This is a genomic window from Specibacter sp. RAF43, assembly GCF_052114065.1.
Classification (GTDB): domain Bacteria; phylum Actinomycetota; class Actinomycetes; order Actinomycetales; family Micrococcaceae; genus Specibacter.
In genome coordinates, this window is record NZ_JBFREA010000020.1 from 1 (window position 1) to 56,377 (window position 56,377).

General features: G+C 66.4%; 54 protein-coding genes and 1 pseudogene (1 of these 55 cut by a window edge). 24 read left to right on the top strand and 31 right to left on the bottom strand.

The features are described 5' to 3' along the window. Window positions 1–472: 472 nt before the first annotated feature. The gene (locus AB4Y80_RS11700) at window positions 473–991 is read left to right on the top strand and encodes a sensor domain-containing protein (RefSeq protein WP_442214327.1); all 519 of its coding nucleotides are present in this window, start codon (window positions 473–475) and stop codon (window positions 989–991) included. 326 nt (window positions 992–1,317) lie between these two features. Here AB4Y80_RS11700 and AB4Y80_RS11705 read toward each other — a convergent pair whose 3' ends face one another. The 3 genes from AB4Y80_RS11705 to AB4Y80_RS11715 all read right to left on the bottom strand — a co-directional run bounded on the left by AB4Y80_RS11705 (window position 1,318) and on the right by AB4Y80_RS11715 (window position 4,711). Next, window positions 1,318–2,013, bottom strand: a complete 696-nt coding sequence (locus AB4Y80_RS11705; RefSeq protein WP_442214328.1) for a response regulator — start codon at window positions 2,011–2,013, stop codon at window positions 1,318–1,320. Between the two features lie 28 nt (window positions 2,014–2,041). Continuing rightward, window positions 2,042–3,316, bottom strand: coding sequence for a sensor histidine kinase (locus AB4Y80_RS11710; protein WP_442214329.1), 1,275 nt, complete (start codon window positions 3,314–3,316; stop codon window positions 2,042–2,044). Between the two features lie 792 nt (window positions 3,317–4,108). After that, complete coding sequence (locus AB4Y80_RS11715; protein ID WP_442214331.1) at window positions 4,109–4,711, bottom strand: NADPH-dependent FMN reductase; 603 nt, start codon at window positions 4,709–4,711, stop codon at window positions 4,109–4,111. A 539-nt stretch (window positions 4,712–5,250) separates the two neighbouring features. On the opposite strand from AB4Y80_RS11715, the gene AB4Y80_RS11720 reads away from it, so the two are divergent. Next, window positions 5,251–6,030, top strand: a complete 780-nt coding sequence (locus AB4Y80_RS11720) for a type 1 glutamine amidotransferase domain-containing protein (protein WP_442214332.1) — start codon at window positions 5,251–5,253, stop codon at window positions 6,028–6,030. A gap of 46 nt (window positions 6,031–6,076) precedes the next feature. On the opposite strand, the gene AB4Y80_RS11725 is transcribed toward AB4Y80_RS11720, so the two are convergent. Next, on the bottom strand, window positions 6,077–6,817 hold the full coding sequence (locus AB4Y80_RS11725; protein WP_442214333.1) for an aquaporin: 741 nt from the start codon (window positions 6,815–6,817) through the stop codon (window positions 6,077–6,079). A gap of 45 nt (window positions 6,818–6,862) precedes the next feature. On the opposite strand from AB4Y80_RS11725, the gene AB4Y80_RS11730 reads away from it, so the two are divergent. Both AB4Y80_RS11730 and AB4Y80_RS11735 read left to right on the top strand, forming a co-directional pair. Beyond that, the gene (locus AB4Y80_RS11730) at window positions 6,863–7,537 is read left to right on the top strand and encodes an arsenate reductase/protein-tyrosine-phosphatase family protein (protein WP_442214335.1); all 675 of its coding nucleotides are present in this window, start codon (window positions 6,863–6,865) and stop codon (window positions 7,535–7,537) included. A gap of 94 nt (window positions 7,538–7,631) precedes the next feature. After that, window positions 7,632–8,054: an arsenate reductase ArsC gene (locus AB4Y80_RS11735; protein ID WP_442214336.1), complete on the top strand. Its 423-nt coding sequence runs from the start codon at window positions 7,632–7,634 to the stop codon at window positions 8,052–8,054. Window positions 8,055–8,475: 421 nt separating this feature from the next. On the opposite strand, the pseudogene AB4Y80_RS11740 reads toward AB4Y80_RS11735, so the two are convergent. Next, window positions 8,476–8,643 (bottom strand): annotated as a pseudogene (locus AB4Y80_RS11740) (hypothetical protein); the annotation flags it as partial. Continuing rightward, window positions 8,637–10,451, bottom strand: coding sequence for an FAD-dependent oxidoreductase (locus AB4Y80_RS11745; protein ID WP_442214337.1), 1,815 nt, complete (start codon window positions 10,449–10,451; stop codon window positions 8,637–8,639). The pseudogene AB4Y80_RS11740 and the gene AB4Y80_RS11745, both read right to left, overlap by 7 nt. Window positions 10,452–10,809: 358 nt before the next feature. On the opposite strand from AB4Y80_RS11745, the gene AB4Y80_RS11750 reads away from it, so the two are divergent. After that, window positions 10,810–11,736, top strand: coding sequence for a S1C family serine protease (locus AB4Y80_RS11750; RefSeq protein ID WP_442214338.1), 927 nt, complete (start codon window positions 10,810–10,812; stop codon window positions 11,734–11,736). Window positions 11,737–11,927: 191 nt separating this feature from the next. Continuing rightward, window positions 11,928–12,647 (top strand): SDR family NAD(P)-dependent oxidoreductase, encoded by a 720-nt coding sequence (locus AB4Y80_RS11755; protein ID WP_442214339.1) that lies wholly within the window; start codon window positions 11,928–11,930, stop codon window positions 12,645–12,647. A 28-nt stretch (window positions 12,648–12,675) separates the two neighbouring features. Here the strand turns inward: AB4Y80_RS11755 and AB4Y80_RS11760 are convergent, their stop codons facing one another. Genes AB4Y80_RS11760 through AB4Y80_RS11770 form a run of 3 tightly spaced genes read right to left on the bottom strand, consistent with a single transcriptional unit; the run spans window position 12,676 to window position 15,297 of the window. After that, window positions 12,676–12,912, bottom strand: coding sequence for a hypothetical protein (locus AB4Y80_RS11760; RefSeq protein ID WP_442214340.1), 237 nt, complete (start codon window positions 12,910–12,912; stop codon window positions 12,676–12,678). A gap of 55 nt (window positions 12,913–12,967) precedes the next feature. After that, entirely contained in the window at window positions 12,968–14,521 is a 1,554-nt protein-coding gene (locus AB4Y80_RS11765; protein WP_442214341.1) for a 5-oxoprolinase/urea amidolyase family protein, read from the bottom strand. Window positions 14,522–14,538: 17 nt separating this feature from the next. Then, the gene (locus tag AB4Y80_RS11770) at window positions 14,539–15,297 is read right to left on the bottom strand and encodes a LamB/YcsF family protein (protein WP_442214342.1); all 759 of its coding nucleotides are present in this window, start codon (window positions 15,295–15,297) and stop codon (window positions 14,539–14,541) included. Window positions 15,298–15,482: 185 nt separating this feature from the next. On the opposite strand from AB4Y80_RS11770, the gene AB4Y80_RS11775 reads away from it, so the two are divergent. The 4 genes from AB4Y80_RS11775 (at window position 15,483) to AB4Y80_RS11790 (ending at window position 17,528) form a co-directional block, all read left to right on the top strand. Beyond that, the gene (locus AB4Y80_RS11775) at window positions 15,483–15,971 is read left to right on the top strand and encodes a hypothetical protein (protein ID WP_442214343.1); all 489 of its coding nucleotides are present in this window, start codon (window positions 15,483–15,485) and stop codon (window positions 15,969–15,971) included. A 5-nt stretch (window positions 15,972–15,976) separates the two neighbouring features. After that, entirely contained in the window at window positions 15,977–16,330 is a 354-nt protein-coding gene (locus AB4Y80_RS11780; RefSeq protein ID WP_442214415.1) for a winged helix-turn-helix domain-containing protein, read from the top strand. A gap of 158 nt (window positions 16,331–16,488) precedes the next feature. Next, the gene (locus AB4Y80_RS11785; protein ID WP_442214344.1) at window positions 16,489–17,127 is read left to right on the top strand and encodes a dihydrofolate reductase family protein; all 639 of its coding nucleotides are present in this window, start codon (window positions 16,489–16,491) and stop codon (window positions 17,125–17,127) included. A 47-nt stretch (window positions 17,128–17,174) separates the two neighbouring features. Beyond that, on the top strand, window positions 17,175–17,528 hold the full coding sequence (locus AB4Y80_RS11790) for an iron chaperone (protein ID WP_442214345.1): 354 nt from the start codon (window positions 17,175–17,177) through the stop codon (window positions 17,526–17,528). A gap of 292 nt (window positions 17,529–17,820) precedes the next feature. On the opposite strand, the gene AB4Y80_RS11795 is transcribed toward AB4Y80_RS11790, so the two are convergent. Both AB4Y80_RS11795 and AB4Y80_RS11800 read right to left on the bottom strand, forming a co-directional pair. Further along, a complete protein-coding gene (locus tag AB4Y80_RS11795) occupies window positions 17,821–18,192 on the bottom strand; it encodes a hypothetical protein (protein WP_442214346.1) in 372 nt (123 codons plus the stop codon). Between the two features lie 83 nt (window positions 18,193–18,275). Further along, on the bottom strand, window positions 18,276–19,061 hold the full coding sequence (locus AB4Y80_RS11800) for an isocitrate lyase/PEP mutase family protein (protein ID WP_442214347.1): 786 nt from the start codon (window positions 19,059–19,061) through the stop codon (window positions 18,276–18,278). A 488-nt stretch (window positions 19,062–19,549) separates the two neighbouring features. Between AB4Y80_RS11800 and AB4Y80_RS11805 the strand changes: the two genes are divergently transcribed. The 6 genes from AB4Y80_RS11805 to treZ all read left to right on the top strand — a co-directional run bounded on the left by AB4Y80_RS11805 (window position 19,550) and on the right by treZ (window position 29,756). Continuing rightward, window positions 19,550–19,876 carry a LapA family protein gene (locus AB4Y80_RS11805; protein WP_442214348.1) on the top strand — a complete coding sequence of 109 codons (327 nt, stop codon included), beginning with the start codon at window positions 19,550–19,552 and terminating at the stop codon, window positions 19,874–19,876. Window positions 19,877–20,054: 178 nt separating this feature from the next. Further along, a complete protein-coding gene (locus AB4Y80_RS11810; RefSeq protein ID WP_442214349.1) occupies window positions 20,055–22,400 on the top strand; it encodes a molybdopterin oxidoreductase family protein in 2,346 nt (781 codons plus the stop codon). Next, a complete protein-coding gene (locus AB4Y80_RS11815; RefSeq protein ID WP_442214350.1) occupies window positions 22,397–22,861 on the top strand; it encodes a hypothetical protein in 465 nt (154 codons plus the stop codon). The genes AB4Y80_RS11810 and AB4Y80_RS11815 overlap by 4 nt, the downstream gene beginning before the upstream one ends. Before the next feature lie 515 nt (window positions 22,862–23,376). Further along, a complete protein-coding gene (gene glgX, locus AB4Y80_RS11820; protein WP_442214351.1) occupies window positions 23,377–25,614 on the top strand; it encodes a glycogen debranching protein GlgX in 2,238 nt (745 codons plus the stop codon). Next, the gene (gene treY, locus AB4Y80_RS11825) at window positions 25,611–27,959 is read left to right on the top strand and encodes a malto-oligosyltrehalose synthase (protein WP_442214352.1); all 2,349 of its coding nucleotides are present in this window, start codon (window positions 25,611–25,613) and stop codon (window positions 27,957–27,959) included. Before glgX ends, treY begins: the two co-directional genes overlap by 4 nt. 12 nt (window positions 27,960–27,971) lie before the next feature. Then, window positions 27,972–29,756, top strand: a complete 1,785-nt coding sequence (gene treZ / locus AB4Y80_RS11830; protein WP_442214353.1) for a malto-oligosyltrehalose trehalohydrolase — start codon at window positions 27,972–27,974, stop codon at window positions 29,754–29,756. Between the two features lies 1 nt (window position 29,757). Here the strand turns inward: treZ and AB4Y80_RS11835 are convergent, their stop codons facing one another. Next, complete coding sequence (locus AB4Y80_RS11835; protein WP_442214354.1) at window positions 29,758–30,447, bottom strand: TetR/AcrR family transcriptional regulator; 690 nt, start codon at window positions 30,445–30,447, stop codon at window positions 29,758–29,760. Between the two features lie 143 nt (window positions 30,448–30,590). Here AB4Y80_RS11835 and AB4Y80_RS11840 point away from each other — a divergent pair, with 143 nt between their 5' ends. Continuing rightward, on the top strand, window positions 30,591–32,081 hold the full coding sequence (locus tag AB4Y80_RS11840; RefSeq protein WP_442214355.1) for an MFS transporter: 1,491 nt from the start codon (window positions 30,591–30,593) through the stop codon (window positions 32,079–32,081). Between the two features lie 58 nt (window positions 32,082–32,139). Here the strand turns inward: AB4Y80_RS11840 and arfB are convergent, their stop codons facing one another. The 6 genes from arfB to AB4Y80_RS11870 form a co-directional block, all read right to left on the bottom strand. Next, a complete protein-coding gene (arfB, locus tag AB4Y80_RS11845; protein WP_442214356.1) occupies window positions 32,140–32,562 on the bottom strand; it encodes an alternative ribosome rescue aminoacyl-tRNA hydrolase ArfB in 423 nt (140 codons plus the stop codon). A gap of 58 nt (window positions 32,563–32,620) precedes the next feature. Further along, window positions 32,621–32,992: a VOC family protein gene (locus AB4Y80_RS11850; RefSeq protein WP_442214357.1), complete on the bottom strand. Its 372-nt coding sequence runs from the start codon at window positions 32,990–32,992 to the stop codon at window positions 32,621–32,623. 151 nt (window positions 32,993–33,143) lie between these two features. Then, window positions 33,144–33,344 (bottom strand): hypothetical protein, encoded by a 201-nt coding sequence (locus AB4Y80_RS11855; protein WP_442214358.1) that lies wholly within the window; start codon window positions 33,342–33,344, stop codon window positions 33,144–33,146. A 118-nt stretch (window positions 33,345–33,462) separates the two neighbouring features. After that, complete coding sequence (locus tag AB4Y80_RS11860; protein ID WP_442214360.1) at window positions 33,463–33,834, bottom strand: hypothetical protein; 372 nt, start codon at window positions 33,832–33,834, stop codon at window positions 33,463–33,465. Beyond that, window positions 33,835–34,197: a J domain-containing protein gene (locus AB4Y80_RS11865; RefSeq protein WP_442214361.1), complete on the bottom strand. Its 363-nt coding sequence runs from the start codon at window positions 34,195–34,197 to the stop codon at window positions 33,835–33,837. It lies immediately after the preceding gene. A gap of 123 nt (window positions 34,198–34,320) precedes the next feature. Continuing rightward, the gene (locus tag AB4Y80_RS11870; RefSeq protein WP_442214362.1) at window positions 34,321–34,743 is read right to left on the bottom strand and encodes an Hsp20/alpha crystallin family protein; all 423 of its coding nucleotides are present in this window, start codon (window positions 34,741–34,743) and stop codon (window positions 34,321–34,323) included. Window positions 34,744–34,893: 150 nt separating this feature from the next. Between AB4Y80_RS11870 and AB4Y80_RS11875 the strand changes: the two genes are divergently transcribed. After that, on the top strand, window positions 34,894–35,193 hold the full coding sequence (locus AB4Y80_RS11875; protein WP_442214363.1) for a MerR family transcriptional regulator: 300 nt from the start codon (window positions 34,894–34,896) through the stop codon (window positions 35,191–35,193). Between the two features lie 3 nt (window positions 35,194–35,196). On the opposite strand, the gene AB4Y80_RS11880 is transcribed toward AB4Y80_RS11875, so the two are convergent. Further along, a complete protein-coding gene (locus AB4Y80_RS11880; protein ID WP_442214364.1) occupies window positions 35,197–35,775 on the bottom strand; it encodes a flavin reductase family protein in 579 nt (192 codons plus the stop codon). A gap of 291 nt (window positions 35,776–36,066) precedes the next feature. On the opposite strand from AB4Y80_RS11880, the gene acs reads away from it, so the two are divergent. From acs to AB4Y80_RS11900, 4 genes are read left to right on the top strand one after another with little or no spacing between them, the layout of a single operon-like run. Further along, a complete protein-coding gene (gene acs, locus AB4Y80_RS11885) occupies window positions 36,067–38,025 on the top strand; it encodes an acetate--CoA ligase (protein WP_442214365.1) in 1,959 nt (652 codons plus the stop codon). Continuing rightward, entirely contained in the window at window positions 38,022–39,164 is a 1,143-nt protein-coding gene (sfnG, locus tag AB4Y80_RS11890) for a dimethylsulfone monooxygenase SfnG (RefSeq protein ID WP_442214366.1), read from the top strand. Before acs ends, sfnG begins: the two co-directional genes overlap by 4 nt. After that, window positions 39,164–40,498 carry an O-acetylhomoserine aminocarboxypropyltransferase/cysteine synthase family protein gene (locus tag AB4Y80_RS11895; protein WP_442214368.1) on the top strand — a complete coding sequence of 445 codons (1,335 nt, stop codon included), beginning with the start codon at window positions 39,164–39,166 and terminating at the stop codon, window positions 40,496–40,498. The genes sfnG and AB4Y80_RS11895 overlap by 1 nt, the downstream gene beginning before the upstream one ends. Continuing rightward, entirely contained in the window at window positions 40,486–41,007 is a 522-nt protein-coding gene (locus tag AB4Y80_RS11900) for a CoA-binding protein (RefSeq protein ID WP_442214370.1), read from the top strand. The genes AB4Y80_RS11895 and AB4Y80_RS11900 overlap by 13 nt, the downstream gene beginning before the upstream one ends. 51 nt (window positions 41,008–41,058) lie before the next feature. Here AB4Y80_RS11900 and AB4Y80_RS11905 read toward each other — a convergent pair whose 3' ends face one another. The 5 genes from AB4Y80_RS11905 to AB4Y80_RS11925 form a co-directional block, all read right to left on the bottom strand. Beyond that, window positions 41,059–42,522, bottom strand: coding sequence for an amidase (locus tag AB4Y80_RS11905; protein WP_442214372.1), 1,464 nt, complete (start codon window positions 42,520–42,522; stop codon window positions 41,059–41,061). Continuing rightward, window positions 42,519–43,844: a M20 family metallo-hydrolase gene (locus tag AB4Y80_RS11910; protein ID WP_442214374.1), complete on the bottom strand. Its 1,326-nt coding sequence runs from the start codon at window positions 43,842–43,844 to the stop codon at window positions 42,519–42,521. The genes AB4Y80_RS11905 and AB4Y80_RS11910 overlap by 4 nt, the downstream gene beginning before the upstream one ends. 39 nt (window positions 43,845–43,883) lie before the next feature. Continuing rightward, entirely contained in the window at window positions 43,884–45,143 is a 1,260-nt protein-coding gene (locus tag AB4Y80_RS11915) for an MFS transporter (RefSeq protein ID WP_442214376.1), read from the bottom strand. 470 nt (window positions 45,144–45,613) lie between these two features. Then, window positions 45,614–46,357: a LysR family transcriptional regulator gene (locus tag AB4Y80_RS11920; protein ID WP_442214377.1), complete on the bottom strand. Its 744-nt coding sequence runs from the start codon at window positions 46,355–46,357 to the stop codon at window positions 45,614–45,616. A 16-nt stretch (window positions 46,358–46,373) separates the two neighbouring features. Further along, entirely contained in the window at window positions 46,374–48,014 is a 1,641-nt protein-coding gene (locus AB4Y80_RS11925; RefSeq protein ID WP_442214379.1) for a PucR family transcriptional regulator, read from the bottom strand. 112 nt (window positions 48,015–48,126) lie between these two features. On the opposite strand from AB4Y80_RS11925, the gene AB4Y80_RS11930 reads away from it, so the two are divergent. Next, entirely contained in the window at window positions 48,127–49,614 is a 1,488-nt protein-coding gene (locus AB4Y80_RS11930) for a CoA-acylating methylmalonate-semialdehyde dehydrogenase (protein ID WP_442214416.1), read from the top strand. 149 nt (window positions 49,615–49,763) lie between these two features. Here AB4Y80_RS11930 and AB4Y80_RS11935 read toward each other — a convergent pair whose 3' ends face one another. The 7 genes from AB4Y80_RS11935 to AB4Y80_RS11965 all read right to left on the bottom strand — a co-directional run bounded on the left by AB4Y80_RS11935 (window position 49,764) and on the right by AB4Y80_RS11965 (window position 55,679). After that, a complete protein-coding gene (locus AB4Y80_RS11935) occupies window positions 49,764–50,375 on the bottom strand; it encodes a methyltransferase (protein WP_442214380.1) in 612 nt (203 codons plus the stop codon). Further along, window positions 50,375–51,091, bottom strand: coding sequence for a PIG-L deacetylase family protein (locus AB4Y80_RS11940; protein WP_442214382.1), 717 nt, complete (start codon window positions 51,089–51,091; stop codon window positions 50,375–50,377). The genes AB4Y80_RS11935 and AB4Y80_RS11940 overlap by 1 nt, the downstream gene beginning before the upstream one ends. A gap of 47 nt (window positions 51,092–51,138) precedes the next feature. After that, window positions 51,139–52,179, bottom strand: coding sequence for an ABC transporter substrate-binding protein (locus tag AB4Y80_RS11945; RefSeq protein ID WP_442214384.1), 1,041 nt, complete (start codon window positions 52,177–52,179; stop codon window positions 51,139–51,141). Window positions 52,180–52,213: 34 nt separating this feature from the next. Continuing rightward, entirely contained in the window at window positions 52,214–53,158 is a 945-nt protein-coding gene (locus AB4Y80_RS11950; RefSeq protein ID WP_442214386.1) for an ABC transporter permease, read from the bottom strand. After that, window positions 53,155–53,922 (bottom strand): ABC transporter ATP-binding protein, encoded by a 768-nt coding sequence (locus AB4Y80_RS11955; RefSeq protein WP_442214388.1) that lies wholly within the window; start codon window positions 53,920–53,922, stop codon window positions 53,155–53,157. Before AB4Y80_RS11955 ends, AB4Y80_RS11950 begins: the two co-directional genes overlap by 4 nt. Then, window positions 53,919–54,890, bottom strand: coding sequence for a DUF6282 family protein (locus AB4Y80_RS11960; protein WP_442214390.1), 972 nt, complete (start codon window positions 54,888–54,890; stop codon window positions 53,919–53,921). Before AB4Y80_RS11960 ends, AB4Y80_RS11955 begins: the two co-directional genes overlap by 4 nt. A gap of 129 nt (window positions 54,891–55,019) precedes the next feature. Next, window positions 55,020–55,679 carry a GntR family transcriptional regulator gene (locus tag AB4Y80_RS11965; protein WP_442214392.1) on the bottom strand — a complete coding sequence of 220 codons (660 nt, stop codon included), beginning with the start codon at window positions 55,677–55,679 and terminating at the stop codon, window positions 55,020–55,022. Between the two features lie 96 nt (window positions 55,680–55,775). On the opposite strand from AB4Y80_RS11965, the gene AB4Y80_RS11970 reads away from it, so the two are divergent. Continuing rightward, window positions 55,776–56,377, top strand: partial view of a DUF1932 domain-containing protein gene (locus AB4Y80_RS11970; RefSeq protein WP_442214393.1) — the 5' portion only. The gene runs 184 nt beyond the window's last position; 602 of the gene's 786 nt are visible here — the first part of the coding sequence; the start codon lies at window positions 55,776–55,778; the stop codon falls past the right edge of the window.

Below are 56,377 nucleotides of genomic sequence, written 5' to 3' on the forward strand. Positions count from 1 at the left end.
GAACCCAACCCTGTTCCCTCGGGCGTCCAGCTCGCGCAAGAACCCAACCCTGTTCCCTCGGGCGTCCAGCTCGCGCAAGTGGTCACTGCCACGGGATCGGGCATTAACGCTGATCAGCTGGTGCTCCAATACCTGGGCTCGCCGATTCGCTCTCACGCCGCTATCGCGCCCAGGGGTGTGAGGCCGAAGCCACACTCTATGCTCCCTGTCCCGGAGCGGCGAGTAGAAGTGCTTCATCCCGCAGGACGCGGCAACGGGCCAGCAGAACGGTGGTGTCCTTTCCCGTCCTTGGAGCCGTGCATTGGCTCATCGCCTTCCTGAGGGAGCCGGGAGCATCCGGCCGCAGATACGACTTTTGATGTACGCAGCCGTCGCCGATTTCACCATATCGAACGATCTGGATCCGTGGACCCTGCCTCTAGGCTGGCGGTATCCCCTTCGAACAAGACCGATTCCAACGAGGAAAAGCGCCATGACTACTGCTCCCGTTTCGATCCAGCGGCCCCCGGCCCCGCCCACGCAAGCCCGAGGGCCGGGCCTGCGCGGCCTTGCCAACAATCTCGGGTTCCTGCTGCCGGCGCTGCCCCTGACGTCCGCCGGGCTGGCCGTGACCCTCACGCTGTTTGCGACGGGAGTTGGCACCCTCATCATCTACGCCGGGTTCTTCCTGCTATTCGGCGCCCTATACGCGGGGCGCGGCCTCGGCACTCTTGAACTCACCCGGCTGCGGTCGGCCGGATGCGACCTGGGCCGGCCGCGGTGGGCAGTGCCCGGGCGGCCCGGAATCATCGGCGCCATCCGCACTGTTCTGGGCAGCGGGCAGTACTGGAGGTTCCTGCTGCACGGCATGCTCATCAACCCCCTGGTCGGTATCTTTACCTGGTCTTTGACGGTGACCTGGCTCGCCGCCGGTCTGGGCGGCAGCACCTACTGGCTTTGGTTCCGTTTTCTCCCCGGCCCTCACGACAATGACTGGCACATCTCCGAATGACTGACCGTAAACTTCGCGCCCGATCTCTTTGCCTCCCTGGACCGGGCCCTGGGTGACAATCTCATCAATCTCCTCCTCGGTACCGTCTTTCTGGCTACGCTGCCCGCGGTTTGCCGCGGTCTCGTGAACCTCCATGCCACTTTGGCGCGTGTCCTGCTTCGCACCCCCTGATCCGCAGTCTGCCAGGGCCCGGCTTGCCCGGTGAGCCCCAGTACAGACATCCCCGCCGATTGTCCGGTTCCTCCCTCTTCCGGGGGCCGGATACCAAGCGCATCACTTTTCCGAGGCCCACGTTGCCGTCGCCTGCGCCTCCCGATACCTCTTCCTCAGAGCCGGAGCCGGACGAGGCCCGACTCGAAGGCCACGACCACTGCCTGCACCCGGTCTCGGACGCCGAGCTTCATCAGGATCCGCCCGACATGGGTCTTGACCGTCGCCTCGGCGACGTAGAGGCGTTGGGCGATTTCCTGGTTGGCCAATCCTTCGGCCAGCGCCACCAAAACCTCCTTCTCGCGCACCGTCAGCAGGGCCACGACCTCCGCGTGCCTGCGCGGTGCCTGATCTTGGAGCGCCGGCAGCGCCGGGGCCAGCAGGTCCATCATCCGGCGGGTGACCCGCGGCGACATGGCCGCATCCCCGGAGGAGACCGAGCGGATTGCTGCCAGCAATTCTTCGGGCTGGACGCTTTTGAGCAGGAAACCGCTGGCCCCGGCCTGGATGGCGGAGAATGCGTACTCGTCCAGATCAAACGTGGTCAGGATGATGACACGGCACTGGGGCCAGGCGTTGACGATTTCCTGGGTGGCGGCGACCCCGTCCAGCCCGGGCATGCGCACATCCATCAGGACGACGTCGGGCTTCTTCTCGGTGACTACTTCGATGCCGGACCGGCCATCCCCGGCCTCTCCGACCACTTCCATGTCGGGCTGGGCGCCAACGACCATGCTGAAGCCCATCCGCAGCAGCGCCTGGTCGTCCACCAGGGCGACCCGGATCGGGGCCGGGGCAGGTTCCGTTGGCACGCTCACGCTGTCCCCCCGGAGACGGCATTCATGATTCCCCCTTGCTGGCAATCGGTAAGGTGGCCCTGACCCTCCAGCCGCCCGGGCTCTCCGGCCCGGCCTCCAGCGTCCCGCCGTAGATCGCGGCCCGTTCCTGTAGGCCGAGGATGCCCAGGCGGGATCCCTGGGAGGGCTGGGGCTCCGGCTGCTGGCCGTTGTCCTGGACGGTGACCTCAATCTGAGCCGGGCCATAGTTGACGACGGCGGTGACCCGGGTGGCGCTGCGTGCGTAGCGCAGGGTATTGGTCAGGGCTTCCTGGACAGTGCGGTGCACCACCATGTGCAGTGCCGGATCCTGTGGCGGAGTCCCGGTCGTGGTGAACGTCAGGGGAAGGCCCGCAACCCGAAAGGTTTTCACCAGCCCCGCCAGCGACTCCGGGCCCGACGGCGGCAGGATTTCCTCCGCGCCATCCGGCTCCCGGCCGCCGGGTCCCTTCAGGACGCCCAGGACGCCGCGCATGTCCACCAGCGCCTTCCGCCCCGTTTTCGCCACTTCCCGGATGGCGGTACCAGCCCGCTCGGGCGAGGTGTGCAGCACCGCGTCGGAGCCGTCCGCCAGCGCGACCATCACCGAGAGGCTGTGCGCGATGATGTCATGCATCTCGCGGGCAATCCTGGTGCGCTCAAGCGCGGCAGCCAGCCTGGCCCGCTGGTCACGTTCGATCACCAGCTGCCGGGCATGTTCGGCCAGCGCCGCAATATGGCGGCGCTGGCTGCCCACGCTCGTCCCAATCAGGACCGCGATCAGCGCGGAAATCCCGGCCGGAATGGTCGCTTCAGATTCCGTGATCGGATCAGGCTCGGGCGAGAACGGGGTGGGGGACGGGTCGTTGACCAAGGCATCGGCCACGAGGATAGGAAGCACGCAGGCGAAGCCGACCCAGGCCGCACGGACGGAACGGTACACCGCCACCGCATACAGCGCGAAGGACAGCGGCAGCAGCAGGAACAGTCCGTGGACGGCATAGCCGAGAACGGTCAGCGCAGCCGTAGCCATGAGCACTCCCACAGGATGACGGCGGCGGAAGAGCAGCAGCACCCCGGAACTTGCTGCGAGACCGGCCGCCGTCGTGGGGTGCTTGAAAATATTGGGGAACAGCAGCAGAACGGGAATAACGTTCAGGCCGACGCACAGCACGGTGATGGCCACATCAACGCCGACCGGATGCAGGACCAGGAAATGCCGGAACGGCCCCGGCTGGTGTGGCAGGTCCGGGCCGGGCCGCGGCCCCACGGGCAGTTCCACACCAAGTTCCTGTTTCATGTTCCCCCAAGATCAAATTTGCGTTCCGCCGCCCCGGGCACGCAGCCGGACATGACAAAGCGGACGCCGTACGGGAGGGCGCCCTGTCACCGATCATAGGACACCATCGTCCGGTCTGACGTGAAGATGCGTGGTGAAATGAAGGCTGGCAATGGTGGGAGCACATGGCTGTGGAAACCGTCGTCGGCGTGGTCGGCCTCGTCCTTCAATGATTCGCCAATCCTGATGCCTGCGGCCCTCGCCCATGGTTCCGAGTCCTACGAATCCGATTTTCTTGCTCATGGTTAAATCCTTTCGTTGTGTTGGCTGGATCCCGACTGGCGCTACAACTTGCAAGTTTGCGGCAATCGACGGAATCGCGTCGAAGGCGTAGGAGAACCTCGGTTCGTGCCTTAGCCGGCGTCGGCTTCCGGTGTGGGTCCCCGCTCGGGCATGACCTCCTTGACCAGGGTCAGGGCATTGAGCACTCGCGGGAAGCCGATATAGGGGATGCAGGTCAGGCCCGTGCGTGAGTAGATGTCTCCGAAGCCGAAGGAGGCGATGTAGTCGGCTCAGGAGCCGTGAGGGGCCAGACCAGTGATGTGGTGCAAACGGTCGGGTTTTCGTAGGCCCGGACGTAGGTGAGGGTATGGCCCGTGTCTTACTCGGCCCAGGTGATCAGATACGGGTTGGGGCGGAGTTCCCAAGAGCGACTCACACTGTCGAAACGGAAACGGCCCGGCCTGGCGTCGGCGCCGCGGCCATCCCGGCAGGACTCCGCGCTGCGGCAAGGGGCGGTGACCCGCCCGGTGGTTACTTCCTCGAATCGGGGTGCTCGTCGCCGATATGCCCCGGTGCGGTGGCGGCCAGGACGCGCTGGACGAAGGCGCAGTACTCGTCCATGTAGTGCCGCAGGAACGCTTCCGTGGCCTCGTTCTTGACCTCGCCGCCGTCCCCGAAGACCTCGGGGCTGAAGGTGATGTAGGCTTCCGGAGCGTTGAGCTGCGGGGCGTCGAGGAAGCTCAGGACGCCGCGCATGGACGACTGCATGACCGCCGTGCCGATGCCGCCGGGGGAGGCGCCGATGATGCCGGTGGGTTTGCGGGCGAACGAATTCGTTCCCCAGGGCCGGGATCCCCAGTCGATGGCGTTCTTCAAGGCGCCGGGGATGGAGCGGTTGTATTCGGGGGAAATGAAGAGGATGCCGTCCGATGCCTCGATGGCCGACTTCAGGGCCCGCGCCGGGGCCGGGAAGTCGGCATCGACGTCGGGGTTGTACAGCGGCAGGTCCCGGATCGGGATCTCGGTGAACACAAATTCTTCCGGCGCAAGTCTGATGAGTGCTTTGGACAGGGTCCGGTTGATGGAATTGCCAGCGAGGCTGCCGACGAAGTAACCGATCCTATTTCCGGTCATGGCTGGTGTCCTTCCCGAGGCCAAGCAAGGAGGCCGTCAATCGGCCCGACCCTGCTCGGCGTGGATAATGGGTCCCACCTTCAGCAGTTTAGCGCGCGCCGCCCTGGCCAGGACAGGACTCAGGCAGACTTTTCATGAAGGGCCAGGTGGCGTGTCTGGCGGGGGCCAGCCAAGACTTGCTGCTGCGGCTGGGTGCCTCGCAGCAGACGGAAACGGTTGCGGCCTGGGTGAACGAGGTCGCGGCGGTTGGGCATCAACACTGAGTGGCTGCGGCGCTGTCGCAGGCCCTTGACGGTGCGGGTTTGGTCGGCTTGTCGTTCGCGACTCTGATGGGCGCTGCTTTCGCAATTCGTCTTAGCGGCTTCCACCGGCAAGGGTGGAACGGGTTGGGGCAAGCGTGAGGTAGCCCAATCCGGAGAGCCCGGAGAGCAGGAGTCGACATCAGGCAAGAACCCCGGATCGGGGCGGGAGGCCCTGAATTGGGCTAGGCAGGTTGTCGGGCACGCGCCTAGGGTGGGGGTGTACGAAAGGAGCATCTCATGAAGAAAATCCTCATGGTACTGACCAGCGTTTCCGAGATCGGCAATACGGGAGAGAAGACCGGCTACAACGTGGCCGAGGCTGCACATCCCTGGAAGGTCTTCAAGGATTCCGGGCATTTCGTCGACTTCGCGTCCATCCAAGGCGGCCAGCCCCCTCGCGACAAGGTGGACTCGGAAGATCCCATCCAGGTTGCCTTCACGGAAGACGAGACCACCCGCGCCGGTCTCTACAACACGGCCCGAGTCGACGTCGTTGATCCCGGCCAGTACGACGCCGTCTTCCTCGTGGGAGGCCACGGCACCATGTGGGACTTCCCGAACAGCGAGGGCTTGCAGAACCTGGTGGCCACCGTCTACAAGGCCGGCGGATTGGTGGGTGCGGTCTGCCACGGACCGGCCGGGCTGCTGAACGTGGAATTGGAGAACGGTCTCCGCCTTGTCCAGGGTCGGCATGTCGCCGCCTTCACCAACGACGAGGAAGTCGCTGCAGGAAAGGACAAAGTCATACCGTTCTTCCTGGCAGACCGGCTTATGGAACAAGGCGCCATCCACGACTCCGCCGACGTCTTTGAGGAAAAGGTCGTGGTCGACGGCCGGCTGGTGACCGGCCAGAATCCGGCCTCAGCCGCCGGCGTGGCCAAGGAGATGGAGAAGCTCTTCGCGGAGGTTATCCACCAKGAAAAGGCCGAGGAGCAGCACGAGGCGGAGGCTCTGCGTGCGGAGAAGGACGCCGAGAAAAACGCCAAGAAGAAGGCGGCGGCAGACTCGGAGCACTAGCACCAACAGGGCACTGAAGCCGACGGCGTCGGCTGTGACTGTCAGTTCAGGAGCCGGTCCTTTCCATGGCCTGCCGGCGATCGACGTCGTCCACGCGGGGTGCCGCGGCGGGGAACAGGAGGAGGAGCAGGCCCAGGCCCACCGCCGCCCCGATCACCTGGGCCACCATGAAGCCGGGGACGGAGGCCGGGGCGATGCCGGCGAAGGTGTCGCTAAAGACGCGGCCGACCGTGACGGCGGGGTTGGCGAAGGACGTCGAGGACGTGAACCAGTAGGCGGCGCCGATGTAGGCTCCCACCGCCGGGGCCACCAGCGTGTTCCGGCGGGTGGCGGTCAGGGCGAAGATCAACAGGACGAGGCCGGCGGTCGCGACGATCTCGCCGAGCAGATGTCCCGGGGTGGTGCGGTCTTTGACCGAGACGGAGGTGCCGACGTCAAACATGGCGTTCGCGAGCACGCTGCCTCCGATCCCGCCCACAGTCTGCGCCACCACATACATGCCAAGCTCCGGCACTGTCAGTCCGGTTCCCCGGCGCCGGCCCAGGACGTAGTCCACGAGGGAAACAACGGGGTTCAGGTGCGCTCCGCTGACAGGTCCGAAAACGATGATCAGCACCGTCAATCCCAATACCGTCGCGGTGCTGTTCTCGAGCAGCTGCAAACCTACGTCATTGGGGGACAGCCGCTGCGCGGCGATTCCGGAGCCGACGACGATGGACACAAGCAGGCCGGTGCCGAGCAGTTCGGCGACGGCGCGGCGCCACAAGGGCGGCTGGAGTGAAGTCATGGAAACAGCTTGACTCATGAAACTAACTCAGTCAAAATTGAACCAATGAATATTGAGCAAATTGACGGACTCCGGGCACGCGTCGCAAAGCATGCCGCCCTCGCCGATCCCGCCCGGCTGCGCATTGTGGACCTCCTGACGCTCGGCGACCACTCCCCGACGGAGCTGCAGGCGGAACTCGGGATGCCCTCCAACCTCCTATCCCACCACCTGCGGACACTGGAAGAGGCGGGGCTGACGACGCGCCACCGCTCCGAGGCCGACAGGCGTCGGAGCTACCTTCGACTCGCCCCCGGAGCGCTGGACGGACTCACCCCCGGGGGTGATCGCGGGGCGCGCCGCATCCTGTTCGTCTGCACGCGCAACAGTGCCCGGTCGCAACTGGCCGCGGCACTCTGGCGACAGTCCAGCGAAATCCCCGCATCATCGGCAGGGACCCACCCGGCCGACCGCATCGCCCAGGGAGCCCTCGACGTCGCCCGCCGCCACGGCGTCGTCCTTGCGGACATCGCCCCCCGCCAACTGGACGAGGTGGAACAGGGGGAGGACTTCGTCGTCACCGTGTGCGACAACGCCCATGAGGAACTCACGCTAGCGGGTGGAATCCACTGGTCCGTGCCGGACCCGCTGCGGCTGAACACCGAGGAAGCCTTCGAGGCCACTTTCACCGACCTATCCCACCGCGTCGGCGACCTCGCGCCGCGCCTGCACGTGGCCTAAACAACCGGCCATTGCTTGCTTCCGCCCGGCAGTCGGCCCTTCGCTGCCACAACGACGCAGAGACCCTGCACCCCGCCGATTCCAGGAGTAACCCGTGAGCACCACCGATACCGCCAAGAACCCCTCCGTCCTGTTCGTCTGCGTGCACAACGCCGGGCGGTCGCAGATGGCCGCCGCCTACCTCGCCACGCTTTCCAACGGGGCCATCGAGGTCCGTTCGGCCGGCTCCGAACCGGCGGAGTCGGTCAACCCGGCCGCGGTCGCCGCGATGGCCGAGGAGGGCATTGACATGTCCACCGAAATCCCCAAAGTATTGACCACGGACGCCGTGCGGGAGTCCGACGTCGTGATCACCATGGGGTGTGGGGACACCTGCCCGATCTTTCCCGGCAAGCGCTACGAGGACTGGGAGCTGGACGACCCGGCCGGGCAGGGCGTGGACGCCGTCCGCCCTATCCGCGACGACATCAAATCCCGCATCCAGGCGCTCATCGCCGAGCTCCTGCCCACCAGCTAGGGAAAAGAAGCAAGGACCTGGCCTTCACATCCCACCCCAGATTCAGCTGGTGCGGATGCTGCCGGAGAGCACGGCCCTGACGGCGTCCCGGAGGGATTGCAGGGTTGGCTGCCCGGCCAGGCCCTCCGGTGTGGAATACACGCGACACGTCACCGCGGCCTCGGTGTCCACAGGGAATAGGTCCGCCCCGTCGATGATGAACGAAGGCGAGCCATGAAACCCCAAGGCAGCGGCGTCGGCGGCCGAGCTGATTTCTCGGACGACAAGCGCCGCTGAGTTGGCGCCTTCCTGATCAAGAGCTCGGGCGAACAGCCCGGCGACGCGCGGTCAGCGGCCCGTGGCCGTAGAGCGCGGCATTGGTGCTGTCCGTGACGAGTGACCTCAACCGTCGATTCGACGGTCGAGGTCACCGACGCAATGTTCAGGCGTCATCCTTTCGCCGCGCCGCTTCGCGTCCCGCCAGGTAACCGAATACCAGCCCGAGCGAGATCGTTCCTCCGGCGCCTCCGTAGAACCCCTTCGTGGGGGCGCCGCCCGCGTTGCCGGCGGCGTAGAGGCCCGGGATGACCTTGCCCTCGGTATTCAGCGCGCGCCCGACTGCGTCCGTCTTCGGACCACCGACGGTGCCGAGCGCGCTGGCCTCGACCTTGAGGCGTAGTACGGCGCAGTGTCGACCGGTCCCAGCACGCTCGACTTGGGGCTCTTGAGCACGGGTCGGATGATCTTCGCCAGGGGCCCGACCACTACCGACCGCAGTCGTTCGGGGTTGTTCCTCTTCGCCGCCCGTCCCGCGAGCTTGCTCACGATCGGACCGATCGCCGCGGCGATGCGTACCCTGGCCTTTGCGGTGGCGGCGGGGAACCGCGCGTCGGGCGAGTTCTTGCCCAGCCGAGGGTAGAACGCGCCGAAGTAGCGGTCGAACATTGTGTCACCGCGGTTGAATTGCGGGTCGCGACTTCGTGCGGCTTCGGGGTTGAACCGGTCGACGGTGCGGAGCAGCCCCGCCTCGTCGACTCCGATCTTGGCCGCCAATTCCGCCAGGGTATCAGCGCGGTGGAGGTACTTGGGCACCTCTCCGCCCGGCGTGACGCCGAATATCCCGAACTTCTTCCAGTATTTCTGGTCGAAGATCAGCCACGCCGTGGCATTGGGCATGGTGCCCGTCGTCGGGTCGACCTCGCGCATGATCTGTCCGAACTGGTCATAGGCCAGGGCCTCGTTCGCGAAGCGCAGACCCTGACTGTTCACCATGATGCTGTGCGGCAGCGCACGTTCCCCCAGAAATACACGACTGAGCGGCTGGCCCTCCAACTCCTCACCGGGCAACTGCACCCCGGGCATCCACCATGCGTCCTCCATCCCGGTAAGGTCAGCGCCCACCTCCTTGGCCAACTGCACCGCGATGCCGTCATGACCCTGGGGCGAGACCTGCACGCCGAACGGCGCGTCGAGGTAGGTCGTGCTGACCTCGGCCGAGCTCTCGAATCCGCCACTGGCCAGCAGGACCCCCTTGGTGGCACGCACGGTGTGCTCGACACCGTCAGCCCGCACGACGATCCCCCGCACGCCTGACTCATCCGTGACGAGCCGGACCGCAGGCGCCTCGACGCGGACGTCGACGCCGTTACGCAGGCCACCTTCGAGCAGGGCCCCTACCAATGCCGGTCCGGCGAGCCAGACGTCGTCGATGCCGATGCCGCCCAACAACCAGAACGGAAGCGGGTTCTTGGCCATGCCGGTCGTCAGGGCCGGTCGCACGTACTTCGCGTCCTCTCCCAGACCCTCGGGGGAGTAAGGTCCGGGGAAGAGGGCCCGGCCGACCGACGCGCCCTCGATGTCGGAGCGGTAATCCGGCCAGATCGTCGGGATCCACCCGAAGGAGGTGTTCTTTTCGATGAACCGGGCGACGTGGGGTCCGGTTTCCAGGAACTTCTCCACCAGGTCGTGGTCAAGGATTTGGTCGCGGCCCTGGCCGTAGATGTAGCGCCGGGCCTGGTCCAGGTCGTCCTTCACCTTCAGGTCCTTGGTCGAGAAGCCATGGTTGGGGATCCAGGCGGCTCCCGCAGAGATGCCGGTGGCACCCCCGACGAGTTCCCGGGATTCGACAACGAGAACCCGTGCGCCCTCCTTTGCGGCGGTGAGCGCCGCCGTCAGGCCTGCCCCACCGGAACCGACGATCACTACGTCCACCTCCTCGGGGATGCCCTTTTGGGGCACGGTCCCGATGGAGCCACGGTGCTGAATCGAACTGTCAACCACGATTTCCTCCTTGCATAGTTTCGCAATGTCCTTCTCGCGGGGCCTACCGGTGCGCTGAGGCGCTGCTGTGGAAGTCCAAGAGCGGACAGTCGGCGCAACAGTCAGAACGAGCACCGCCCGGGCCCCACTAAAGTACATGCATATGCATATATCTTAGTCCATTTAGTTGACGTGTCAACTTTTTGCACCGGGCAACGGGGGCAGTTTCGCCGCGCCGCTGATGACTTCGAGGTTCGGCTGGGAGCTGCTCGGTACGCCGGTCGCCCGCTGAGCTTAGGCAACGACCGATTCACACGACGCAGAATTCGTTGGCGCGTTCACCGACGGCGTACCGGCGGCAGGACTATGGCGGACGCCACATTCGTTGTACAGGCATGAGGCGCAGCCCGTGCGTGGACGGGCCGCGTCGCCAACAACCGGCCACGACCGCCCCAGGAGGTGCGCGGTGGAGGAGTTTCCTGACGTTCCCCAAGCTCGGCTTGGGGCCGAGGAGGCCATGGATGCCTATTCCCGGACCGTCATCACGGTTGCCGAGGCGGTTGCGCCGCATGTGGCCGCCGTCGAGCTGATGGGCACCGGCCGCAACGGGCGCGTGCGCATTGGCGCAGGCTCCGCCGTCGTCTTCACCGAAGACGGCTACATGCTCACCAACGCCCACGTGGTCGCCGGCGCCAGCGGCGGGTGGGCGGCCTTCGCCGATGGCACGGGAACGGACTTTGAGATCAGGGGAGCGGACGTTCTCTCCGACCTGGCCGTTATCCGCGGCCTCTCGCACATGCATGCCCCGGCCCAACTCGGGGACGCCGAGGGGTTGCGGGTGGGCCAGCTGGTCATCGCGGTGGGCAATCCGCTGGGCCTGGCCGGATCCGTGACGGCCGGGGTCGTCAGCGGGCTGGGGCGGTCCATGCCCGCCGCCCTCGGCCGTACCCGGCGGGTGATCGAGGACGTCATCCAAACCGACGCCGCGCTGAACCCGGGCAATTCCGGCGGCGCGCTGGCCGATGCCCACGGCCGGGTGGTCGGCATAAATACGGCCGTGGCCGGCGCGGGCCTGGGCTTGGCCGTTCCAATCAACGCCACCACCCGGCGGATCATCGCCGCGTTGATGGCCGACGGGCGTGTCCGGCGCGCCTACCTGGGCCTGGCCAGCTCGCCGGTAACGCTGAACGAGACGATGGCCTTGCGCACCGGGCAGCGGGAGGGGCTGCGCGTCGCGGACGTCATCACCGGCTCGCCGGCGGAGCACGCCGGGCTGAAACCGGGCGACCTGGTGCTCACCGTCGGTCGGCGTCCGGTCTCGAGCGCCGAGAGCCTGCAAAAGCAGTTGTTCGCCGAGGCCATCGGTGTGCCGCTGCCCGTGACGGTGCTTCGAAACGGCGCGATGGTGGATGTCATCGCCGTGCCGGTCGAAATGACGGAATAGGTATAGTCGTCAATCGGGACTTGCGCAACCGCTGGGGCCCCGGGCCGAGCGGATCGGGGATACGGGTGCGCTCCGCGACGGGATGGATGAAGGGCCCGCGCGGACCTTGTCTTTTGATGCACCCGGGTGTTGCATTGTCTGGATAGAGGCCACCACCGTGATCGCAAAACGTTGACAGATTGGACTTAGTCATGCAGCTCGAGAACAAGGTCGCATTCATCACCGGCGGCGGATCGGGGCTCGGCCTCGCCACCGCAAAGACCTTCATCGCCGAAGGCGCGAAGGTCATGATCTTCGACTTCAATCCCCAGTCGCAGGAAGTCGCCGAGGAGATAGGCGCGAAGTTCTTTCAGGGCGATGTCTCAAAGGCCGAGAGCGTTGAGGCCRCCGTCGCGAAGACGGTCGAGGAATTCGGCAGCCTTGACATTGCCGTCGCCTCGGCGGGTGTCGGCGGCGAGGGCGACGTCGTCACCTCCACCGTCGAAAACTGGGAACGCACCAACGGCATCGACTACACCGGCGTGTTCTACACCAACAAGTACGTTATCGAGCAGCTCCTCAAACAGGGCAGGGGCGGCGTCGTTGTCAACCTCGCGTCCATGTTCGGCCTCGTGGCCGTCTCGAACAACATCGCGTACTCGGCCTCGAAGGGCGGCGTCGTGAACATGACCCGCGCCGCCGGGACGATGTACGCGAAGGAGGGCATCCGTGTCAACGCGGTGGCCCCGGGCGTCATCCGCACCCCGCTCATCGACGAGCCGACCCTCGAGCAGTATGCCACCCTGCACCCGGCCGGCCGGGTCGGCGAGGCGCAGGAAGTCGCCGACCTCATCACATTCCTCGCCAGCGACAAGGCGAAGTTCATCACCGGCGCGACCATTCCTATCGACGGTGGTTATACGGCCGTCTAAATTCTCGGGGACGTGGAAGGAGCGAAGGTTACCCGCCTGCTGAATCCTCATCGTTCGCCGTATCCTCTATCCAGTCGATTGCCTCATCCGAAAGCAGGAATCCCTCTGGCACGCTGTCCCCGGCCCAGGAAGCATCCACCTCAGGATGACCCGCCACCGCCGTGATCTGATCCAGAACGCCTGGCGGCACGACGTCTCCGTTGTTGTCCATGAGCCATTGCCGGGTCGCGGGGTCCAGCAATGGCCACCAGTTCTCAATGTCCATGGCCTCATTATCGGYCTCGGCGAGTATTTCGGCGACTAGCAGATTGCGGTTGGTGTCAGGGCGTTACGGGCACCGGCCCGGCGTCGGGAACAGCCAGAAAACGGAGTTTTGCGCCGGGGGCCAGCTGTGCGGCCTGGTCCAGGTCGTCTCCGATGACGACCCCAATGACCGGGTAGCCGCCGGTGACCGGATGATCGGCCAGGAACAGCACGGGCAGCCCGGACGGCGGCACCTGGATGGTCCCGTTCACCGTGCCTTCGCTGGTGAGCTCGCCCGTCCGTGCCCGTTCCAGGGCCTCACCGAGCAGCCGCAGGCCAATGCGGTTGGACGACGGCGACACCGTCCAGACCTGTTCGGCGAAGGAGGCGGCGGATTCCGGGGAGAACCAGTCGGTGCGAGGCCCGGGGACATAGCGAAACGTCGTGATGTCGGGCGGCGGTGGAGGCGGTGTTTCGGGGTTCCCGACCACATTGTGGGGGGAGGGGCGGCCCACCGGCAGCGCGGTTCCCGCCACGACGGGCGAGGATCCCGTTCCGGAGAGCAGGTCCGTCGACCGCGAGGACACGACCAGGGGGAGGTCGAGGCCGCCGCGGAAAGCCACGTAGCTGCGAAACCCCGACGCCGGCCGGCCGAGGGTGAGTCTTTCGCCCGCCATCAGGGCAAAGGGTGATTCCGAGGACTGTTTGCGGTCTTCGCCCGTGGCGGCGCTGATGGTCAGCGGTGCCGGGGCGCCGGTGACGGCGAGGACCTGGTCCTGGCGGGCTTCCAGTTCCAGGCCGCCGAGCACCGTTTCCAACGCCGCGTCTCCCGGGGCATTGCCCACCAGGCGGTTGGCGCGCCGCAGGGCGGCCCGGTCCAGGGCGCCGGAACCAGTCACGCCAATGTCCGCGAAGCCCTCCCGGCCGAGGTCTTGAACGGTTGTCTGCAACCCGGCGGCGCGCACCACGACGCCGGCGGGGGTGGCCGCCGTCGTACGCCTGCGGCGCCGCATGGCCGCCGTCTCCCGAACCGGGCTAAATTGCACCCTGTTGCCGGGGTTGACGAGAGCGGGGGACTGCCGGGTTGGGTCCCATATGGGCGCGGTCGTGCGGCCGATCAATTGCCAACCGCCGGGGGATATCCCGGGATAGACGGCCGAATACCGGCCGGCCATGGCCACGGTTCCGGCCGGAACGCTTGTGCGTGGTGATGGCCGGCGTGGAATGGGTGGATACGCCACTGCGGAGACAAGGTAGGCAAACCCCGGGGCGAAGCCCGCGAAGGCGGCCGTCCAGAGCTGCTGCGAGTGCATGCCCACCAGCCCCTCGGGAGTCAGGCCGGCCATGGCGGCCGCCACGGCAAGGTCCTCGCCGTCGTACACCGTCTCGATGACCACCACTGCGTCGTCGCGCTCCGGGGGCGTGGACAGGTCCGCCTCCCAGACCGTCCGGGCAATGCGGGCGGCCGCCGCGGTCGAAACGGCAGTGATGAGCACCGTCTCCGCGGCCGCCACCACATCCAGCTGCCCTTGGTCGGGCCGTTCGGTCAGGAACGCCTGGAGGCTGAGGACTTCCTCCAGGCCGGGGAGCTCCACCAAAATGGCACGGTCACCAACCGGCCGGATTCCCACTATGTGCCCCCTGGAGGTCACACGAAACCCTGGATCGAAACACCGGCACCAACGAGTGCCGCCTTGACGGCCGCGGCCATCGCCACGGCGCCGGGAGTGTCGCCGTGCAGACAGATGCTTTCCACAGAAACCTTCAGGATGCTGCCGTCGACGGCCTGGATTTCCTGGCGGGTGGCCAAACGAAGGCTTTGGGCGACGACGGCGTCCACGTCCGTCAGTACGGCGCCGGGCCGGGTGCGTGACACCAGGCTGCCGTCCGGGTTGTAGGCGCGGTCGGCGAAGGCTTCGGGGACGGTGCGAAGCCCGGCCTCCCGCGCCAAGCGGTCGATGTCGGAGTTGGGCAGCACCATGAGCGGCAGCGTTGCATCGACGGCCAGGATGGCCTCGACGACGGCGCGTGCCTGCACCGGGTGCCCGGCAATGGTGTTGTAGAGGGCGCCGTGGGGCTTGACGTATTGCACCCTTGCGCCTTCGGCCCCGGCCAGCGCCTGGAGGGCGCCGATCTGGTAGATCACGTCATTGGTCAGTTCCGCCGGTTCCATGTCGATGAAGCGTCGACCGAACCCGGCCAGGTCCCGGTATCCGGGATGCGCCCCGATGACGACCCCGGCACGTTTGGCGGCCGCGACGGTGGCCCGGATGGTGGTGGGGTCGCCGGCGTGGAAGCCACAGGCGACATTGACGCTGGAGGTGGATTCGATGATCCGGGCGTCGTCTCCAAACGTCCAGTTGCCAAACGATTCCCCGACATCGCTGTTGAGATCGATGGTTGCCATGGAGTTCTCCTTCGCGACGTTGCCCGCCGGGTGGTATTCATGGACCATGCGGCACTGATCCATGAATACCACCCGGTGGGCTACTTCGCGAACGGGGCGAGATAACTACTTGTTTAAAGGAAAGTAGTTATAGTACGGTGAGGGAAGTCCATCCGGACGCATCCGCGCCAGCCGAGGAGACCTTCATGGCCACCGACCACTTCCACGAATCCCGCCCAGAACTCGATGAGCAGTTGCAGGCGGCCCGCACCGGCGGAATCGGCGGGGCACGCCTGGCGCGCTCGGCGGACTTGGCCGGGGGGCGCTATGCCGCCGCGATGGCCACCTTCGTCGCGCTGTACCTCTTGGTGGTTGTCTACGTCTACCCGCAGGACATCCTCTGGCTGGACCTCGCCGCCACGGCTGCCTTTGGTGTCGGCGTGGTGGGAACCTGTGTCACGTACGGGCGTTGGCGCAGCGCCTCCGGCCTGGGCTGGAGCAGGCGGTATGCGGTCGGCTTTGCCTTCAGCGCCCTGCTTTTCGGGCTGGGCATGGTGCTGCTGGATCTGACGGAAACCCGCGACGCATGGCTGTGGATTCCGTACGCCATGGCCACGGGGTTGCCGCTGATGGCGGGGGCCTCCGCGGGCCGGTTCGGGGGATCCCGGGGCTGGGGCGGGTGGAGGACACGTTGACCAGGATTGCATGCCAGGGGCAGTCGGCCTCCGACGCGGGGCGCCCCTCGGACGCCGGCGCATCACACCATCCGCGGCTGCGGCTCGATGACTATCTGAGCCTCCCGGTCCGGCTAAGCATCGTCGCGGCCCTCGCCCGGGTGGACGATGCCGAGTTTGCGGCGGTGCGCGAGGCCATCGAGGTCAGCGACCCGGTCTTGAGCAAGCAGGCCGCGATCCTGGAACAGGCCGGGTATCTCAGCGCCAGGAAGGGCTACGTCGGGAAGCGACCCCGCACGTGGCTCAGCCTGACCGATGCGGGGCGCGAGGCCCTTCGCCGGCACCTGGAAGCCCTGCACGCACTCATCGCCGACCTCTAAGCTCCCATCCCAAAATGTGCAGCCGAGGAAGCGATCTTGCGCTTGTCCCGAGTCCGGCGGGGGAGACGCTGAGGCCCGTTGATTAGGTGAGGGCCTTGTGAGAGCCTAGAAGGAACCCCGTCGCCGGGCGACGACGGGCGAGCCGAACGGAGCACGGCATGGGACTCATTCATATCGACCTGTTCACCACACTTGATGGTGTCGCGCAGGCGCCCGGCGGACCGGACGAGGACCCCGACAGCGGGTTCACGTATGGCGGCTGGCAGGCACCCCTCTGGGACGAAGTGGTCGGCGAGCAGGTCAACTCCGGGATGGCGGGGATGGACGCGCTGCTGCTCGGGCGCCGAACCTACGATATCTTCGCCTCGTACTGGCCCTATCAGGAGGAGGGTGTGGACGGAAGCATTGCGCGATTGTTCAACCAGCTCCCGAAATACGTGGCCTCGCGGCAGTCGCCGACTCTTGAGTGGGCCAACTCCACACTGCTTGGTCCGGATTGCGCCGTCGCCGTCCGCGAACTGCGCGACCGACACGCCAACGTCCACGTCATCGGTAGCCTCGATTTCGTGCAGACCCTTTTCGCCGAACGACTCTTCGATCGGCTCACGCTCTGGGTGTACCCGATCCTCCTCGGCACTGGGAAGAAGGTCTTCGAAGATGGGGTGGTTCCGACAAACCTCAGGCTCATCGAGCCGGTCGTCACCTCGCCAAGGGGCGCGGTGATGCAGCGTTACGCCCTCGCCGAAGGCAAGCCCGGCGTGGGCGACATGTCGACTGAAAACCGGGAGAGTTCCTAGGGCGTACCGCCGTGATCCAAGGGGGGTGCCTCGGGTACGATCACCTTATGGGTACTGTCGGCACGTATCTCAGCACGATTGAAGGCCCCGATCGCGCCGCCCTCGAACGGCTTTATGCCATCGCGCTGGAACTCGTGCCCGCGGCGGAAGAAGGCACCAGTTACGCGATGGCCGCCCTCATGTACCGGGGCAAGGGCCTCATCGCCGCCGTCCAGGCAAAGAAGTTCCTGTCGCTCTACCCCTTCAGCGGCGCCGTCGTCGCAGCCAATCTCGACGTGCTGACCAATTTCGAAACAACAACCGGCAGCATCCACTTTTCCGTGGAGCATCAACTACCGGATGCCGCTGTGCGGCGCATCGTCCAGTCCCGGCKAGCCGAGATTGACGCAAGAACCCCTTAGGCAATCGCTGCGGACCAACAAGGATGATCCTGCTCGCCGCGGGCAGGCTGCCTCGGTGGTGAGCAGCCATGAGTGATCCGCGGGCCACAGGATACTCGGCGACTGTGCCCACATGAGGTCACCGACCCAGGGTGCGCGGCCAGGCCAGGGCGTATCCGCGAAGTCGTTCGCCACGAGGCGCGCTCCGATTGAAACCTCGCAGGTGAGCAGCCCGGAACCTGGTTCCTGCTCGTCGGGCGACTCGGAGACGAGGTAAGCAACTCCTGCCGAACGTACAAGGGCGCCCCATCCCTCAACCGTATCGCCAACCGTCCGCGGCGATCGGCCCGATGGAACTGCCATGGTCGCGCCGCACGAGCCGCGCGTACTGCGCCGCGGCGTGCATGGTGGTTTGGAACGATGCCGCAGCATTCCCCCAGGTGGCCTGCTCGGTCTCGAGTACCGCGGCTATGTCCGCGACACCGTCGAAATAGGTCGTCTCATCGATGCACCGCCACGTCTTCAGGTCGCGCGGACGGTCCCGCTCGACGGGGTGGAACACGCGCGCGTATGCCTCGAATCCTTCAGGCACAATGGAGAGGACGCTGCCCAACGGCTCGGCTTCCATGCGGCGAAGCCACTCGCCCCGCGCAGCCTCAGCCACCCAGGCGAATCGTGCTGACATGCGCTCATGCTCCTTTCGTGCAGGACCGCAGCGCGGTGGATGCGTCGGCCGTCGCCTATTGGGCGGGTTCGAGTCGACGACGGTCAGCCAGCGGTGCCGCCGCTAAATGCCACAAGGCGTTCTTGCATCTCCCAATAGGAGGTGGCGGCCGGGACCTGCCTGCCGTCGCGCAAGGCGGTGGCGATGTTCACGGCCGCATCCACGGCCGAGCGGTACGGCAGGGAGCCGGAACTCACCCGCCGGACCCCCAACTTACCCAGCTCGGCAACCGTCAGCGAGGGATGTGCCAACACGTTGACTGGCAGCTCAATCCCGGCGGTAATGCTCCGGATGTCCTCCGGGTCCGCAAGTCCGGGGACAAAGATCCCGTCCGCCCCGGCGTCGGCGTAGGCGCGGGCACGGAGCAGGACGGCGTCCAYGGTGGCCTCTTCGGCAAACCATATGTTGTCCACCCTGGCATTGACGAACACGCCCGGGCTGCGTTCCTTGACGGCGGCAATCTTGGCGGCCGAGACTCCTGGATCCACCAAATGCCCGTCCGTGCTGTCCTCCAGGTTGACCCCGGCCACGCCCGAGGCTGCCATCTGGGCCACAAATTCCGCAACCTCGACCGGGTCCTCGGAGTAGCCGTCCTCGATGTCCGCCGTGACGTGGACGGGCAGGCGGCACAGCTGCGTCGCCAAGGCGGCGGTTGCCGCCTTGCTGGACCGGCCGCCGTCGGGCCGGCCGGCACTTGCGGCAATGCCAAAGCTCGTGGTCCCGACGGCAGGAAAGCCCGCCGCCGCAAATGCCAGGGCGGAACCGACGTCCCAGGCGTTGGGCAGCAGGAGAGGCGTCGCCGTGTAGTGGAGTTCCCGAAAAGTGGCCATTTCATTCCCGTCGCGTGCCAACCGAATGGCTGGATTTGCCCTCAGTCTATAAACACGGCCTGGGGAGCAAGTCATCCCACGACGTGCCCTCTTCCGATGGCTGGGTCCGGCGAACAGGGGTCAGGCCGCCTTAGGCGAGGGCACAAACTAGCCATCGGCGGCCGTCAAGGTGCCCTCCGCACCCATCTGTTCCCACCCCTGTGCCCCGGGCGTAAGCTGGCCCGAAGACGAACAATCGGGAGGTTCCCATGCCCGGCATGAATATCAGGACGATGATTCATCAGGTGGAGAACCTCGCAGGGGTCGGGGGTGAGTCAGATCCTGAACAACTCCCCAACCGTGCTTGATGCGGTCGTGAAGTGGGGGCGCAAGACGACATGGCTGGTCGCCGGACAGCCGCCCGGACCGCCGGCCCAGGTCGGTGGGCTCAAATTTGTGAAAGTTCCGGCCATGTCACCCGCGATTTCATCGGAGAGGACAGTGACCCCATGAATGAAAAGCCGCACTCACCGGAAAACACGCCGCCGCACCCCACCAGCGAGCCGGTCCAATCCAAGCCCAACATCGTGACCCGTGCCAGCATGATGTGGGTTGCGACGTCCGCCGGTCTGCTGGTCCTGGTGCTCCTGATCATCCTTATCCTGCAGAACCAGGAATCCGTCACGCTTCACTACTTGGGACTCAACGGCACCGTATCAATCGGCGTAGGACTATTCATTGGAGCCGTCGGCGGGGGCATCCTCGTCGCCATTGCCGGCACGGTTCGAATCATCCAACTACGCACACGAGCCCGCCGCAACAAACCCAGCCCTTGAGGCCGGTAGCTTGCGTGAAGACCAACCAGCTTGCCAGTCATGGGTGGGGCCCGCCCGCGCGGCGGAACTTCCCACGCGGCCTCGGGTTGAGCCAATGATGCCCGTTGACGGTGGGCGACAACCGGGGTGCTTGCGCAGACCGGATGCTGACATGAAGCTGAGCAGTTGAGGAGGAGTCATGGTGGACCGCATCACCGACATATGGGGGCCTCGCACGCCGTACGCGCGAGGCGGGGATTGGCCCCCCCGGGTGGACCAGGCCTTGGCCGACGGCGTTCGGGAAGAGGACGTGGAGAGGTGGGTTCACTCGGCATGCGTGCTGTGCAGCAACGGCTGCGGGCTGGACATTGCGGTGAAGGACGGGGCCATGGTGGGTGTCCGGGGCCGGGCCGGGGACGCCGTCAACCACGGCCGGCTGGGCCCCAAGGGGCTCTTGGCCAGTTGGCAGGGGATCAGCAACAGTGATCGGCTCACCGTCCCCTTGGTCCGGGAAAATGGCCGCCTCGTGGAATCGGATTGGGCCACTGCAATGGGCCGCATAGTCGATCGAAGCCGGGCATTGCTGAGCGAAAAAGGCCCCCTGAGTCACGCCTTCTATACCAGCGGCCAACTCTTCCTGGAGGAATACTATGCACTGGCGCTGCTGGGCAAAGCCGGCATCGGAACGCCGCACATGGACGGCAACACGCGGTTGTGCACGGCGACGGCCGCGTCCTCCCTCAAGGAAACCTTCGGTTCCGACGGCCAGCCTGGCTGCTATCGCGACATCGATGAGTGCGACGCCTTATTCCTCTATGGGCACAACATGGCCGAGACCCAGACGGTCCTTTGGAGCCGGGTCCTTGACCGGTGCTCCGGTCCCGACCGCCCCCGGATCGTGTGCGTCGATCCCCGCGAGACGCCTGTCGCCCGCGAGGCGGATGTCCATTTGGCCGTCCGTCCCGGTACCAACCTTGCCCTCATGCACGGCCTCATCAGGGAGGTGATCGCCAATGACTGGCTTGACGAGGAATTCATCACCGCCCACACTCTCAAGTTCGGCGACGTTCGCGCGGCCGTCGACGAATGGACACCCGAGGCCGTGGCCACGACCTGCGGCGTTTCTGCCTCCGACGTCCGGCGGGCCGCGGAAATCTTCGGCACCTCCGACCGTCCGCTCTCCACCGTCCTGCAGGGCTTCTATCAATCTTCGCAGGCCACGGCCTCGGCCTGCCAGGTCAACAACCTGCACCTGATGAGGGGCAAGATTGGCCAGCCAGGGGCCGGGATCCTGCAAATGAACGGACAGCCGACGGCCCAAAACAACCGCGAATGCGGTGCTGACGGAGACCTGCCGGGGTTCCGGAACTGGGAGAACGCCCGGCACATCCAACAGCTCGCCAAGCTGTGGGATGTCGACCCTGACGTCATTCCGCACTGGGTCCCGCCCACGCACGCCCTCCAAATTTTTCGGTATGCGGAACAGGGCTCCATCGACTTTCTGTGGATATCAGCCACCAACCCCGCGGTCTCCATGCCGCAGCTGGGCCGCATTCGCGAGATCCTGGCCAAGGAGGAACTGTTCCTCGTGGTGCAGGACTTGTACCTGACCGAGACGGCGCAATACGCGGATGTTGTCCTCCCGGCCGCCGCCTGGGGTGAAAAGTCCGGAACATTCACGAATGTGGACCGGACCGTCCACCTATCCGACCAGGCGGTCCAGCCGCCGGGGCAAGCCCGCAGCGACCTGGACATCTTTTTGGACTACGCCCAGCGGATGAATTTCACCACGCGAAGCGGTGGCCCCCTGCTGCCGTGGCAGGACGCCGAGGAGGTCTTCGCTGCGTGGCGCGAGTGCACCCGCGGACGGCCCGTGGACTACACGGGGATCAGCTATGACAGCCTTCGAGGCGCCAGCGGGATCCAATGGCCGTGCAACGAAGAGCGGCCCCGCGGTACCATGCGGTTGTATGCGGACGGGCAGTTCCCCACAAACCCGGACTACTGCGAAACCTTCGGACATGACCTGCTGACCGGCGCCGCGGTCGGCGAGCAGGCCTACCGGGCCATGGGACCGGCGAGCCGCGCCATCTTCAAGACGGCGCCCTATACTCCGCCGCACGAGGAACCGGACGCGGAATTCCCGCTGCGGTTCACCACGGGGCGCAACGTCTACCAGTTCCACACGCGGACCAAAACCGGCCGGTCGCCCCAACTCAACGACGCCGCCCCGCACGTCTGGGTGGAACTGTCATCCGCCGACGCACAAAGTCTTGGCATCAGCGAGGGCGAGGAGGTGTTGATCCGGTCCCGGCGCGGGCGCCTCGTGGCGCCGGCCAAGATTACCGAGATCCGTCCGGGCACCGTTTTTGCCCCGTTCCACTACGGATATTGGGACTCCGGCGGAGAGCCCGGCGGGAGCCCCACCGCCGCCAACGAATTGACGTTGACCGAGTGGGACCCGGTGTCCAAGCAACCGGTCTTCAAGAATGCCGCAGTAGCCGTGGAACGCGTCGGAATAGCAACGAGGAGGGCTGAACGGTGAAGCTTCCCATCTATCTGGGCCTGCTCCACAAGTCCGAGGGAACACTGGCCACAGCCTACCGTCAGGTGTCCGAAGGCCACGGCGACGAGCCGGACGTGCACTACCTCTGCCAGACTCTCGCCGGCCAGTGCGACAGCCACCAGCGGAAGCTGGCCGCCGTCATCGAACGTTATGGTGAGGTGACGGGGGACGACGAACCCGAGCGCCTCCACGCCGAGGGGCTTGGTGAAACGCGTTCCGGACCCGTGGGCCTGCTCCGGGACTTGCAGGACCTGTACTTGCTTGCGAGCCTGGTCGACATCACCTGGACGGTGGTCAAACAAGCCGGCCAAGGGCTACGTGACGCCGAGCTGTTGGCTGTCGTGGCGCGCTGCGACCAGGAAACCGCCGTACAGCTGGCGTGGCTCAAGACGCGCATGAAGCAAGCCGCCCCGCAGGCCCTGATCGCCGCCGGCGCATAGATCGTGATTGACTGTCGCTCATTGCGCATTAGCCAAAGGGGAACGCACCATGGGGCGTCGCAATAAAGTCGTTTGTGCCTCTGTGAGCCTGATCATTCTTCTGTTAAGTCTCATCGCTTGTACCAATGGCGAGATGCCGGAACCGAAGGTGACCAACAATGAGCGTCCGAGAACGGCGGTCACGAGTGCGGGTGCAGAAGCAGCTGCAACATTCACCCTGCCTGCCTCCCTGAAGGCCCCTGCTGAGGCGGGCCCGGACGAGCAGCTTCTCTTTCAGACGAGTTCCCAGACAGAATCCGCGAGCTATGGTCCCGTGGCCACAGAAGCGAAAGTATGGTCGCTTGGCATCTACTCCGAGCCCGTCCCATAGCCCGTCGCTGGCGCATCGTGTGAGGAAATCAAAAAAAGCCGGGCACGTCGTGCGTATGCTTGGCAGCACGCAATGCGAGGGGTAGGGTCGTCACCGGCGGAGGCCATGCCACGCCGACAAGTGAAAAACACCTGCAGGAGGACGCATGGAAGTTTGGCCCGGAAGCGCCTACCCCTTGGGAGCATCCTTTGACGGTACCGGCACCAACTTTTCCCTGTTCAGCGAGCGCGCGGAGAGGGTGGAACTGTGCCTCCTTGCGGACGACCTGACCGAAACCCGCATCGAGGTCACCGAAGTGGACGGGTATGTTTGGCACTGCTATCTGCCCCAGGTCCAGCCGGGGCAGAAATACGGCTACCGCGTGCATGGATCCTATGAGCCCGAACACGGCCAACGATTCAACGCCAACAAGCTCCTCCTCGACCCGTATGCGAAGTGCATCCAGGGCCAGATTGACTGGGACCCTGCGCTCTTTTCGTACCAATTCGGCGATCCGGACTCCCGCAATGACACCGACTCGGCCGCGCACACGATGCACGGCGTAGTCATCAACCCGTTCTTCGATTGGGACGGTGACCGCCAGCTGCGCATCCCGTACCACGAGACGGTCATCTACGAGGCCCATGTCAAGGGCTTGACCGCGCTGCACCCGGAGGTCCCGGAGGATCAGCGCGGTACGTACGCCGGCGTCGCCCACCCCGCCGTGATCGAGCATTTCAACAAGCTCGGCATCACTGCGGTGGAGCTCATGCCCGTCCACCAGTTCATCAACGACGGCACGCTCGTGGAGAAGGGTCTGAACAATTATTGGGGATACAACACCATTGGCTTTTTCGCCCCCCAAAACACGTACAGCTCCGCCGGGGACTTCGGGCATCAGGTCCAGGAATTCAAGGCCATGGTCCGGGACCTGCACCGGGCAGGCATCGAGGTGATCCTCGATGTGGTGTACAACCACACGGCCGAGGGCAACCACCTGGGCCCCACCTTGTCCTTCAAGGGCATTGACAACGCAGCCTACTACCGCCTGGTCGACGACGACCTGAAGCACTACATGGACTACACCGGAACCGGGAACTCGCTCAACGTTCGGCACCCCCACTCCCTGCAGCTGCTCATGGACTCGCTGCGCTACTGGGTCACGGAAATGCACGTCGACGGGTTCCGGTTCGATCTCGCCTCCACCCTGGCCCGCGAGTTCTACGACGTCGACAAACTCTCCACCTTCTTTGAACTCATCCAGCAGGACCCGATCGTCTCCCAGGTCAAGCTCATTGCCGAGCCGTGGGACGTGGGACCGGGCGGCTACCAGGTGGGCAACTTCCCGCCACAGTGGACGGAATGGAACGGCAAATATCGTGATACCGTCCGTGACTTTTGGCGCGGGGAACCGTCCACCCTCGGTGAGTTCGCCTCTCGACTGACCGGTTCGGCGGACCTCTACGAGAGCTCCAGCCGGCGTCCGGTGGCGTCGATCAACTTCGTCACGGCGCACGACGGCTTCACCCTGCGCGATCTTGTGTCCTATAACGAAAAACACAATGAGGCCAACGGCGAAGACAACAACGACGGCGAGTCGCACAACCGCTCCTGGAACTGCGGCGTGGAAGGCGATTCCGACGACGACGCCGTCCTAACCGTGCGCGCCCGCCAACAGCGCAACTTCATCGCCACACTCCTGCTCTCGCAGGGAGTCCCGATGCTCCTGCACGGCGACGAGCTCGGCCGCACCCAGCAGGGCAATAACAACACCTACTGCCAGGATTCCGAGCTCAGCTGGGTGCAATGGGAGGCAATGGACGAGCCGCTGGTGGAGTTCACCGCGGTTGTCAACAAGATCCGCCGCGATCATCCGACATTTCGCCGCAGCCGCTTCTTCGACGGCCGGCCGGTGCGCCGCGGCGAGGGCGAGAAGCTGCCGGACATCGTCTGGCTCAAACCGGACGGCACCGAAATGCTCCCCGATGATTGGGGCAGCGGGTTCGGCCGGTCCATCGGCGTGTTCTACAACGGGGACGGCATTCGGGAACAAGACGCCCGGGGCCGGCGGATCACCGACGACAGCTTTCTCCTGGGCTTCAATGCCCACGGGGACAGCATGGACTTCCAACTCCCGCCCGAGGAGTATTCACCGTTCTGGGAAATCATGGTGGACACCGCCGACCGCGGGGACTTCGCGCCGCTCAAGGCCGGCTCCGTCGTGAAACTCGCGGCCCAGTCCCTCGTCGTGCTCCGTGCGTATTCGGGCCCCGAAGAGGCCGTGGACTACTCGGCCGCCGCTTCTCTGGCCGCCATGGCCGCCGACGAGGAGGCCTACGACGAAATGGTCAAGGCCCAGACGGGAGCCGCAGCCGCCAGCGCCGCAAAGGCCGCCTCCTCGTGAGGACTCCCGTCTCCACCTACCGACTGCAGATCCGGGCGGATTTCACACTTGCGGACGCCGCCGAAACCGTGCCCTACCTCAAGTCGCTCGGCGTCGACTGGCTCTACCTTTCGCCCATCCTCACGGCCGAACGGGGCTCCGCCCACGGCTACGACGTCACCGACCCCTCCGCCGTCGACCCGGAACGCGGAGGACCCGACGGACTGTTGGCCGTTTCCACGGCCGCGCGCGAGGCAGGGCTTGGAATCCTCGTCGACATCGTCCCCAACCATGTGGGGGTGGCCACCCCGGCCTCGAACCCCTGGTGGTGGTCGCTTTTGCGGATGGGTCGGGCGTCCCCCTATGCCCGGGCGTTTGATGTCGACTGGGACGCCGGCCATGGCCGCGTGCGAATCCCCGTCCTGGGGGCGGACTCGGATGTGGACGCCCTTGAGATCAGGGACGGGGCGCTGTGCTACTACGACCACCGCTTCCCGCTCGCCGAGGGCAGCTATGCCGACGGCGACGATCCGCGCCGGGTCCACGACCGCCAGCACTACGAGCTGATCGGCTGGCGCCGTGCCGACAACGACCTGAACTACCGGCGCTTCTTCGCCGTGAACTCCCTGGCCGGCATCCGGGTGGAAATCCCCGACGTGTTCGACGAGGCCCACGCGGAGATCCTCCGCTGGTTCCGGGCGGGCTTGGTTGACGGCCTGCGGATCGACCATCCCGACGGCCTGGCCCACCCGGCCGACTACCTGCACCGGTTGCGCGCGGCCACTGGTGGCAGCTACCTGCTGATCGAAAAGATTCTCGAGCCGGGGGAGTCCCTCCCGGCGGCCTTCGCTTGCGAGGGAACCACCGGTTACGAGGCCCTCGCGGACGTGGACCGGGTCTTCGTCGACGCCGGCGGCCAGGCGGGGCTGGATGCCCTCGATGCCACGCTGCATGGCGGCGAAGCGCCCGACTATGCGGAGCTGATCCACGAGACCAAGCGGCGGATCACGGACGGCATCTTGCACTCGGAGGTGCTGCGGCTGGCCCGCCTGGTGCCGGCCGGTGCCGCGCTCAGCGTGGACCAGTCCGCCGAGGCGATGGCGGAAATCATGGCCGCCTTCCCGGTGTACCGCACCTACCTGCCGGCGGGCCGGGACGTCCTGCGCGGGGCCTGCGAGCGGGTGGTCCGCCGCCGCCCGGAGCTGGAGACCGCCGTGAACCTGTTGCTCCCGCTCCTGCTGGAGGCCGGGACGGAAGCCGGGGCCGAGCTCGGCCGCCGCTTTCAGCAGACCTCCGGCATGGTCATGGCCAAGGGCGTGGAGGACACCGCGTTCTTCCGCTACACACGCCTGGGCAGCCTCACCGAGGTGGGGGCCGACCCCACCGAATTCGCCATCACGCCGGAGGAATTCCACGCCCGCATGAGTCGCCGGCAGGCCCAAAATCCGCTGTCCATGACGACGCTGAGCACCCACGACACCAAGCGCAGCGAGGACACCCGGGCCCGGATCTCCGTCCTTGCCGAGCTGGCCCCGGAATGGTCACGCGCCCTGAACCGACTGCAGGAACTCGTGCCGCTGCCGGACGGGCCGCTGGCCAACCTCCTGTGGCAGGCCGTCGCCGGGGTGTGGCCGGCGGAGCGGGGGCGGCTGCAGTCCTTCGCCCGGAAGGCCGCCCGGGAGGCCGGCAACTCGACGAACTGGACCGACCCGGACCCGGTCTTCGAGGAGCAACTCGCTGCCGCCGTCGACGCCGCCTTCGACAACGCGGCGGTCCGCGCGGAGCTGGGGTCGCTGCTTGCACTTTTGGAACCCTATGGTGCCGCCAACGCGTTGGCGGCGAAGCTGGTGCAATTGACCATGCCCGGGGTGCCGGATGTCTATCAAGGCACCGAGTTCCATGATCGGTCGCTGACGGACCCGGACAACCGCAGACCGGTCGACTTTGCGGCCCGCCGGCGCACGCTTGCGTCACTGGACGCCGGCGAGCGCCCGGCGTCGTACCGGACGGACGCGGCGAAATTGCTGGTGACCTCCCGGGCGCTGCGGCTGCGCCGTGACCGGCCGGAGTTGTTCGCCGGCTACGCCCCGGTGATGGCCGCCGGCGCGTCGGCCATACACCTGCTCGCGTTTGACCGGGGCGGGGATCGGGGCACGGGCGCCCTGACGCTGGCTACGCGGCTGCCCCGCGGCTTGGAGCAAAAAGGCGGCTGGCTGGACACGAGGATCCTGTTGGGGGCGGAGGTGGCGGATGAGCTGACGGGCCGGAGCTTCGGCCCGGGCGAGGTGCCCGTGGGAGCAATCCTGGGCAGCTATCCCGTTGCCCTGTTGGTGCCCTCCGGATCGGGGGTAAACCACGTTGGCTGAACGGAGGCTGTGATGACTCGGCACGCACAAGCAAGCGAACGCTTCGACGTCTGGGCGCCCAATGCGGGGGCGGTCACGCTTCTGGCCGGAGGGCACCGCTACGCCATGAGCCGCCGCACCGGGGATCCGCCGGGCCATGGGGGATGGTGGACGGCGGCCGGAACCCCAACGCGGGGAGATGCTGACTACGGCTACCTCGTGGACGGCGACGGCACGCCGTTGCCGGATCCCCGGTCCCGGCGCCAGCCCCACGGGGTCCACGCTCTCTCCCGGACGTTCGACCCGGCGGCCCACGCATGGGCGGACGGGCAGTGGCCTGGCCGCGAACTGGCCGGGGCGGTCATCTACGAGCTGCACCTGGGCACGTTCACGCCCGAGGGCACCCTGGACGCCGCGATCGGCAAGTTGGACCACCTGGTGCGGCTCGGCATCGACTTCGTGGAGCTGCTGCCGGTCAACGGCTTCAACGGCACCCACAACTGGGGATACGACGGCGTCCTCTGGTACACCGTGCACGAGGGCTACGGGGGGCCCGCCGCCTACCAACGGTTCGTCGATGCCGCCCACGGTGCCGGGATCGGCGTCATCCAGGATGTCGTCTACAACCATTTGGGCCCCAGCGGCAACTATCTGCCCCGTTTCGGGCCGTACCTCAAATCGGGGGAGGGCAGCACGTGGGGCGACGCCATCAACCTGGATGGCGCCGGCTCGGACACCGTTCGCGCCTACATACTGCAGAACRCCGCCATGTGGCTGCGCGACTACCATGTGGACGGGCTGCGGCTCGACGCCGTTCATGCGTTCAAGGATGAGCGGGCCGTGCACCTGCTCGAGGAATTCGGCGCCCTGGCCGCCACCCTATCCGCCGAAACCGGCCGTGTGGTCACCCTGATCGCGGAATCGGATCTGAACAATCCGCGGCTGCTCTACCCGCGGGAAGCGAACGGCTATGGTCTCGCGGGGCAATGGAGCGACGACTTCCACCACGCCGTGCACGCCAACGTCAGCGGTGAGGCCACCGGCTACTATAAGGACTTCACGTCCATCGCGGCCCTGGCCAAGGTGCTTGAATGCGGCTTCCTGCATGACGGAAGCTACTCCAGTTTCCGTGGACGACATCACGGCCGCCCCATCAACCCGGCCCTGGTGCACCCGGCCGCGCTGGTTGTGTGCAGCCAGAACCATGACCAGATCGGCAACCGTGCCCGCGGCGACAGGTTGTCGCAGTCGCTCGGCTACGGGCAACTGGCCGTTGCCGCCGTCGCCACCCTGACCTCCCCTTTCACACCCATGCTGTTCATGGGGGAGGAATACGGTGCAAGCACGCCGTGGCAGTTCTTTACCTCCCACCCCGAACCGGAACTTGGCAACGCCACCGCCGCGGGCCGTCTCAAGGAGTTCGAGCGGATGGGCTGGGATCCCGCCCTCGTCCCCGATCCGCAGGACCCGCAGACCTTCAACCGGTCCAAGCTCGACTGGTCCGAGGCCGCCGTCGGCGACCATGCGCGGCTCCTGGAGCTGTACCGGCGACTGATCCGCCTGCGCCGGGCAACCCCGGAGCTGCGAGAGCCCGGCTTTGGCGACTCCACGGTCCAGTTCAGCGAAGATGGCCAATGGCTGGTTCTCCGCCGCGGCGCCGTGGAGGTCGCGCTCAACTTCTCCGCCGCCGCCCGTATGGTCCCCGTCCGCGGAGCCACCCTCCTCCTTGCCACCGACGGCGGTGTCCGGCTCGTGCCGGACGACGCAGCCGGCGGACTCTTTCTGCCGGGGTACAGCGCGGCCGTCCTGGCGGCGTAGCCTACGGCAAAGGGACGGGTGGCCGAATACCCTCGATGAGCAGCTGGAGGGCGCGCCGGCCCATCTCGGTCTTCCCTGTTGCGCCAACGGGCAAGACCGCGTGGGCCATGGCTGTCATGAGGCGCAGGTCCGTGTGGCGGAAGTCGGGGCGCACCACCTTTGCGGCCTTGGCACGCCTGACGAGCACTTCCAGTTGAGAGGTCACTGTGACTTCCATGGCATCAAGTGCGCGGATGAGTTCCTCGTGCGTGGAGCTGCGGGCCCAGCCGGCCCCTCCTATATAGCCGCCCAGGACAAGTTCGCGCATCCCGCGGTCCGACATGAGCTGGTCCGTGGAGCTCCGCAGAAAATACTCGATGCCTTCCCAGGGATTGTCGAAGCTGTTGGCGGTCAGGGCGAACCGCTCGCCGTCCGCCATATGCTCACGGTAAACGTCAAGGATCAGAATGTCCTTATCGCGGTATCGGCGGTAAAGGGTTGCCACGCCCATGCCCGCGGCCTTCGCGATCTCGGCAAGCGGCACGCCCAGCCCGGCTTTCGAAAAGAGATCGTGGGCCGTTCGGCGCAAGTGCTCTTCGCGCGTGCTTCGGGGTTCCCTGGCGGGAATAACTGTCCCGGAGGCGTCGCCGGAGGCGGCCTTCGGAGCCGGCCGACGCGGTGCCTGGGTGTCGACGGGCGAGGGCGGTGTCATTCGTAGTGTGCTTTCCGTAGCTTGTTGTCTACCTCATTGTAGCGTGCAGCAACCCGTTGCGGAACAGTTGTTCCGCGATGGGATAGACTAGCGGAACAGCTATTCCGCCGGAATGGATTCACTGTTCGCAAGAGGCAAGGTTTATGAATACTGCTACAACAACGCAAGAAGCACCAGCTCCCCATCAGGAGGTGGCCGCCCCTGGGCGGACAGTCCTTCGCTGGTGGTCCATGCTCGCCATCGGCCTGTCCCAGCTGATGGTGGTCCTTGATGCCACCATCATGAACGTGGCGCTGCCCAGTGCCCAAATGGACCTCAACTTTTCGGACTCACTCCGGCCCTGGGTGATCACCGCCTACGCGCTGTCATTTGGCGGACTGCTGCTCCTGGGCGGTCGGATTGCCGATCTGCTGGGCCGCAAGCAGGTCTTCCTTGTCGGACTTGCGGGCTTCGCCGTGGCCTCGGCCCTCGGAGGCGCGGCCCCCACGATTGCGGTGCTGCTGGCCGCCCGTGTGCTCCAGGGGATTTTCGCGGCGCTCCTGGCCCCCGCCGCACTGTCGCTGCTCACCACCACCTTCACGGATCCGCGGGAACGTGGAAGGGCCTTTGGGATCTACGGGGCACTTGCCGGCGCCGGTGGCGCCGTGGGGCTCCTGCTCGGGGGAGTCCTCACCGAGTTCCTGACCTGGCGCTGGACGCTCTACGTGAATATTGTCTTTGCCGCCGTCGCCTTCGTGGTGGGTTGGATTGCGATCGCCAGGACAAGGCGCGAGCGGGGGACCAGGCTCGATGTTGCGGGCGCGGTCTTCGCGACACTCGGGTTCTTCGCTCTCGTCTCCGGCTTCGCAAACGCTGAGGAGCATGGTTTTGATGGCATTCGCACGTGGGGCCTGTTGGCCGTTGGCGTCGTCCTCCTCGTGATTTTCGTCCTCAGTCAACGCAGGGGACAGGCACCCCTGCTCTCGCTGCCGATCATTCTCCATCGAGATCGCGGGGCGTCGCTGTTGGCCATCTTTGTTGCCGGCGCCGTGATCTTCGGTGTGAACCTGTACCTTGTGTACTTCCTGCAGATCGTTCTGGGATTCACGCCGCTGCAGACCGGCCTGGCTGTGCTGCCGCTCTGCCTGGGCATCATGATCTCCGCGATGGTTTCGACGTCGGTTCTCCTGCCGAAACTTGGGGCCAAAGTGCTGGTGCCGGCGGGCATGATATTTTCCGCTGTCGGCTCGGCGTTGCTTATGTTCGCCCCTGTTGCCAGTGGTTATGTCCTGCAGGTGGCGGTTCCGATGTTTGTTGTCGCCGTCGGCCTCGGCGCCGTCATCTCAACGGCACTGAGCACGGGGACGCTTGGCGTTGACCAGCACGACGCCGGGGCGGCGTCGGCCGCCGTCAATGCCTCACAGCAACTCGGCGGCTCCATTGGACTCGCGGTGCTGAACACCTTGGTCGCGGGGGTAACAGTGTCCTCGCTCAATGCCGGCGACGCCAATCTGGACGCCCTCGTGGAAGGTTACTCGAGCGCGTACCTGGCCTGCGCGGTGGTCCTGGTGGCCGGTGCGGTGGCGACGGCCCTCCTCTACCGCCGCCGCAAACAGGGGGCCGCTTCCCCCGGCACTCCGGCCATGCACAGGTAGGTAGCCGTTCCAGCCGGCCCTGGCCTCTGGCCAGGCCGGCTGGACCGGAGGCTGGCTGTTACTCGATGGACGGCCGCCGGCGTTGCCGCTTCGTTTCCGACCGCTGGAGCTTGGCGGCAAGGCGGCGCCGGTCCGAGCCCCGGGTGGGCCGGGTCGGGCGGCGTTGCGCCGCGGCGGGAGCAAGACCGGCGGCGAGGAGCTTGGCGAGCTTGCCCAAGGCGATCTCGCGATTGCGCAGCTGGGAGCGCCGCTCGGCGGCGATCACGGTGACCACGCCGGTGATGAGCCGACGGCCAAGACGGGCGGTCAACATCATCCGCTGTCCCTCCGTAAGCACGGCTGAATCGGCAACGCTCCACGAGAGCTCGACGCGACTATCTGAGGTGTTCACGTGCTGGCCGCCGGGCCCGGACGAACGCGAGAATCTCCAGCCCAGTTCCGATGCAGGGATGGTGAGTTCCTCCGACACCTCCAGATCCATGCACTAAGTGTTGCACCCTGTGTCAAACATGCGTTGCGGCGAATTCGCCGTAACAAACCTAGAGGTGTTGATCGACGATGACCGGGTTGCCGTCCGGATCCACGACGATAAAGCTGGCCGGCCCCGTTGTGTCTTCGTCGGCCTCGGTCGCGAAAGCCAGCCCCTCGGCCTTAAGTTCTCGCTGGAGCTCGCGAACGTCGGTATAGGTGTCAAGTGCCTGTGCGTCCTGATTCCAGCCGGGGTTGAAGGTCAGTGCGTTCTTTTCGAACATTCCCTGGAAGAGGCCGATGACGGCCTCACCGTTCTTGAGAATCAGCCAGTTCTGCGCGAGGTCACCGCCGTGCCTGGCAAATCCCAGCTTTTCGTAGAATGCGGCCGAAGCCGCGATGTCCTTGACGGCGAGGCTGACCGAGAAAGCGCCGAGTTCCATGTTGGCTCCGCTTCGAGAGATGAATGATGCCGATAGTGGGCGCAGCCGAGCCGGATCCGGTGCGCGTATCCACCACCGTACCGCCTCCGGGGCTGATTCGAGCTGGAATTCCCGGACACCCTTCACTGACCTGCCGCCTGTGGCCTACCGTCTATCTGGCGGCATTCATCGCCGCGATGAGGGCGGCGGTGGTATCCGCTTCCCTGACCACGTGCCCGTAAAAGCTGTCACAATTCGTGCAGGTGTAGTCGATGTCCCACATGCCCTCACCACGGCGTCGATACCAGCGTGCCTTTTCGATCAGGATGAATTCATCACTCCCGCAGGTCTCGCACCAGATGGGGCTGGCCATTGCGATTCGCTTATCCATTGGGGATCACCCCTCCCTGAACTACAGCCGGAACCGGATCAAGAATTCGTGGCACTATTTTAGGTGTGCGCGGCCGCTGCGTGCCACCGGCCGGCATTGACTATTGGCTTTCGGGGCCGAAGATGAACGCCTTGGCGTGGTCCACGGCTTTCTTAAAGGCGTCGTTGCGCAATGTGATGTTTTCCCCGTGCCGGGCTTCGAGGTAGTCGGTGACGCCGGGACGCAGGAGCCAGATATCACCTGCCGGGGGGAGGTAGAAGACGGCGAAGGAGCGGTGCTGGTCGTCGTCGCTCCACATGGGGACAACGGCCAAGGCGGCTCCCGTGTCGACGTTGATCCATTGGGCCCGGGGCATGGGTTGTTCGTGGACTTCCGGATCCAGGAACGGTGCGGTGCCCTTGCCCCACCGCCGCTCAAAGCGTTCGTGGAACTGGGGCAGGAGCAGAGAGTCGTATCGACGCCAGGCACTCATCTAGTTTCGCCTCCCGGGTGGGGGTTCCCACTGCAGTGGGCCGACGATCAGGGGCTGTCCCCGCAGCGGCGCGGGCCCGGCGGACCCCTGCCGGGTGGGCCGCTGCAGGATGGGGGCGGTGCCGCGCGGGCGGCGCCCCCGGTCGTATTGGATTCTTCTGGCCGGGTCGCCGAGGACGCTGTAGGCGTCCATGACTTCCTGAAGCCGCGCAGCCGCATCGGCTGCCGCCGCGGCCGTGTCCGCTTCCGCTCGGGTGTCGGGGTGGTGGCGGCGCAGGAGAGATCTGTAAGCGCGCGACACCTCATCAGCCGTGGCGTCCGGGTTGATTTTCAAGATCGCATAAAAGTCCGGCGCGTCCGTCACGTCGTCCTCCTCCGTCGCGGCCGGCAGTGCCGGGCCTGGCGCGGCAACTGTGCCTGCTGGGGATGTGGCGGTCCCCSGCGCGCTGGCCGGGGACCGCCACAAAGAACTCCCTGTCCGTTCGCGTCAGGCGTTGATGGACTGCCGGTTCTCGGTCTTGCCGGTGATCGTGATCTTGCGCGGCTTGGCCTTTTCGGCCACCGGGATGCGCAGCTTCAGCACGCCGGACTCGTAGCTGGCCTCGATGTGCCCGGTGTCGACGTTGTCGCCGAGGACCAGCTGTCGGCTAAATACGCCGCGGGGCCGTTCCGCCGCGAGCATCTCCACGTCGCCGTCGAGCTCGCCACGCTCGGCCCGGACCGTAACGACGTTGCGTTCAACGTCCAGATCGATCGAGTCGGGGCTGATGCCGGGCAGGTCAAATTCGACGTGGAAGACGTCCCCGTCACGCCACGCATCCATGGCCATGGCTGCCGGGCGGGCCGGAGTCCCCAGAACCTGCTGGGCGAGTCTGTCGAGTTCGCGGAACGGGTCTGTACGCATCAACATGGCTTTCTCACTCCTTCACAGTTTCAGTTGCTGCCATCCCCGCCATAATCTGTCTCAGCGGGTATAGATTTTTTATAACACGCTTGCCATACTGGTGCAAGGGAAATTTTTCGCGGCATCACGTTCGCAACATCAAGGAGGGAATGGCTCGTGGCGGCCCAAGATCCACTGGCGCGGGGCATCTACGCGATCTCCGTCGCGGCCGAGCTCGTGGGGATGGGCCAGCAAAATCTTCGCCTCTATGAACGCAGGGGCCTCCTGGAGCCCGGGCGCACCGGAGGCGGCACGCGCCAGTACAGCGAAAACGACCTCACGACCCTGCGGCGGATCGCCGATCTTCTGGCGGACGGGCTCAACCTGGTGGGCATCCGCCTGGTGCTGGAGTTGGAGGCGGAAAACAAGGCGCTGCAGCAAAAGCTTGCACGCCGGCCGCGGGCCGCCGGGCGCTAGGGCTCAGGCGACGACGGAGGACCTGCTCAGGGAGTGCCACGTGCGGTTGTGATACACCAGTGGCCGCGACGCCTGTGCGTTCCGGGCGGCTTCGGAGGGCAGATTGACCTGGAGCACCTGAACGGCCACCACGGTGGAATCGCCGGCCTCCATCTGGTTCACGATCCGCCCGCGCATCCAGGCGTTGGCCGAGGGGAGGTAGGGTTCGCCCGTGATGAGGCGAGACCAGATGGAGGGGTCGGCGAATCGGTCGATCCCGCTGGTGCAAAAGTTCTTGGCCAGCTCGAGCTGATCGGCGCCGAGCAGGTGAACGACGACGGTCTCCGCCCTTTTTAGCGTCGGCGCCGACGATGACGCCGATGACAGCGAGAACACGAGCAGCGGAGGATTTGCGGAGACGGAGAACACTGACGTGGCGGTCAGGCCAACCGGGCCCGCACCGGCGTCGGCGGTGATGACCGACACTCCGGCCGGGTGATTGCGGAACGCGGACTTGAAATCCTCGGCGCCGACCATGTCGGCAAAGCCATGGTGCGTTGCCGGCGCCGGGCCGGCCGTGGCAACGGCAGTTGACTGCGGCATGAATGCTCCTAGGGTGCGACTATGGCCAAGACGTCTCGAAACTATCATTGCGCCGCATATGTGAACGAGTTTCCGTTACGAACTGTGGCATGACGGGCGGTTTGTTCTGCAAAGTGACCTTTTGTGACCAGCAAGTTTGGCGAATCGGGCTCCATGGGTTCTAGTGGAGAGTGACCATCCCGGGCGGCCGAGAGACCTGGATCAGTGAAGCCGCGGCAACCGCCCTGCATTCCCAGGCCGTGGCCACCGGGAGCAGGACGTTGCTACCGCCAGGACCGATGGAGTGTTTTCATGAGTTCAACCAAGCAGTCGGGCAGTTCCCTTGCCCCGGCCCCGCCGTCTCTTCGGGACCCTGCGGAGGCCCGGGCGGCCTTCTGGGCGGAACAGGCCCTCCGGCTGGACTGGGACCAGCTGTGGCATACCGCACACTCCTTCGAGCCCGCGTATGACGGAAGCGGCGCGGAGCTGCGCGTCCCCACCATCGAGTGGTTTGCCGGGGGCAAACTCAACGCCGCCGTCAATTGCGTGGATCGGCACGTCACCGCCGGCAAGGGCCAGAAGGTTGCGCTGTACTTTGAGGGCGAGCCGGGGGACCGGCGCGCCATCACCTATGCCGAGCTCCAGCGGGAAGTCAACCAGGCCGCGAACGCGCTTGAAGCGCTCGGAGTGGGCAAGGGCGAYCGGGTGGTCATCTACCTTCCCGTCATTCCCGAAACGGTCATCATCACCTTGGCCGTGGCGCGAATCGGGGCCATCCACTCGCTGGTCTTTGGCGGTTTCTCCGCCGAAGCGCTCAAGTTCCGGGTTGAGGACACCGGGGCCAAGCTGCTGGTCACCACCGACGGCCAGTATCGCCGCGGCGCGGCGGTGCCGGTGAAGGCCAACGCCGACGCCGCCGTCGCCGGGGACAACTCCATTGAGCATGTGCTGGTGGTCCGGCGCACCGGGTCCCCGGTGGAATGGACCGATGGCCGGGACATTTGGTGGCACGACGCCGTCGGCAGCGCCGGCCCGGACCACAGCGCCGAGTACTTCGACGCCGAGACGCCGTTGTTCATCATGTACACCTCCGGGACCACCGGCCAGCCCAAGGGGCTGGTGCATACCACCGGCGGCTATCTGACCCAGGCGTCCCATAGCTACGAATACCTCTTCAGCAATCCGGATCCGGCGTTGCGGGAGAAGGACGTTCACTGGTGCACCGCGGACCTGGCCTGGGTCACGGCACACACGTACGAAATTTACGGCCCGCTGTCCAATGGCGCCACCCAGGTCATTTACGAAGGCACACCCAACACCCCTCATCCCGGCCGCCATTTTGAGATCATTGAGCGCTACGGGGTCACCAGCTACTACACGGCCCCCACGCTTGTCCGCTCGCTGAAGGGCTGGTTCCCCGACGGCGTCCCGGCCCATCACGACCTCTCCTCCATCAGAATGCTCGGCACCGTCGGGGAGGCCATCAATCCGCAGGCCTGGCTCTGGCTGCGGGAGCAGCTGGGCGCCGGGACGGCCCCCGTGGTGGACACCTGGTGGCAGTCCGAAACCGGGGCCACCGTCTTGTCCCCGCGGCAAACCGATGCCGCGTTCAAACCCGGGTGCGCGTCGCGTGCGTTGCCGGGGGTGAGTGTGCGGATCGTCGACGACGGCGGCGCCGACGTGCCGCCCGGCGTGCCGGGTTTCATTGTGGTTGACGGGACCGGGCCGGCCATGGCGCGCACCGTCTGGGGCAACCCGCAGCGCTACCTGGACTCGTACTGGCGCAAATACGCCCGGCAAGGCTACTTTCTGGCCGGCGACGGTGCCCGCTACGACGAGGACGGGAACATTTGGATCCTGGGCCGCGTCGATGACGTCATCAACATCTCCGGTCACCGGCTCTCCACCATCGAGATCGAGTCGGCCCTGGTTTCCCATCCGCTGGTGATCGAAGCGGGCGTCACCCCGGTGGCCGACCCGCTGACGGGGCACGCCGTCGTGGCCTTCGTGGTCCTGCGAAATCCAGGCGCCGACATCAGCGAGGAGTTGCGGGCGCATGTGGCCCGCAAGATTGGCCCCATTGCCAAGCCGGCCGCCGTCGTCGCCGTACCGGACGTCCCCAAGACACGCTCCGGGAAGATCATGCGCCGACTCCTCACCCAGCTGTACGAGGGGACCCCGCTGGGGGACACCACGTCGCTGCAAAACGAAGATTCCATAGCCGGCATTGCCGCTGCCATCTCCACGCACAAATCGAAGGAACGCCCATGAGCACCCCACCACAGAACCACGCAGACCTCGCCACCCCGCTCAAATTCGCTTACTGGGTGCCCAATGTTTCCGGCGGCCTGGTGGTCAGCACCATCGAACAGCGCACGGACTGGAGCTTTGACTACAACAAGAAGCTGGCGCGCATCGCGGAGAACAGCGGCTTCGAATACGCCCTGACCCAGACCCGCTACGCCGCCTCGTACGGCGCGGACAAGCAGCATGAGGCAACCAGCTTTTCTTTGGCGCTGCTCGGAGCCACCGAAAAGTTGAAGGTCATCGCGGCCGTTCACCCGGGCATGTGGCATCCGGGCGTGCTGGCCAAATTCATGATCACCGCGGACCACCTCTCCAACGGCCGCGCCGCGGTGAACATCGTCTCCGGGTGGCTCAAGGACGAGTTTGTGAACTTCGGGCTGCCGTGGCTCGAGCATGACGAACGGTACGTCCGCACCGAGGAGTTCATCCGGATTCTGCGCGGCCTGTGGACGGAGAAGGAATTCTCCCAGGCAGGGAAGTACTACAACATCAACGGCTTCACCCTGCAGCCCGGCCCCGTGGACGTTCCCGGCCGGGCGCACCCGGAAATCTTCTTCGGCGGCAACTCCACCGCCGCGCAGGCCACCGCGGGCAGGGTCGCGGACTGGTACTTCTCCAACGGCAAGGACCTTGAGGGCTTCAGCGAGAACATCAACGGCGTCCTCGCCGCAGCGGCGCCCGTTGGCCGCAAACCGCGGTTCGGCCTCAACGGATTCGTCATTGCCCGGGACAGCGAGAAGGAGGCCCGCGAGACCCTGCGTGAGATCGTGGCCAAGGCGCACAAGCCCGCCGTGCAGGGCTTCAGGGACGCGGTGCAGGAGGCCGGTGCCTCCACCAAGGACGGGAAGGGCATGTGGGCGGATTCCTCCTTTGAGGACCTGATCCAGTACAACGACGGCTTCAAGACGCAGCTGATCGGCACCCCGGAGCAAATTGCCACGCGCATCGTGGAGTACAAGAAGCGCGGCGTGAACTTGTTCCTCACCTGCTACCTCCACTTCCAGGAGGAGGTCGCGGCCTTCGGCCGGGACATCCTGCCCATTGTCCGCGAGCTCGAGGCCGAGGCCGCACGCAAGGCCGACGTCGAATTGGTGGTGGCATAGTGGCGGAGCACTCCTTCGGATTCCGTACCCGCGCCCTGCACGCCGGGGGAACCCCCGACGCCGAACACGGTGCGCGGGCCGTGCCGATCTACCAGACGTCCTCCTTTGTCTTCAAGGACACGGAGGACGCCGCCAGCCTCTTTGCGCTGCAAAAGTACGGCAACATCTACTCGCGGATCGGCAACCCCACGGTGGCCGCGTTTGAGGAACGCCTCGCGTCGCTGGAGGGCGGCATCGGGGCCGTGGCGACCGCGTCGGGCATGTCCGCGGAATTCATCACCTTCGCCGCGCTGGCGGGCGCCGGGGATCACCTGGTGGCCTCCTCCCAGCTTTACGGCGGCACGGTGACCCAGCTCGACGTCACGCTGCGCCGCTTTGGGGTGGATACGACGTTTGTGGCGGGAACCGATCCGGCGGACTACGCCGCGGCCATCCGACCCAACACCAAGGCCCTCTATGCGGAGATCGTCGCCAACCCGTCGGGGGAAATCGCCGACATTGCGGCGTTGGCCGCGGTGGCGCACGACGCCGGCATCCCGCTGGTCGTGGACGCCACCTTGTCCACGCCGTACCTGGTGCGTCCCATCGAACACGGCGCGGACATCGTCATCCACTCCGCCACCAAGTTCCTGGGCGGCCACGGCACCACCCTGGGCGGCGTCATCGTGGAGGCCGGCACGTTCAACTGGGGCAACGGAAACTTCCCCACCATGACCGAACCGGTGGCCTCCTACGGGAACGTCTCCTGGTGGGAGAACTTCGGCGAATACGGCTTCCTGACCAAGCTGCGCTGCGAACAGTTGCGCGACATCGGGCCCGCGCTGAGCCCGCTGGCCGCCTTCCAGCTGCTGCAGGGCGTGGAGACCTTGCCGCAACGCATGGACGAACATCTCCGCAACGCCGCCGCCGTGGCGCAATGGCTGGAGCAGGATGATCGCGTCAGCTACGTGAACTATGCGGGGCTGCCCTCGCACGTGCACCATGAGCGGGCACAACGATACTTTCCCCGGGGGCCCGGATCCGTGTTCTCCTTCGGAGTCCGCGGAGGCCGCGCGGCGGGCCAGAAATTCATCGAATCGCTGCAGCTCGCCAGCCACCTGGCAAACATTGGCGATACGCGCACACTCGTCCTCCACCCGGGATCGACCACGCACCGCCAGCTCAGCGCGGAACAGCTGGACTCGGCCGGCGTCGCCGAGGACCTGGTCCGGATTTCCGTGGGGCTGGAGGACCTGGCAGACATCCTGTGGGATCTGGACCAGGCGCTTGAGGCCTCCCAAGGGTCCGCCACCGAACCAGTTGAGAGCCAGGAGGCCGCTTCATGCGTGCTGTAACACCCGTCGTTGTCCCGTCGCCGGAAGCCAAGGCCTGGCAGGGGCCCTCGGCCGTGGATCGATTGGCCGTGCTGCAAGGCGCCCGGTCGATCGCCATCGTGGGGGCCTCGGACAAACCGTCGCGGGCGTCCTACTTCGTCGCCACCTACCTCACCACGTCCACCAACTACCGGGTTTACTTTGTCAACCCCGTGGTCAAGGAAATCCTGGGCCGGCGCACGTACGCGTCGCTGGCGGAGATACCGGAGCCGGTGGATATTGTGGACGTCTTCCGGAAGCACGACGACCTCCCCGGGGTGCTGGAGGAGGCCGTGGGGATCGGGGCCAAGACGCTGTGGCTTCAGTTGGGGTCCTGGCATGAGGACGTGGCCCGGGCCGGGGAAGCCGCGGGACTGACCGTCGTGATGGACCGCTGCGTGAAGATCGAGCACGCCCGCTTCCACGGCGGCCTGCACCTGGCCGGGTTCAACACCGGCGTCATCTCCTCCAAGCGGCAGCTGCTCGGCTAACGCGCCTGGCCGCCCACGCGCCCGGGACCCTCCGGGCGCGTGGGGCGCCCCTTATGAAACGCCTGCCGCCGCCAATTCGGCCGCAAGCGCATCAGGGCACGCAAGCAATGTGGGGTGGCGGTCGGCCCAGGGCAGCACGGCCTCGACGGCCGCTCCGACCCGGAACACGGTGGCGTCATCGAATGGGTGGCCCACGATTTGCACCCCAGTCGGGATGCCGCAGTCTGCCATGCCGGAGGGTACGGCCAGGACGGGGCAGCGATTGGCGATGTTAAACGGGGCCGTCATGTGCCCCTGCCAGTAATGCTCCATCCTTTGGCCATTAGAGTCGATCCCGTCCAGGTACATGCCATCCGCCTCGAGTGCGGGCACGGCCGAGGCCGGGCAGAGCAGAGCGTCGAAGCCTGCCATGGCCGCGGCCAGCTGCGCCTGGAGCAGGGTTTCTGCCCGCACGCCGTCCAGAAACCGGTTCTGTCCCGCGGCGCGCCGGGCATCGGCCATGAAGCGGCGGGTGTAGGGGGCCAGCAGATCCTCTGATCCCGCGGTTTCGTCCTCCATGGCGGGTCCCAACAGGTAGCCGAAGTGCGTGAACATCGTCCGGCTGATGTCTTCGACCGTCCAGGGGAGCTCGATCTCCTCGACCGCTGCCCCGGCTTCGCGCAGAGCCGCGGCGACGCTGCGAGTGTTGGCCTCGACGTCGGGCGCCACTGAATAGTTCCCCAGCCGCATGCATAAGGCGATCCGCAGTCCCACGACAGATCCGGGGCCAGGAATCAGCGCCGGGGCGCCGGGTAGCGTGGTGTGATCGCCGGGATGCAGGCCCGCCATGACATTCGCAAGCAGCGCGGCGTCCGCCACGGTCCGGGACATGGGCCCGTCGCCACGGTAGTGGTCCGCGGACAGGGGAGGCAGGCCGGGGATCCGGCCATAGGGGGCCTTGAATCCGACGTTGCCCGTGAAGGATGCCGGCAGCCGGGTCGAGCCGGCAATGTCCGAGGCCGTGGCCAAGGTGGTGATTCCGGCGGCCAGTGCGGCCCCCGCCCCGCCGGAGGATCCGCCGGGGGAGTACTGCCGGTTCCAGGGATTTCGCGTGACCCCCCACAGCGTGCTGTGGGTTACGGTGGCGCAGCTGAATTCGGGGGTGGTGGTGCGGGCATGGATGATGCCGCCACCTAGCAGGATTCGTTCGACCACGGGGTGGTTCTCCGGGGCGCGCTCATTCTTCCGGGCGACCAGGCCCTGGGACAGTGTGCGCCCCTTGAGCCCGTGCTTTTCCTTCGTCGCGATGGGAAGCCCCAAGAGTGGAGGAAGGTCGCCGCCGCGCGCGTATCGGGCGGCGGCTTCCCGTGCGGCCGGCAAGGCTTCATCGAATAGGGTCTCCGTGAACGCGTTGATGCCGCCGTTCACTGTCTCGGTCCGCTCGATCACGGCCTCCATGAGTTCCACCGGGGACAGCTCGCGCCTGCGAAACATCCCCAGGGCCGTCGTGGCGTCCAGGTAGTGCAGCTCGCTCATGAGGCACCACCGATGGCGCTGCCTCCCGCCGCCGCCAGTGCCTCCACGGCCGGCTCCCCGGCGGTGATGACAGTTGCGGTCCCCGTCATCGGTGTCAGTGCCCCAACCACCAGCTCGCGGGCCACAGCGGTGAGCATTTCCAGTCCGCTCACCATGTCGGCCTCCGTGCTAAATTCGCGCTCGCAATGCGAGATGCCGTCCACGCTGGGGATGAACAGCATGATGGAGGGCACCATCGTGTTCATGGCCACGGAGTCGTGTCCGGCCATCGTCTGGATGCGCCGGGATGAGAGGCCAATGCTGTCCGCCACCCGGGCAGCGAGATCGATTCCGGCCTCCGGGAAACGGCGGATCGGACGGATGTCGAAGTCCGTGACATTGACGAGGATGTCGTGTGTGCGGGCGAGGGCATCGATGTTGCGCAGGAGCGTTTCCCGAGCGGCCTTGACTATCTCGGGGTCCGCGGAGCGCAGGTCGGCGACGAGGTGGACGCGCCGGGCCACCACGATGGGCGAGTTGGGTTCCAGGGTCAGCTGCCCCACCGAGGAGACAAGCGCCTCCTCGGCAAAGTCGTCGGTGACATCGTGGACCATCAGGATGATCTTCGACGCCGCCACAAGGGCGTCGTGACGGTCCGCCATGGCGGTGGCACCGGTGTGCGACTGCTCGCCGAGGACCTCAATGTCCAGTTTTTGCGTGTACCAGCTGCTGTCCACGAGCCCGATGGTGATGGATTCACGTTCCAGGATGCGGCCCTGCTCGATGTGAATTTCAGCGTAGCCGGCCACCGCGGGACCGGTGTCGGTGCCTAGGTAGCCGATGCCGGCCAATGCCTCGCGCACCGAGATGCCCTGCAGGTCGGTGACGTCCAGCATCTGCTCCCGGTCGAACAGTCCGGCGAACACGGAGCTGCCCATCACGCTGGGGGCGAAGCGACCGCCTTCCTCGTTGAACCAGTTGACGACGGCCAGGTTGAACCGCGGAATAGCGCCGGATTCGGCGACTTCGGCATCGATCGTGCGGGCCGCGTGCACTGCTGCGATGACCCCGTAGGCGCCGTCGAAGCGGCCGCCGAGCGGCTGGCTGTCCAGGTGTGAGCCGATCATGATGAAGGGCGCGCCCGGAGTCCACTCGAGCAGGCCGAACATGTTGCCGATCCCGTCCACATGGAGATCCCAGCCGGCATGGCTGACGACGTTGGCAAACCAGTCGCGGGTGCGGGCGTCGTCGGCGGTCGCGGCCTGGCGGTCCACGCCGTTGTTGGTCGTGGCGCCGATGGTGGCGACGTGGTGGAAGTCGTTTAGGAATGCTGCTGTGCTCATGGGAAATCCTTGCTCTGGGATGGAAAGTGACGGGGGTGGCTAGCCCATCCGACCGCGGGTCTCGGGTACGTTGGTGAACACCACCAGAAGCAAGACGGCCGCGGCGGCGGCCGCCATATACACGCCCGGGGCATGGGGTACACCGGTGGCGCCGACGAGGGCCGTTCCAATGAACGGGGCGGTGCCGCCGAAGATCGCATAGGCGCCGTTGTAGCTGACGGCCGCGGACGTGAAGCGGGTCTTGGTAGTGAAGATTTCGACGAAGAACGTGTAACAGCCGCCGCCGTAGATGCACAGGGCCACAACGAAGATCGCCTGGCCCAGCAAGGCAAGGAGCAGGCTGCCGCTCGTGACGAGCATGAAGCTGGGCACGGACAGGACGGCGATGGATGCGGCGCCGGCAATCAGCAGGGGCTTGCGGCCGACGCGGTCGCTCATCCTGCCGCACAGTGGCAGCAGCACGGCGTACAGGGCCAAGGCGCCGGCATTGGTTAGCAGGGACTGTTCGCGGCTGAGGTGGCCGGTGGTCTGTACATAGGAGACAAAGTAGGCGGAGAGGAAGTAGAAGCCCATCGCGGTCAGGCCCATAACGAAGATGACCTGCAACATCCGGAACTTGTTCTCCCTGAAGGTGTCACGGACGGGGCTGAATTCTTTGGCCCGGTTGGCCTTGGCGTCCTTGAATGCGGCGCTCTCCTCGGTTCGCGTGCGGATCCACACGCCGAAGAGGGCCAAGGGGAGGGCGAGCACGAAGGGCAGGCGCCAGCCCCAGGCCAGGAAGGAATCGTTGCTCATGGACTGGCTCAGGATCAAGATCATGGTGCCGGCCACCACGGAGGGCAGGGCCGTGGCCGCGATGGTGATGTTCAGCCAGAAGCCGCGCTTGTTGACGGGGGCGTGCTCGAAGACAAACGAGGGCGCGCCCACGGACTCGCCACCGGCCGAGAAGCCCTGGATAAGGCGACACAGGACCAGCAGTGCCGGCGCCCACGCACCGACCTGGGTGTAGCCGGGCAGCAGACCCATGAGGGCCGTGGCGCCGCCAATGCCGATGAGCGTGATCGAAAGGACTCCACGCCGGCCGATCCGATCGCCGAGGGCACCAAAGAAGAGGCCGCCAAGTGGGCGGACCACAAACGCGACGCCGAAAGTGGCAAACGTGGCCAACATGGCGGTCAACGGGTTGCCGCCAGGGAAGAAGACGTGGGACAAGGTAACGGCGGTGAGGCCATAGAGGGTGAAGTCGTAGAACTCGATGAACTGGCCGACGCTGCCGCCGAGCAGGACGCGTTTTTGCATCCTGGTCATCCTGCGGTCCGGTGTCGCAGTGGTATGGGTGGGGGCCCCAGCTGTGCCCGGGCTTGCCACGGTCGAGGTTTCGTTTGGGGTCATGACCACCACGCCCGCTTCGTGGAGCGGACATGTCCGGCGTGGAACTGAATCATTGAATCTCCTTTGATCAACCTGGCGTCCTGCCGGCGGCTCCCCGTACGCTCGACTTCTCAACTGTGTGTGATTGGTTTCACATCTGTCCAATTGATTGTTTTTGATTGATCAATAGATTTTCCTTATGGGAATATCTTGCCGAACCGCGCTCAGCCCGTGGCGGTCCGGTAGATCCGGGCGCACGTTTCCTCAAACGCCAGTGCTCGTCGCGTGGGCTGCACACCTTCCGGGCGCACCAACATCACCTCGATCGGCGGAAAGTCATCCGTCAAAGTCAGCGCCACCACTCGCCCGCCGGAATACGTGATATCGCTGTTGATCCGCTAGTTCAACAGGGCATAGCCGTGGCCCTTCGCGACGAAGGAGCGGACCGTTTCGTAGCCGGCAAAGCGGTGCTTGACGACCGGCTGCACCCCTGCCGCGGCATAGAGCTGCTCGTAGTACTCCCGACTGTGGGGGAGGTCGAGTACCACGGAGGGTTCGCCGTCGAGCTCCTTCAATGCGATCCGCCGGTCGGGCCGCGACGCGGCGGGGTGTTCCGCCGACACCAGTACGTGCGGGGGTACGAGCTCCAGCACTCGGTGGGTGAAACCCCGGCCCAGGCCGAGCCCATACATGAGGGCGGTATCGCACTCGCCCTTGAGCAGGGCGGCCTGGAGCTCCGCCAAGTCGGCCTCCATGAAGGAGACTTCCACTCCCGGGTGTTCCGTCTCGAAGGTCTGCAAGATGGTGGGCAGCCGGAACGGTGCCAAGGGAGCGAAAACGCCGACCTTAAGTTCACCCACCAGTGAGGTCCCCATGCCCCGCGCGGACTCGTAGAGAGAGTCGGCCTGCTCCAGGAAGACCTTGATGTCCTGGGCAAACTGCCGCCCGCTCGCGGTCAGCTGTAACCCGCGCGTCTTCAGCCGGACAAACAGCTGCGTGGACAGGCTCGCCTCCAGCTGGGACAGCGAGGCCGACAGCGCCGACTGCGTCACGAGCAGCCTCTGGGCCGCGGCCGTCATGTTTTCCAACTCGGCGACTACCGCGAAGTAGCGCAGCTGGGTGAGGGTGAAGGGCTTGGCCATTGGTCCATGATGCCACCTACGGCGATTCACCGCGCAGCCGGTGCAGCAGCAGGGCCACGTGCAGGGAGGTCCGGGACTCGGCGTCGTCCAGGTCGACGGCCAGCAGTTCCTCCAATTTTGCCAGCCGCGCGTACAGCGTGGGCCGGCTGAGGTATCCGTTGCGGGCCAGGGCGGCCTTGTTGCCGCCGGATTCCAGGAAACGGGCGAGCAGCTCCAACAACCCGTCCCTGCCCTGCGCCTCGGCCTCGAGCACGCCGGCGAGCTCCGACTCGGCGAACTGCTGGACGCGCGGATCGTTGCGCAGCAGCGCCAGCAGGCCGCGGAGCCGGACGTCCGTGGCGCGGTAAAACGGCAGGCCGGACGGGGGCAAGGTGGCGGCGGTTTCGGCCACGTGCGCGGCCTCGTCGATGCCGGCCGCGGCTTCCAGCAACGATTCCCGGTGGCGTCCGACGCCGATCGTCCAGCGGGCGGCTCCGGCGCCGGCGTGCGCGGCCAGGGAGTCCGCCAGCCGTTCCAGCGTGGCATCCTCGAGCTGCCGGGCCGGCAGGGCCAGGATCATGCCAACGGAGCCGGACTGGATGCTTGCCGTCAGGGCGCTGCCGGCCATGGACTTGAGCGTGCGGGCCAGCAGCTCGAGCAGCTCGCGTTCGTCCTGCTGCTCGGCCAGCGGGTCGAAGGGCAGGGCGGCACCGGAACCGGGGGCGCCCTGCAGCGGGGTCCGGAACACGACCGGGACATAGTAGCGGGAACGCTTCAGGCCCAGCGATACGGCCCGGGCCAGGGCCTCGGCCTCGCCGAGTCCCCGCGGCTGCCGGAGCGCGTTGAGCAGGCCCGCCTGGGCCTGATGGGAAAGTTCGCGCGTGTCCCGTTCGGCCAGGCGGTTGATGGCAAGGGTCTGCGCGGCGCGTTCCAGGACGACGGCGGCCATCCCGTCATCGCTGGGCACCACCGGCACCACCAGCCGGCCCCACAGCTGGCGGCGGACCCCCACCTGCACCTGCAGCCACCGCTCGGGGCCGGTACGCGCGGTCCGGGGGTGGGAGGGGGTGGTCCGGGAGCGCCGTTCCCAATCGTCCAACAACGCGGTTGTGCCCACGTGCCGCGCCGAGTGGGCCAGCACCAGATGCTGCAGGTCCTCCAGGACCACGGGGGCGCCGATCATCGCGGCCGCCTGCTCCACCACCTCCTGCATCCCGGCGCTCTCCAGGCTCAGCAGCGTGAAAGCCTCGTGGACGTCGCGGGCGCGCTCCACCCGCTCGAGCTGTTCGGCAACGATCATCCGGTGCACCGTCTCGGTGATCGCCACGAAGCGCACCCGCTGCCCGAGCGCGATCACCGGCACCGCGGAGCTTTTGGCCGCAAGCCGCAGGGCCGCCAGGCTGCGCTCGCGCGGGCCGGCGAGTTCCACAATGAGGCCCGCCGCCCCTGCCGCCTCCAGCGAGCCGATATACGACGCCGTGCGGCCGGGGTCCTTTTCCAGCTCCAGTCCGGTGGTCAGCACCAGCTCGCCGCCCGAGAGCAGGCCGGCCAGCTCCAGCAGTTCGCTCACATGCACCCAGCGCACGGGGGAGTCCAGGGCCGCCGCCCCACCCAGGACGATGGGCGCGGCGTCGCGGAGGACGGGGAGATCAAGAATGGAGCGAAGGGTGGGAAGCATTTACACAGTGTAAACGTCGCGATCGATTCCCTTACATTGTGTCTCTTATGGTGCCAGTGCGGGCCGGACAGACTGGAACAAACGCACCCACCACCGCAGTCAAGGAGTCATGATGAAAACGATCGAACACTGGATCAACGGCAGCCACGTTCCGGCAGGGGAGCGCACCGCGCGGGTGACCAACCCCGCCACCGGTAAGGTCTCCGCCGAGGTCGCGCTCGCCGGCGTCGAGGACGGCAATGCCGCCGTCGCCGCCGCGAAGGCCGCCTTTCCCGCGTGGCGGGACACCTCCCTCACCCGGCGCACGCAGATCCTGTTTGCCTTCCGCGAATTGCTCAATGCCCGCAAGGGCGAACTGGCCGCGATCATCACCGCCGAGCACGGCAAGGTCCTCGACGACGCCTTGGGCGAAGTCAGCCGGGGACAGGAAGTGGTCGAATTCGCCTGCGGCATCGCGCACCTGATCAAGGGCAGCTACACCGAGAATGCCTCCACGAAGGTGGACATCCACTCGGTCCGCCAGGCCTTGGGACCGGTGGCCATCATCAGCCCGTTCAACTTCCCGGCCATGGTGCCCATGTGGTTCTTCCCGCTGGCCATCGCCGCCGGCAACACCGTGATCCTCAAGCCCAGCGAGAAGGTCCCCACGGCCGCCAACTGGATGGCGGAACTGTGGCAGGAAGCCGGCCTGCCGGATGGCGTGTTCAACGTCCTCCACGGCGACAAGGTGGCCGTGGACACCCTGCTGACCCACCCGGACGTCAAGGCCGTCTCCTTCGTCGGTTCCACCCCCATTGCCAAGTACGTCTACGAAACAGCCACGGCCAACGGCAAGCGCGTCCAGGCCCTGGGCGGCGCCAAGAACCACATGATCGTGCTGCCCGACGCCGACCTGGACCTGGCCGCCGATGCCGCCATCAACGCCGGCTTTGGCTCCGCCGGCGAGCGCTGCATGGCCATCTCGGCCCTCCTGGCGGTGGGCGAGATTGCCGACGAGCTGGTGGCCAAGATCGCCGAACGGGCCAACGCCCTGCGCACCGGCGACGGCCTGCGCGGCTGCGACATGGGCCCGCTGGTCACTTCGGCGCACCGGGACAAGGTGACCGGCTATGTCGACGCGGGCGAAGCGGCCGGCGCCACGCTCGTGGTTGACGGGCGCACCATTGCCCCGGACGCGGAGGGCGACGGCTTCTTCGTGGGCCCCACCCTCTTTGACAACGTCACGACCGAGATGACCATCTACCGTGATGAGATCTTCGGCCCGGTCCTCTCCGTGCTCCGGCTCGAGAGCTTCGAGGATGCCCTGGCCGTGATCAACGCCAACCCGTACGGCAATGGCACCGCCATCTTCACCAACGACGGCGGCGCGGCCCGCCGCTTTGAAAATGAGGTGGAGGTGGGGATGGTGGGCATCAACGTGCCCGTCCCCGTCCCCATGGCCTACTACTCCTTCGGCGGCTGGAAGAACTCCCTCTTCGGTGACACCCACGCCCACGGCACCGAGGGCGTGGGCTTCTTCACCCGCGGCAAGGCGGTCACCACGCGCTGGCTCGACCCCAGCCACGGCGGCATCAACCTCGGCTTCCCGCAAAACGCCTAGCCGATTTCCAGACAAGAACACACCTGTTGGATCCGATGGTCATCACGGCCCCGCACGGATCCCACATGCGGGGCGCGGGCGCGCACGGGAGGGTCGAGGGCGGCACATGCGTGCCGCCCTCGAGCCTCCCTCCTCCTTTCTCGGCGCAGTCAGCTGCCAATCGCCGCCCGCTGTGCGGCCTCGATCGCGTGCTTGGCCTCGGCGCGCTCGGCAACAGCCTCGGCCTCCTCGGCGGGGACCACGACGACGCCGTCGGCATCGGCGATGACGAAGTCTCCCGACCGGACCACCACCCCGCCAATGGCCACCGGGACGCCGATGCGTGCCGGGCCGTTGCGATAGGGCCCGGCGGCACTGGTGCCACGGGCGAAAACGGGGAACTTCATCTCCGCCAGGTCCACGACGTCGCGCACGGCCCCGTCGATGACGAATCCGGCCACGCCGCGCGCCGCCGCCCGGCCGGCGATCAATTCGCCGATCAGGGCCCGATGCGTGACACCTTGGCCATTGATGACCAGCACGTCGCCGGCCCGGAGGCTGTCCATGGCCTCGTGGATGCCCTTGTTGTCCCCGCCGGCGACGTAGAGCGTGAACGCCCGCCCGGCCAGCCGTGCGCCGGGCCAGACCGGGTGAATGGCGCCGTCGACCACATTCAGCCGCTCCATGGCGTCGCCGATGTTGGCCGTGGGCAGGGCGGCCAGCCGGGCCAGCACCGCCTCGGTGCCGCCCGAGGCGGAAACCGGCGGCTGGTCAAGGATCATCACAGCGAGGCCACCACATTCGGGACCAGGCGCATGAAGGCCTCGGCCTGGCGGATGGCCTTGTTGCCGGTGACCTTCCGGGCGTGGTTGCCGCGGTGCTCGGCACGTTCCCGGTAGTAGCTTTGCAGGTATTGCTGGGCCTTCATCTCGGCCATGGCGGCCTTCTTCTGCTCGAACACGTCGGTGATGTCCACAAAGACGGTGGGCAGGAAGCCGCACAGTTCGGGCTGGTGCGGTTCAAAGACCAGGAATTCGGACGGAGGGGCCGTCTTGAAGCCACTTTCGACGCCGGCGCCGGAGGTCATCAGGCGGGCCTTGGCCACGGTGGTGTAGGCGACCGGGTGGTCCGGGTTGAACGGGTCGATTTCGGGGTGGGTGACCACGATCGTGGGCTGGAAGTCGCGCATCAGCTCGGCGAGGCGGGCGACGTCGTCGTCCCCGACGTTCAGGGGGTAGTCGCCCAGGTCGAAGGCCTCAAACTCGGCGCCCAGGTGGGCGGCCGCGGCCGCGGCCTCCGCGTGCCGGATTGATTTGACGTTTTCCTCGGTCTGCCCGGCCACCTTCCACAGTTCCCCGGACTCGCCGCGTTCCCCGTAGGAGAGTGCGACGACCTTCGCCCGGCCGCCGTCCTTGATGATTCTGGCCACGACGCCGGCGGACCTCCAGACAAAATCCGCGCTGTGGGCTCCAACTACGAGCAGTCTCTTTTCCTGCATATTCCTTGCTTCCTTTCGGTCTGGGGGGGTCCTGGCGGCGGCTGGCGTCAGCCCTTGTAGACAAAGCCGGCGAAGTCGGGGGCGGTTTTGATCAGCCCGCTCTCGAGGTGGAACTGGGCCCCCGTGTCGTAGGCCTTTTCGTCGATCGCGTGCGAGGCGGCCATCTCACCCGGCAGGATGCCCATGAGGGCGGCCAGCGTGGCGGCGTCCGTTTGTTTCAGGTAGGTCTGCAAGAGCGCGCCGGTGCCGTCCTTGTCCTCACGGATGAAGGTCAGCGCCTTGTCGATGGCCCGATTGAAGCCCTTGATCTGTTCGGCCTTCTTGTTCGCCAGCGCCGTGTAGGAGAATACGACGCCGTGCAGGGCCCCGTTGAGCGCGGGAATGTCCCCGCGCTGGGGGGAGATGTAGATGGACCCCGCACCGGCGGACTCCACCATCTGCCCGATCGGCTGGAAGAAGGAGAGCGCGTCCACGCGGCCGGCCTTCAGGGCGCCGACGGCGGCGGAGGCGGCCGCACCGAGATTGACCAAGGTGGCGTCCTTCTGGACGTCCTTGCCGACCTTCTTGAAGAGAAAGGTCAGCAGCGCCTCGGTCCCGGACCCCGGGCCCGTGATGCCGATCTTCTTGCCGAGCAGCGCATTGATCTTCGCATCCAGTGAGGCGCCGGCGGGGGCGCCGTTGAAGGTCTTGCCGACGACGATGTCCACGTAGTACTCCGTGACCAGGGAGCTCACCAGTACGGCGTCCTTTTGGACGGACTTGAGGTTGAAGGCATCCGTGATGACTCCGGCGCCGAGATCGATGCTGCCGGACTTCAAGGCGGCGGCCACCTTCGCTCCCGTGCCCAGCCGCGGGCGTTCGCCGAGCGTGACCTTTTCCGCGGTGAAGAATCCCTTTTGCTCCGCGACATAGAGGGGGAAGAACGCCACCGAGTCGCTGATTTGCCCGACGTTCAAGACGGCGCTCGCCGACGCCTTCTCGGGCACGGCCGCGTTGCAGGCGCTCAGGGCCCCCAGGGCGGATAGGGCGCCGGTGGCCGCGAAGAAGGTGCGGCGGTTGAGCAGGCGTGGGCTTGCTGTGCTGGTCATGGTGTTCCGTTCTGTTGCGTGGGTGGGTGGTGGGTTAGTTCTCATTGAGGGGCTTCCATTTGTTGACGCGGCGTCCGAGCATGGTGACGGCGATGTTCAGCACCGTGGCGACGACGGTCAGCACGAAGATCGTGGCGAAGACGCCGGCGGTGTCGAACTGGGCGGCGGCGGCATTGATGAGGTAGCCCAGGCCCTGGTTGGACGCGACGAGCTCACCAATGACGGCGCCGATCAGGGCGTAGGGAATGGCGACCTTCAGGCCGGTCAGCAGGCCCGTCATGGAGGCGGGCAGGATGACCTTGCGGACAATGTCCCATTTCGAGCCGCCCATCAGCTTGACGGCGTCGATCAGGCCCTTGTCCACATCACGCACACCGGCGGCGGTGTTGAGGAAGACCAGGAAGAAGACGCTGATGGCGGCGAGCAGGATCTTCATTTCGATGCCGATGCCGAACCAGACGATGAAGAGGGGAGCGAGGGCCACCTTGGGAATGGAGTACAGGGCGAGCATGAACGGGTCCAGGACCTCGTACAAGACGTTGATGGAGGCCAGGATGTAGCCGACGACGGCGCCGGCCAGGGCCCCGCAGAGGAAGCCGATGATGATTTCCTGCAGCGTGATCCACGTGTTGTCGGCGAGCGTGCCGTCCTGGATCCATTCGATGAGCCGGGCCCAGATGGCGCTCGGCTTGCTGATGAACGTGCCGTCAATGACGGAGCCGGAGGCGAGCTCCCAGAGGATGAGGAAGGCCAGCAGGACCACGGTGCGCAGCCCCCACACCAGGCTCTGGTGCCGGTTGCGGTCCCACCAGGTGCGGTGGACGTCTTCACGGATCGGTCCGCCTCCGCTGGCGCCACGCTCCGTGGGCGCCGCCAGCTCCTGCATGCCCAGCCCGGCGGACCCTTTGACGGCGGAGCCTTTGACGGCGGAGCCGCGGGGCACGGGCGCCGCCGTGTTGGCATTCCCCGCTGCGTTCATGCCGCGGCCCCTTCCTTCAGTGCTGCTGCGAGCTCCCGATGAAGCCGGACAAAGCCGGGATCCACGCGGGTTTCATCGACGCTGCGGGGACGGGGAAGGTCGATCTGCTCATCCCTGAGGATGGTGCCCAGCGGTCCCAGCACCACGACGCGGTCGCCCAGCAGCAGGGCCTCCTCGATGTCGTGGGTGACGAAGACGATCGTGGATCCGGAGCCGTTCCACAGCCGCAGCAGTTCCTCCTGCAGCTCATTGCGCAGCTGGGCATCCAGGGCGCCAAACGGCTCGTCCATCAGGACGGTGCTTGCRCCCCCGGCCAACATGCGGGCCAGGCTGGCGCGCCGGCGCATGCCGCCGGAGAGTTCGCGCGGATAGCTGGCTTCGAAGCCGGCCAGGCCGACGCGATCGATCAGGTGAAGTGCCTGGCGGCGCTGTTCCTCGGGGTCCACGCCCTGGAGCTCCAGGGGCATCTGGACGTTGCGCAGCACGTCCCGCCACGGCATCAAGGTGTCGGACTGGGTGAGGTAGCCGATGTCGACCGTCGGGCCCGTGTGCGGTGCGCCGCGGTAGGAGACCGTTCCGGCCGACGGCTTGGTCAGGCCCGAGAGCAGATTCAACATCGTGGACTTGCCGCAGCCGCTGCGCCCGAGGATGGTCACGAAGGTGCCCTCCTCGATCGAGAGGTTGAAATCCCGCAGCGCGACGGTTGCCTTATCCTCACGAACAAACCGTTTGGTCAGGCCGGTGACTTCGAGCACCGCGGTCATGGGTGCGCCCCGGCTTTCACGCTGTGGTGGGACGGGGCGTCGGACAGCGGGGCGGCACCGGCCAGCCACCTGCTGTTGTGGACCGTCATCAAGCGGATCTGCGCATCGGTGAACCCCTGCTCGAGCAGCAGGTCGGCGGCGAGGGCCAGGCCGTCCTCCACGGGCGGATTGAAAGGCTGGCCCAGGTCGCTGCTGATCACGGAGTGCTCCGGACCGGCGTCGCGGATGTTGCCGAACCAGGTTTCCCACGGCACCTTTCCCGTCAGCGGCGTCGTCAGGCAGCGTTCCAGGTAGGCGCCCTGTTCGGCCAAGGCCCGCTGACGGGCCAGGACCATGCGCTGCGAGGTGAATTCCGGGTGCGTGATCACGATGCGCTTGACCCCGGCGGCAACGGCCAGTGGAATCAGCTGTCCCGACTCATCCGCATGCAGGTGACCGGTGGCCAGGGTCATCTCGTGCCTGGCGATGACCGAGAGGACCTGGAGGGTCTTCTCCAGCGGCTCGCCGCCGGGGCCGAACAGCTCCACGTCATCGGCCGCCATGCCGGCGGCCGACAGATCGGCCTGGAGCTGGGCCCACATGGGGGGCGTGGCACCCTCGGGTTCCTCGGACAGGCAGGCCCGCTGGTTGTGACTGTCCACGGTGGGCAGCCAGATGAATTGCGCCCCGCCGCGGGCGGCGATTTCAACGGCGACCGGGTTGAGCCCGCCGATGGAGGCGTTCAGGGTCAGCGCACCCAACGCATCGACATCCGGGTAGAGCTTGCGGACAGTCTGGGCCCGTTCGGCCGTCGGGGTGTAGTGGGACTTGATGACGAAGCCGGCCAGACCCAATTCCGAGTAGCGTGCGGCCAAGTCGAGGTCGTCGATTCGTCGCTTCAAGACGTCCGGGGCGATGTGGACATGTATGTCGTAGGACCCACGGACGAGTTCGCGCGCCCTCTCCGAGGGTTGCAGATGCTGTGACATGGATCTCCTTTGATCGTCGTTCTCAATATTGTTAGCAATATTGTTGGCAATGTCAATAGCCTGCATGATCCGAGGTCCCGGGCAACAAAAAAGGCCCCGGCGGTGACCGGGGCCTTTGTGGAGAACCGACTATGCCTCGCTGGCCCGTATGGCGGCCGCCACGCTTTCGAGGTGCCGGCGCATGGCCTCCGCGGCCGCGTCCGGAGAGTGGGTGCACACGGCATCGATGATGGCCAGGTGCTCGGGCAGGGACACCAAGGACCGGCCGGGTTGGGCGGAGAGTCGAAATTGGTAGCGCACCGCCTGGCTGCGAAGCCGGTCGATCATGGCCGCCGCCGTCCCCTGCCCGCTGATTTGGATGATCTTGGCGTGCAGGCGCTGGTTGCCTTCCGAGTAGGAGCGCCGATCGCCAGCTTGGACCGCCCGCTCCATCCGCTGGGCCAGCCCGCGCAGTTCATCCACGTCCGGGTCGGTAATGCGCTCCGCGGCCTTCCGGGCGCAGAGCGCCTCCAGGGCCGAGCGAACCTCCGTGATTTCCACGGCCTCCTCGACGGAGACCGCGCGGACCCGGGCGCCGCGGTTCTGGATGCGCTCGACCAACCCCTCCACGCTGAGCTGCGAGAGGGCCGCGCGGACATTGCCGCGGCTTGAGCCGTATTCCAGGGCCAGATCGGCCTCAACCAGGCGCTGCTTGGGGACCAAGTCACCCCGGTCGATGGCTTGGCGGAGCAGTTCGGCCACCTCGGCCGAGCCCAGGACTTCGGTGCTCTGCGTGTCAATCGGCTTCATCATCATCCTTCAAGTATGGGCTTTTGAGACCAGTTCATGTATATTGCTAACAATTTTGTTGATAATATCCTACAGGTGTTAAGCACGGGAGACGCGATGGCTGGCATAACGATTACCGTCCTGGGATTGGGCGAGGCCGGCAGGCTCTATGCCGGCGGCCTGAGCACGGCCGGCGCCACGGTCAAGGGCTACGATCCCTACACGGACGCCCGCGGCGCCGGCATCGATCAGCATGAGGACCTGGCGGCGGCGCTGAACGGCTCCGCCGTCGTGCTGAGCCTGGTCGGGGCGGCCGCCGCCGAGACCGTGGCGGCCCGGTCCGCCGGCCACCTTCATCCGGAATCGGTTTACGCCGATCTGAATACGGCCTCGCCGGCCACCAAGGCGGGAATTGCCCGCCGGCTCACGCGCGATGACGTGTCCTTCGCGGACGTCGCGGTGCTGGCGCCGGTGCCGCGCGCGGGACACCGCACCCCGTTGCTGGCCAGCGGTCCGGGCGCCGACGCGCTGGCCGGACTCCTTGGCCCGCTGGGAGTGCCCATTGCCTCCATCGGGGGCGTGGCCGGGGACGCCGCCGCCCGGAAGCTCCTGCGCAGCGTCTTTATGAAGGGACTGGCCGCATTGGTCCTGGAAGCCACCGCGGCGGGGGAGGCCGCCGGCCACGGCGACTGGCTCCACGGCCAGATGGCGGCGGAACT

Bases quoted from the DNA above. Each gene is read 5' to 3' on its own strand.
- AB4Y80_RS11700 (WP_442214327.1), top strand. From the start codon at position 473: ATGACTACTGCTCCCGTTTCGATCCAGCGGCCCCCGGCCCCGCCCACG.
- AB4Y80_RS11710 (WP_442214329.1), bottom strand. From the start codon at position 3,316: ATGAAACAGGAACTTGGTGTGGAACTGCCCGTGGGGCCGCGGCCCGGC.
- AB4Y80_RS11715 (WP_442214331.1), bottom strand. From the start codon at position 4,711: ATGACCGGAAATAGGATCGGTTACTTCGTCGGCAGCCTCGCTGGCAAT.
- AB4Y80_RS11725 (WP_442214333.1), bottom strand. From the start codon at position 6,817: ATGACTTCACTCCAGCCGCCCTTGTGGCGCCGCGCCGTCGCCGAACTG.
- AB4Y80_RS11730 (WP_442214335.1), top strand. From the start codon at position 6,863: ATGAATATTGAGCAAATTGACGGACTCCGGGCACGCGTCGCAAAGCAT.
- AB4Y80_RS11745 (WP_442214337.1), bottom strand. From the start codon at position 10,451: ATGTACTTTAGTGGGGCCCGGGCGGTGCTCGTTCTGACTGTTGCGCCG.
- AB4Y80_RS11750 (WP_442214338.1), top strand. From the start codon at position 10,810: ATGGATGCCTATTCCCGGACCGTCATCACGGTTGCCGAGGCGGTTGCG.
- AB4Y80_RS11760 (WP_442214340.1), bottom strand. From the start codon at position 12,912: ATGGACATTGAGAACTGGTGGCCATTGCTGGACCCCGCGACCCGGCAA.
- AB4Y80_RS11770 (WP_442214342.1), bottom strand. From the start codon at position 15,297: ATGGCAACCATCGATCTCAACAGCGATGTCGGGGAATCGTTTGGCAAC.
- AB4Y80_RS11775 (WP_442214343.1), top strand. From the start codon at position 15,483: ATGGCCACCGACCACTTCCACGAATCCCGCCCAGAACTCGATGAGCAG.
- AB4Y80_RS11785 (WP_442214344.1), top strand. From the start codon at position 16,489: ATGGGACTCATTCATATCGACCTGTTCACCACACTTGATGGTGTCGCG.
- AB4Y80_RS11795 (WP_442214346.1), bottom strand. From the start codon at position 18,192: ATGTCAGCACGATTCGCCTGGGTGGCTGAGGCTGCGCGGGGCGAGTGG.
- AB4Y80_RS11805 (WP_442214348.1), top strand. From the start codon at position 19,550: ATGAATGAAAAGCCGCACTCACCGGAAAACACGCCGCCGCACCCCACC.
- AB4Y80_RS11810 (WP_442214349.1), top strand. From the start codon at position 20,055: ATGGTGGACCGCATCACCGACATATGGGGGCCTCGCACGCCGTACGCG.
- glgX (WP_442214351.1), top strand. From the start codon at position 23,377: ATGGAAGTTTGGCCCGGAAGCGCCTACCCCTTGGGAGCATCCTTTGAC.
- AB4Y80_RS11835 (WP_442214354.1), bottom strand. From the start codon at position 30,447: ATGACACCGCCCTCGCCCGTCGACACCCAGGCACCGCGTCGGCCGGCT.
- AB4Y80_RS11840 (WP_442214355.1), top strand. From the start codon at position 30,591: ATGAATACTGCTACAACAACGCAAGAAGCACCAGCTCCCCATCAGGAG.
- arfB (WP_442214356.1), bottom strand. From the start codon at position 32,562: ATGGATCTGGAGGTGTCGGAGGAACTCACCATCCCTGCATCGGAACTG.
- AB4Y80_RS11850 (WP_442214357.1), bottom strand. From the start codon at position 32,992: ATGGAACTCGGCGCTTTCTCGGTCAGCCTCGCCGTCAAGGACATCGCG.
- AB4Y80_RS11855 (WP_442214358.1), bottom strand. From the start codon at position 33,344: ATGGCCAGCCCCATCTGGTGCGAGACCTGCGGGAGTGATGAATTCATC.
- AB4Y80_RS11860 (WP_442214360.1), bottom strand. From the start codon at position 33,834: ATGAGTGCCTGGCGTCGATACGACTCTCTGCTCCTGCCCCAGTTCCAC.
- AB4Y80_RS11870 (WP_442214362.1), bottom strand. From the start codon at position 34,743: ATGTTGATGCGTACAGACCCGTTCCGCGAACTCGACAGACTCGCCCAG.
- AB4Y80_RS11880 (WP_442214364.1), bottom strand. From the start codon at position 35,775: ATGCCGCAGTCAACTGCCGTTGCCACGGCCGGCCCGGCGCCGGCAACG.
- sfnG (WP_442214366.1), top strand. From the start codon at position 38,022: ATGAGCACCCCACCACAGAACCACGCAGACCTCGCCACCCCGCTCAAA.
- AB4Y80_RS11900 (WP_442214370.1), top strand. From the start codon at position 40,486: ATGCGTGCTGTAACACCCGTCGTTGTCCCGTCGCCGGAAGCCAAGGCC.
- AB4Y80_RS11905 (WP_442214372.1), bottom strand. From the start codon at position 42,522: ATGAGCGAGCTGCACTACCTGGACGCCACGACGGCCCTGGGGATGTTT.
- AB4Y80_RS11910 (WP_442214374.1), bottom strand. From the start codon at position 43,844: ATGAGCACAGCAGCATTCCTAAACGACTTCCACCACGTCGCCACCATC.
- AB4Y80_RS11915 (WP_442214376.1), bottom strand. From the start codon at position 45,143: ATGCAAAAACGCGTCCTGCTCGGCGGCAGCGTCGGCCAGTTCATCGAG.
- AB4Y80_RS11920 (WP_442214377.1), bottom strand. From the start codon at position 46,357: ATGGCCAAGCCCTTCACCCTCACCCAGCTGCGCTACTTCGCGGTAGTC.
- AB4Y80_RS11925 (WP_442214379.1), bottom strand. From the start codon at position 48,014: ATGCTTCCCACCCTTCGCTCCATTCTTGATCTCCCCGTCCTCCGCGAC.
- AB4Y80_RS11930 (WP_442214416.1), top strand. From the start codon at position 48,127: ATGAAAACGATCGAACACTGGATCAACGGCAGCCACGTTCCGGCAGGG.
- AB4Y80_RS11935 (WP_442214380.1), bottom strand. From the start codon at position 50,375: ATGATCCTTGACCAGCCGCCGGTTTCCGCCTCGGGCGGCACCGAGGCG.
- AB4Y80_RS11940 (WP_442214382.1), bottom strand. From the start codon at position 51,091: ATGCAGGAAAAGAGACTGCTCGTAGTTGGAGCCCACAGCGCGGATTTT.
- AB4Y80_RS11945 (WP_442214384.1), bottom strand. From the start codon at position 52,179: ATGACCAGCACAGCAAGCCCACGCCTGCTCAACCGCCGCACCTTCTTC.
- AB4Y80_RS11950 (WP_442214386.1), bottom strand. From the start codon at position 53,158: ATGAACGCAGCGGGGAATGCCAACACGGCGGCGCCCGTGCCCCGCGGC.
- AB4Y80_RS11960 (WP_442214390.1), bottom strand. From the start codon at position 54,890: ATGTCACAGCATCTGCAACCCTCGGAGAGGGCGCGCGAACTCGTCCGT.
- AB4Y80_RS11965 (WP_442214392.1), bottom strand. From the start codon at position 55,679: ATGAAGCCGATTGACACGCAGAGCACCGAAGTCCTGGGCTCGGCCGAG.